We start from the raw sequence: 57,671 nt of genomic DNA, 5'->3' as shown, positions 1-57,671 counted from the left end.
AGCCTCTGCTTCGACTCCCGGTGCCCCGTCCGCCTGGTCAGTGACGTGTCAAAAGAGGGACGCTTGCGTCCGCTCGGCTTCTCCGCCCTTGCCATCATCGTCCCCCCGCGCTGCCACGGCGCTGGCAAAATTGTCGTCGATGTACGGCACACCGCCGTAGCTCCCGCTGAGGTACCGTCGCTCGCGGTTCTCCTCCTGGCGCGGCTTGAAGTCGGCGAGGGCGAACAGCTCCGTCTCGCCGTGCTCGGTCTTCTCCACGAACCAGACCTGATCCCGCCGCAGGACGTCCTCCCCGCCTGCCCGACCGAGCAGACTGGAGTCGTGCGAGGTGAAGATCAACTGGGCACCGTTCGGATTGGTCCCGGAATCCTGGAAAAGCCCGATCAAGCGTGCTGTGAGAATCGGATGGAGGCTCGAATCGATTTCGTCCACCACGAAGGTACCGCCCCGACGGAGTGCCCCCATGATGAGAGGTGCCTGCCGCAGCAGGGCCTGAGTGCCCTCGGACTCCTCGGACACGTCCATCCTGACGATCCCGTCGCGCCCGCGATGTCCTATCCACGGGCGCATGACCTCACGCGGTCCGTGCTCTTCGAGTTCCGCGAGCCGCCATTGCGGAATGCGCGTGCCGTAGCGTTTCCGCAGCTCCTCCTCATCCAGCAGTACGCGATCTGTGCCGCATTCCGCGATCCCGAGGTCTGCGGCGCGCAGCAGACCGATGAACTCGGGATGCCGGTCCGGGTTCTCCAGGATTCGCGCCACACCGATGCCGCTCGTTCCCTGTGACCGTCGGCTGAACTGGAGGCTCCGGGCGAACCAGTCGTAAACAGGGCGGAAGTCGTCCTGCCGGGAGCGTGCCGCGAGGGACATGAAGAGGACGTTGGGCTCGGTGATGTTCTCGACCAGTTCCAGCTCCCGCCGGTGCTGCGAATCGCCGATCTCCAGTCCATCCACCGAACGTTCGAAGATCTTGCGCTTCCGGCCGTGGGGAAAGCTGTGCAGCCACTCGTCGACCACTCGGTCATCGTCCACGCTGAACCCGTAGGTGTAGCGGACTCCGTCGATGAGCAGGTCCACCACGTACCAGGACGGTTCCTCTCGCGCCGCCCCTTCGAGACGGAAGGGCTGCCGGGCCACACCACCGTCCGGCTCCGCGTCCCGGTGCGAGTTGACGACCATCCTGCTCATGTACGCCAGGGCATCGATCACGTTCGACTTGCCGGCGGCATTGGCTCCGAAGATGCCCGCCACAGGGACCGCGTCCCAGTGCGTCCCCGGCGGCCTGTCCGCTTCATAGACCGGGTTGAGCTGGAGCGATTGCTCCTCTCTGATCGATCGGTGGTTCGCGACCCTGAAGTTCAGCAACATCTGTGATCCCCCCTTCGCGGGCTGTCACGCTTTTCTCTGCAAGTCAATCGCGCAAACCGGCCTTGGGCAAGCCTGAACAGGCTGCCACACGCCCGTGGCAGCCTGAAGATCGTGGACTTCCCGCACCGAGGCCGCGAGGCCGGCGCGAGAAGTCAGCCCGGCTGACTTCTCGCGCGGTCGGTGGGTGGCCCAGTCGGCGGGCCACAGAGCGGCGGCGAGCGCAGGAAGTCGGCGGGGTCGACTTCCTGCGCGGGCGGTGGGGGAAGGGGCTCAGGAGTGGGGGTTGGCCGGGGTGGGGAGGGCGAGTTCGCACCAGACGGTCTTGCCGATGTAGCCCTCGCCGCGCGGGTGGGCGCCCCAGGAGGTGGCGAGGGCGGCGACGAGTTCGAGGCCCCGGCCGGACTCGTCGTCGCAGGCGGCGTGGCGCAGGGTGGGGAGGTCGGAGTTCGCGTCGGAGACCTCGATGCGGAGCAGGGAGTCGGTGGGGAGGAGGACGCGCACGCCGATCATCCGGTCACGCGGGGAGCGGGCGTGACGGCAGGCGTTGGTGACGAGTTCGCTGAGGAGGATCAGGCCGGTCTCGGCGGCGTCGACGGGCACCTCCCACTCGAAGGCCTGCCGGATGAAGCGGATCCGGGCACGGCCGGCGCTGCGGGGGAGGCGGGGGAACATCCACTCGACGGCGTCGACGGGCTGAGTGAGCATCAGGGTTCCTTGGGGGTGTACGGACGGCTTCACTCGTGAGGGCTGAGTTCGGCCATTTCACCCTTCAAGGGTCGGCAGCCAGGCATAGCCTCAGCAGTAACGCCGCATGTACAGCGAGAGCTTGAACCGCCCTGCGACCAGGGCAGGAAGGGGCACGGGGCAGTGAGCACGCCGAAGGAAAACCCGATGTCGTGGAAGTACTGCGGCGACCAGCTCAAGCGGTGGCGCACGAAGGCGGGAGTGTCGCGGGAGGAGTTGGCCAAGGAGGCCTGCTACGACATCGAGAGCGTGCGGTCGATGGAGGCGGGGCGGCGGCGGCCGTCGCTCAAGCTGCTCCAGGCGGCGGATGAACTCTGCGACGCGAGAGGGATGATCGTCGGGGCGGCAGACTTCCTCGCGCCCGAGAAGTTCTCGTCGTACTCGCGGGGATACACCGAGGCTGAACGCGAAGCAATCGCGTTCCACGCCTACTCAGCCCTGCTGATTCCAGGTCTGCTCCAGACAGAGGAGTACGCCCGCGAGACAATCAGCAACTCATACCCGCCGCTGGATGACGAGACAGTCGCCGCCCGTGTTGCTGGTCGGATGCAGCGACAGGAGAGACTACGTAATCGCCCAACCGTCTTTCACGGCTTCGTGATCCACGAAGCCGCACTCAGAGCTGCTGTCGGCACCAAAGACCTCATGAAGCGACAGCTCGATCACCTGCTCGACGTTGGCGAACTCCGCAATGTATCCATTCAGGCGCTTCCGATCGATCGGGCCGCCTACGCGGCGCTCAACGGCCCGATGATCCTGCTGGAAACTCCGGATCATGAACAACTCGCTTATGTCGAGGGGCAGGGCACAGGGATCCTGCACGGCGATCCTGAGCGCGTGAACCTGCTAGCGCAGCGCCATGGCATGATCCGCACGCAGGCCCTCAGCATTGAGGAGTCGAAGGCCTTCATCAGACGGATGGCGGAAGAGCTATGAGCACCATGCTTCAGTGGTTCAAGTCCAGCTACAGCACCACGGACGGCGGCGAGTGCGTAGAAGTCGCCTCCTGCCCCTCCACCGTCCACGTCCGTGACTCCAAGGACAGGACCGGCCCCACCCTCACCTTCTCCCCCGAGGCCTGGTCGTCCTTCGTCTCCTTCGCGGCCGAAGCTCAAGCCGCCGAGGCCGAGTGACCCCTAAAGGAACGGGTGGGTAACCACCTTCCAACCACCCTTGTACACAGCACATATGACTTATCGTCACAGCTTCACCACGCCGCGTTCCGCCATGTAGCGTGCCCACTAACGAATCAACCCCCGCCGGTGCTACCAACACCGAACGGGGGTCTGACCATCACGATCGAAAAAGGCTCGATCCTGTGGCTGCCCACGACTCTACCGCCATGGCCTCCCCCGGGTACGGCAAGCAGTCCGCCCCGGAGCAACTCCCCCGCTCCGCGACCGACTTCGCCCACCTCCCGGCGCGCGAGGCGTACCTCGCCTCCCTCATCGACCACCTCCCCGACGGCGCCGCGATGGACGTGAAGACCCTCGCCGCCCTCCAGCCCCACTACGGGCAGATGGCCTGCCGCACGGCCCTCAACAGGCTGTCCACCGCAGGCCACCTGCGTCGTGTCCGCGAGCGGGTCGGCGACCGGCAGAGCCGCTGGGTGTTCCGCACCTACTTCTCCCGCACACCCCGCTCGGACGCCTGGTGGACGCGGTTCATCATGACCGGCGAGACGTCAACGCCCACCACGCCCGATCCCCCGCAGGGGCGAACGCTCAACCGCACCTCCCCCACCTCCGCCGCCTACGCCGCCCTCGCCGGCCTCGGCGTCGCCGACCCCCGCCTCGCGCTCTCCGCCGCCGACTGCGCGGCCCTCGAACCGCTGGCCGCCGAGTGGCTGGCCCGGGGCACCACCCCGGCCCTCTTCACGGCCGCACTCACCGCAGGCCTCCCGCCGGAGGGCGTCCACAGCCCGGCGGCCTTCACCCGCCGCCGCCTGCTCGACAAGCTGCCCCCGGAACGCACGCCCCTGGACGACCACCCACGGCGGGCCCGCGTCCTCGAATGCACCGCCTGCCGCACCCCGTGCCGTCCGCACGCCCTCCTCGGCGGCCTCTGCCGCGTCTGCCACGGCGCCCCTCCGCCCCCGCCACCCCGCTCCGGCGCCCTCTCCCCCACCGCCGTCCGCGCCCACGCCGCCCGAATCCGGCAAGCCATGGCCACATCGCCGTGATCATGAATATTCACAGGCGATGGCGTTAACCTATGCAAAATCCCAAGGTGAACTACGTAACAAACCTTGCATTCCAAGCCGCTCGGTTTGCCCACATGCTGAGATCCGTGCGATAGTCAAGGCGTCGAACTTCGGCGGGCCCGACCTGGCACTGCCGACGCCCATCGCACGGCACGCACCCCCTTGGCCGGCGCGATGACTTGCAGGGCCCCCATCCGCCGGACCACGGCGAATCCGGGGGCCCCGCGCGTATCCGGAACCGCGGGCCTCAGGGCCGCTCGCGCACCTTCAGCTCGAACCAGACTCCCTTGCCCCGCGGCAGCAGGTCCGCCCCCCAGCGGTCGGCGAGGTCGTCGACGATCCTCAGCCCCCGCCCCCGCTCGTTCACCGGACTGGCCTCGGCGAGGATCATGCAGGGCAGCGCCCGGGAGGAGTCGCGGACCTCGATCCGCAGCCAGCCGGGCTTGCGGCTGACGTGCAGGCCGATGGTGCGCCCGGCCGCGTGCCGCACCGCGTTGGCCACCAGCTCACCGGTCAGCAGTTCCCCGACCTCCAGGTGCTGGTGGAGCTCCCAGGACTCCAGGACGCACAGCACCAGCCGACGGGCCACCGGGCCCGACTCCGTCCGGGACGGCAGCCGCACCTCGTTGGGCGCGGACGGGTCGCGGAGTCTGTCGGAGTACATCTCCTCCAGTTCCTCGGAGGAGAGCCGCTCCAGCGCCGAGAGCCCGCCCTGGAGGTCGATCCAGGACGCCTCGGCCACCGCGCCGGCCCCGGAAACTGACGACTGATCTGTTTCGCCCCAACCCGCCATGCGGACCATCATTGCGGAACGCAAGCAGCCGCGTACGGACAATGAGCAAACGATCTCACCCGATCGGCATATGCCTGGAGCAAGAAGGGGCCACCCGGGCCGACTTCCGTCAAGCCCGGGTTGACCCCGGCTGCCCGCTCAGCAGCCGTCTACCACTTGCTCCACGGCAGGTTCCAGCCGCTCAGCCCGTTCGCCGGGTCGAGCGTCTCCTTCCTCGACGAGTTCTTCACGGTCATCACGTCGCCGACCAGCGAACCGTCGTAGAACTTGCCCATCGAGGTGTCCGCACCGCCGCCCTCGACGTCCTTGAGGCCCACGCAGCCGTGGCTGACGTTGTCCTCGCCGAAGGTGCTGTTCCTGCTCCACCAGTTGCCGTGCACGTAGGTGCCGGAGGTGGTCAGCCGCATCGAGTGCGGGACCTGGAGGTCGTACGGCGCACCGGTCATCCCGGGGAGGGTGCTGGACTGCATCCGCACCACGCCCTCCTTGGACATGATGACCATCGTCCCGTTCCAGGTGGGGTGTTCGGGCGCACCGGCGCTGATGTCGATGTCATCGGACACGCCGTCCCGTACGACCGTCATCTTGTGTGCGGCGACGTCAACCGTCGAAATCTGGGACCGCCCGATCGTGAAGGGCTCGTCCCGGTCCCCGCCGTACACCCCCGGGGCGATCTCGACGCTCTTGAGGCGGTAGTGCACGACCACCTTGGTGCCGGGCTTCCAGTACTGCTCCGGACGGAAGTCGAGCCGGCGGTCGTCGAACCAGTGGCCCTTGACCACGGTGCCGTTGTCGGTCTCGAAGGTGATGCCCCTGGCGACCTCGTCCCGGTTCCTGACGTCCTTGCTGAAGTTCACCGAGACGATCATGCCGACGCCGTAGGTGGCGCCGTTCTCGACGTTGTCCGAGGCCTTGGCGAGCGCCGTCGGGGTCAGCGTGGTGAAACTGCTGTCCGCCGTGGCGACCGCACCGTCGGCGTCCGCGGCCATCGCGCTGACCTGGTAGGCGGTGCCCACCTCCAGGGGCGCCGCGGGCGCCCAGGAGGCGCCGTCCGCGGCGATGGTGCCGGGGACCTCCTTGCCCGTCCGGTCGTTCACCTTGACGGTGGTGAGCCTGCCGCCGGTCGCGCCGATCTTCAGCGCGTTCGGCGCCACGTCCACCGAACCGGCCCCGGGCTCTATGCTCACGGCGGCCGTGGAGACCTTCGGCACCGTGCTGGTGGGCGTCGCCGCCACCGTGGGCTTGGCACTGGCCGCGCCGGCCGCACCGGCCCCCAGGTCGGCCTTGGCCGCGCTTCCCCCACCGCCCCCGTTCCCCCCGCCGCAGGCGGCCGTCAGCGCCATCGCCCCGCCGACCAGACCGACCGCCACCACTCTGCGTATCGACCTCAACGTCGATTCCCTCCCTCAGAAGACCCGAGAAACTCCCCGTGGACCCGACGGACCCGACCGGACACACGCGCCCGGCCACCGGAAAGGTTGCGCCATTCGCGGGGCTCGTCGCCCCGGAAACCGCCGCGGTCCGACCCCAACGAGTGAGGTCGGACCGCACGACGGAGGACTCGCCGACAGGCCCGGAGTAGCAGGGCCTACCGGCGGGTAGGGCCTACCAGTTGGCCCACTCCAGGTTCCAGCCGCCCAGCCCGTTGGAGGGCGCGACGGTCTTCTCCTTGGTGTTCACGATCTTGATGGGGTCGCCGACCATCGAGTCGTTGAAGAACTTGCCCGCGACCGAGCTGTCGCTGCCGCCCTTCACGTCCTGCATCGACACGCAGCCGTGGCTGGCGTTGGACTTGCCGAAGGGGTTGGCCCAGTAGTTGCCGTGCACGAAGGTGCCGGAGGTGGTCAGCCGCATCGCGTGCGGCACGTCCTGGATGTCGTACTCGCCGCCGAGACCGACGGTCTGCGAGTTCATCCGGGTGACCTTCTCCTTGGACATGACGACCATCGTCCCGCCCCAGGACGGCGTGGCGTCCGCGCCCAGGGTGACCGGCACGGTGGTGCTCTTGCCGCCGGTCTCGATGGTCATCTGGTGCGACTTGGCGTCCGCCGTGGAGATCATCGACCGGCCGATGGTGAACGGCTCGTCCTTGTCCACGTCGCCGTAGATGCCCGGGGCGACCTCGACGTTCTTCAGCCGGTACTTGACGGTCACCTTGGTGTCCGGCGCCCAGTACTGCTCCGGACGGAAGTCCACCCGGCGGTCGCCGAACCAGTGGCCCTTGACCACGGTGCCGTTGCTGGTCTCGAAGGTGATGCCCTTGACGACGGCGTCCTTGTTCTTGACGTCCTTGTTGAAGTTCACCGAGACGATCATGCCGACGCCGTAGGTGGCGCCGTCGCTGATGTTGTCGTTGGTGGAGATCTTCTTCTCCGGCGTCAGCGTGGTGAACGAGGTGGTGGACGCGGCCACCAGTCCCTCGCCGTCCTTGGCCTGCGCGTTCACCTTGTACGCCATGCCGACCGCGAGCGCCCCCGCGGGCTTCCAGCCGGCACCGTCCGGGGTGATCGCGCCCTCGACCGGCTTGCCGTTCTTGTCGGTCACCTCGACCGTGGTGAGCTTGCCGTTGGAGACGGACACCTGGAGCCCGTTCGGCGCGACGTCCTGGGCGCCGTCCTTCGGCTCGACGGCGAGCACCGCGGCCGAGGACTTCGGCGTGGCCGGCGCGCCCCCGCCGTCCGCCGGCGCGGGCGCCGAGGCCGCGCTGCCGCCCCCCGAGTCGCCCGAACCGCTGCCCTTGTCGTCGTTGCACGCGGCGGTGAGCAGCAGTACCCCGCCCATGACCAGCGCCATCGCCCCCCTGCGCCCGTAGCGGTTGCTGGTGCGTATCGCGCTGCCGGCCGTCTTACCCGTCTTCACGGTTTCTCCCCTCCCGGTATTCACTCTCTTGACGCGTTGAGTGCCCCCATGAGTTGCACTCTCCAGCCGATCTTTCCGGCCGGACGCCGGACGCGCCGGAGCAGGATAGCTAAGCCGTCCGAGTGAATTTCCAGTGGAGTCGGTTGACGCGAGGGTGAAGACGGGACGAACGGGACCTATGGCACGGACGGCACCCGGCGCAGCGCGCTCCCCGCCACCCACTGGTCCCACGGCACGTTCCAGCCGTTGAGCCCGTTCTGCGGCGGAACGAAGTCCCCGGACGAGGCCTTCACCTCCAGCACGTCCCCCGGGACGGTGTGCTCGAACAGCCAGCCCGCCGGGGAGTCCTTGCTCGCCCCGCCCTTGGCGTCGGCCAGCCCGATGCAGCCGTGGCTGGTGTTGGCGGTGCCGAACACCGTCGGGTCCGCCCAGTAGTTGCCGTGGACGAAGGTGCCGGAGGCGGTGAGCCGCATCGCGTGCGGGACGTCCTTGATGTCGTACTCGTCGCCCATGCCGACGGTCTGCGAGTTCATCCGGGTCACCCTGTACTTCTCCGACACCACCATCACCCCCCGGTAGGTGGAGTGGTCGCGGCTTCCGCCGGAGACCTTGAGCACCCGGACCACCCTGCCGCCCTGGCCGGCCCGGACGGTCAGGGTGTGGGCGTCCAGGTCGACGGTGGAGACCTGCGCCCGGCCGACGGTGAAGCGCAGGTCCCGGCTCTGGGTGCCGAACTCCCCCGGCGCGCCCTGCACGTCCTTGAGCCGCAGCGCCACCGTGACCCTGGTGCCGGCCGCCCAGTACTGCTGCGGGCGGAAGTCCAGCCGCTGGCCGCCGAACCAGTGCGCGGCCACCGGCACCGGCGGGTCGGCGACGACCTGGACGGCCTTCTCCACCGCCGCCCGGTCGGTGATCGGACGGCTGAAGCGCAGCGAGACCGGCATGCCGACGCCGACCGTGGAGCCGTCCTCCGGGGTGAAGAAGGCCACGAAGGTGTGCTCCCGGGCCACGGTCGTGAACGCCGAGTGCTGGGCCGCCTTCTGGCCCCGGTCGTCCTCGGCGACGGCGTCCAGGGTGAACGCGGTACCGAGCGGCAGCGGGCCGTCCGGCGCCCAGCCGGCGCCGTCCGGGGCGATCGTGCCGGGCACCTCGGTGCCCTTGGCGTCGGCCAGCCGGACGGACACCAGCCGCCCCTGGGCGACGCTCACCCGGACCGCGCCCTCCGGCCCCACGTCCTGCGCCCCGTCGGCCGGCAGCGCGCCGATCACCGCCCGGGAGGGCGCCGGCGGCGCCGTCCGCCCGTCGGCCGCGACCGCGTCCCCGTCCGGCACCGCCGGGGAACCGCCCCCGCCGCACCCCGTGAGAACGGCCAGGCAGCAGGCCACCGCCGCCGCGCCCCGCGCCCACACCCGTCCTCGGCGCCGCATCCCGGGGCCTCCCACTGTTCACGTCCGACGCCCGGAACAACGAGGCGCGGCGACGCGGGGACACGCCGATCGGCCCGGAATCCGGCCCCCGTCGACCCGCCCGCCCGAGCCCACTGCTTCCGGCCGACGCAATCCGGGAAAGAGAAGGTGAACGGACCCGGAACACCGCGCCCAGGGAGGCCATGGCGATGGCGTCGGACCAGGAGCTGACCCCCGGCAGCTGGCAACCCCTGGGCGCCCGCTACCGCACCGACCGGCTCGGCCGCCACGGCACCAACTTCGCGCTCTGGGCGGGGGGCGCCGAGGCCGTCGAGCTGTGCCTGTTCGACGAGGAGGGCCGGGAGAGCCGCCACCGCCTCACCGAGCAGGACTTCCAGGTCTGGCACGGATTCCTCCCCGGCGTCCTCCCCGGCACCCGCTACGGCTTCCGGGTGCACGGCCGCTGGGACCCGTGGACCGGCGCCCGCTGGAACCCGGCCAAGCTGCTGCTCGACCCGTACGCCCGCGCCGTGGACGGCTGTTACACCTCGCACGACGCCGCCTGCTCCGCCGTCCGCGACTGGCCCGAGGCGGACGCCGCCGACACCGTCCGGGACAACCGCGACTCCGCGCCGTACGTGCCCAGGTCCGTGGTCGTCCACGACGACGACGACTGGTACGACGACCACCGCCCGAAGACCCCGTGGCCCGAGACGGTGCTCTACGAACTGCACGTGCGCGGCTTCACCATGCGCCACCCCGACGTCCCCCCGGAGCTGCGCGGTACCTACGCCGGCCTCGCCCACCCCGCCGCCGTCGCCCACCTCACCCGGCTCGGGGTGACCGCCGTCGAACTGCTGCCGGTGCACCAGCACGCCAGCGAGGACCACCTCCAGGCCCGCGGACTGGTCAACTACTGGGGCTACAACACGGTCGGCTACTTCGCCCCGCACGCCGGCTACTCCGCCTCCGGCTCCCGCGGCGGCCAGGTCGGCGAGTTCAAGCGGATGGTCCGCGCCCTGCACGCCGCCGGGATCGAGGTGATCCTGGACGTGGTGTTCAACCACACCGCCGAGGGCGGCGCCCTGGGCCCGGCGCTCTCGCTGCGCGGCATCGACAACGCCGCCTACTACCGCCTCCCGCCGAACCGCCCGCGCGGCTACGCCGACTACACCGGCTGCGGCAACACCCTGGACACCCGCCGCCCGCAGGTGATCCGGCTGATCACCGACTCGCTGCGCTACTGGGTCGCCGAGATGGGCGTGGACGGCTTCCGCTTCGACCTGGCCGCCGCCCTGGCCCGCGGCGGCCCGAACGGCGGCGACGCCGTCGACACGGACCACCCCTTCCTCGCCGCCGTCGCCCAGGACCCGCTGCTCAGCCGGGTGAAGCTGATCGCCGAGCCCTGGGACGTCGGGCCGGGCGGCTACCAGGTCGGCGGCTTCCCCCCGCTGTGGGCCGAGTGGAACGACCGGTTCCGCGACACCGTCCGGGACTTCTGGCGCGGCGCCCGCCCGGACGTGCGCGAACTCGGCTACCGCCTCTCCGGCTCCTCCGACCTCTACCAGCGGGCCGGCCGCCGCCCGTACGCCTCGGTCAACTACGTGACGGCGCACGACGGTTTCACCCTGCGCGACCTGGTCTCCTACGACCGCAAGCACAACGGGGCCAACGGCGAGGACAACCGGGACGGCACCGACGACAACCGCTCCTGGAACCACGGCGTGGAGGGCGAGACCACCGACCCGGCGGTCAACTCGCTGCGGCTGCGCCAACTCCGCAACCTGACCGCCACCCTGCTGCTCTCCGCCGGCGTCCCGATGCTCACCGCCGGGGACGAGCTGGGCCGCACCCAGGGCGGCAACAACAACGCCTACTGCCAGGACAACGAGGTCGGCTGGCTGGACTGGTCGCTCCTGGAACAGCCCGGCTGGCAGGAGCTGTGCGAATTCACCGCCCGGCTGGTCCGGTTGCGCCGGGCCCACCCGGTGCTGCGCCGGCGGGCGTTCTTCTCCGGCCGGGCCGTCACCCCCGGCGGGCAGCCCGACCTCGCCTGGTTCACCCCGGAGGGCCGGGAGATGACCGAGGACGACTGGTTCGCGCCGACCGCCTGCCTCGGCATGCTGCTCTCCGGCGCCGCGATGTCCGAACGGGACGACGCCGGACTGCCGCTGAGCGACGACGGCTTCCTGCTGCTGCTCAACGGGGGCCCGGAGCCGGTGGTGTTCACCCTGCCCGGCCTGCCCTGGGCGGCGCCGGCGGCCGACTGGGAGACGGTGGTCGACACCGCCCCCGCGGACTGCGGCCGACCGTGCCCGCGCGGCGCCGTCGTCCTGGACGGGCGCTCGCTGCGACTGCTGCGCGCGCCCGCCCAGGACACCTAGACCGGCTCAGCTGCGGGCGTGCCCGACCTCGACGTTCTCCAGCACACCGATGGCGTCCGGCACCAGCACCGCCGCCGAGTAGTAGGTGCTGACCAGGTAGGAGGCGATCGCCTTCTCGTCGATGCCCATGAACCGGACGTTCAGGCCCGGCTCCACCTCGTCCGGGATGCCGATCTGGGTGAGGCCGACCACGCCCTGGTTGTCCTCGCCGACACGCATCGCGATGAACGCGCTGGTCTGCTGGTCGGACACCGGGATCTTGTTGCACGGGAAGATCGGCACCCCGCGCCAGGTCGGCCGCCGCTTGCCGAGGACGTCGACGGTGGGCGGGTAGAGGCCGGCCCGGTTGCACTCCCGCTCGAAGGCCGCGATCGCGCGCGGGTGGGCGAACAGGTAGTCGGTCTCGCGGCGCATGCTCAGCAGCTCGTCCAGGTCGTCCGGGGTGGGCGCCCCGGCCCGGGTCTGGATCCGCTGGTCGAAGTCGGCGTTGCTGAGCAGGCCGAACTCCGGGTTGTTGACGAGCTCGTGCTCCTGCCGCTCCCGCAGGGCCTCGATGGTCAGCCGCAGCTGCTCCTCGGTCTGGTTCATCGGCTTGTTGTAGAGGTCCGCGACCCGGGTGTGCACCTTGAGGACGGTCTGCGCGACGCTCAGCTCGTACTCGCGCGGCCTCAGCTCGTAGTCCACGAAGGCGCCGGGCAGCTCGTACTCGCCCTCGTGGCCGGCCGAGAGGTCGATCTCCGCCTCGCCGTGCTCGTTCTGCGCCTGGGCGGCGTCGGCGGCGAAGCCCAGCAGCTGCTCGCGCAGCGACTCGGAGCGGCCGATCAGCTCCTGGAGCACCGGCCAGGACAGCGCCATCGCGACACCGGAGGTGCTCGCCTTCACGGTGTACGGCCAGCTGCCGCCGCCCTCGGTGATCGCCTCGTCGCCGATGTGGTCGCCGTCCGCGAGCGAGCCGAGTACGGTCTGCTCGCCGTACTTGCCGGTGCCGATCCGGTCCACCTTGCCGTGCGCGATCAGGAACACCTCGTCGATCGGCGCCCCCTCCCGCACCAGCACCTCGCCCGGCGCGAAGTCCCGCTGGACGAAACGGCGGGCCAGCTCGGCCAGCACCTCCTCGTCCTCGAAACCGCGCAGCGCCGGCACCTCGGTCAGCGAGGGGGCGATCACGCTCACCGCGGAGCCGGTCTTCGCGAAGCTCACCCGGCCGCGCCCGGGGGCGTAGCTCAGCCGCCGGTTGACCCGGTAGGTGCCCGCGCTGACCTGCACCCACGGCAGCATCCTCAGGAGCCAGCGGGAGGTGATCTCCTGCATCTGGGGCTTCGACTTGGTCGTCGTGGCCAGGTTCCGCGCCGCGGTGGTGCTGAGGCTGAGCTGGGCCCGTACCCGCACGGTTGCGGAGCCGGGGCCGGGGCCGGGGGTCGGCTCGGTTTCGACCGTCATCTGAGCACTCCTGTCACTCGCGTATCCATGAACATCCGTCAGGAGATCTCATCGGTCGTTCGGCAGGCGCTCGCAAGAGGCGCACGGCGCACTCCTCCCTGCACGAACGGCGTCGCACGCCCCGCATTTCACGCCCGCCCCGCCCGTTCGGGTGGCCGGTTCTCGCCGAGCGTTCCCGACAGGGGCGAAAAACCGGATGAGAAGTGACCGGCTCTCTGCCTACCCTCACCGAGATGGCCGAGAACAGACAAGACCCCGAGAACCCGCCCCAGGGAAGCCACCGGACCGCTTCGACCGACGCGACCGCCCCGACCGCCGGAACCGACGCGACCGACGGAGCCGGTCCGGCCGGGCCCGGGCCGCGGCGCTCCGCGGTCCGCTCCCTGCTGCGCCTGTGGCCGTACGCCCGCGCCGTACGCGGCCGGCTGGCCGTCTCGGTGACGGCGGCCACGCTCGGCATGCTCAGCACCCTCGCCGTCCCGGTGGTCCTCGGCCTGATCGTGGACGGCCCGCTCGCCGAGCACGACCTGGCCGGCCTCTGGCCGCTGGTCGGCCTGCTGCTGCTCCTCGGCCTGGTCGAGTCCGCGCTGTTCTACACCCGCCGGGTGGTGCTGGCCCGCCCGCTGGCCGGGCTGGAGACGGCGATGCGCGGGGACCTCTTCGCCAAGCTCCAGCGGCTGCCGATCTCCTTCCACGACCGCTGGGGCTCCGGCCAGCTGCTCTCCCGGGCCACCGCCGACATGTACACCATGCGGCTGTTCCTGGCCTTCCCGCTGGTCTTCCTGATCGTCAACTCGGTGATGTTCCTGGCCGGCACCGCGGTGATGTTCACCCAGGACTGGCGGCTCGCGCTGATCGCCCTGACCCCGGTCGTCCCGCTGTTCGTGCTCACCCGGCGGTTCGAGTCCGGCTACTCCGGCGCCGCCCGGCTCGCCCAGGACCAGAACGGGGACATCGCCACCCTGGTCGAGGAGTCCGTCCTCGGCATCCGCATCCTCAAGGCCTTCGGCCGCCACCGCTCGATGGCCGAGCGCTTCCGCGCCCGGACCCAGGAGCTGCGCCGCACCGAGCTGCGCAAGGCGCACCTGCTCGCCAACCTCTGGGCGGTCATCGTCGGCCTGCCGGAGATCGCGCTCGGCTGCGCCCTCGCCGTCGGCGCCTACCTGGTGGCCCACGACGAGCTGAGCGCCGGCACCCTGGTCGCCTTCCTCTCCACCGCGCTCGCGCTGCGCTGGCCGGTCGAGTCGCTCGGCTGGCTGCTCGCCTACGCCAACGAGGCGGCCACCGCCACCGACCGCTTCTTCGAGGTGCTGGACGAGCCGGACACCGAGGCGGACACCCCCGCCCCGGCCGCCGCCGGACCCGCCACCCCGGACGGCATCCGCCTCACCGGCGTCCGCTTCCGCTACCCCGACGCCCCCGACGGCACCCCCGACCTGCTGGCCGGCATCGACCTGCACATCCGCAGCGGCGAGACGATGGCCCTGGTCGGCGCCACCGGCAGCGGCAAGACCACGCTCACCGCACTGCTCCCCCGGCTGTACGAGGCCACCGGCGGCACCATCACGCTGGACGGCCGGGACATCCGCGAGCTGCCCCGGCAGCGGCTGCGCGAACTCGTCGCGGTCGCCTTCGAGGAACCCACCCTGTTCTCCGCCACCGTCCGGGAGAACGTCCTGATGGGCGCCCCGGGTGCCGGCGAGGAGCAGCTGCGCACCGCCCTCGCCACCGCCCAGGCCGGCTTCGTCGAGAAGCTCCCGCAGGGCCCGGACACCGAGGTCGGCGAGCAGGGCCTGAGCCTGTCCGGCGGCCAGCGCCAGCGCCTCGCGCTGGCCCGCGCGGTGGTCGGCGACCCGGCCTTCCTGGTGCTGGACGACCCGCTCTCCGCGCTGGACGTGCACACCGAGGCCCTGGTCGAGCGGGCACTTCGCGAGGTCCTCGGCGCCACCACCGCCCTGGTGGTCGCCCACCGCCCCAGCACCGTGCTGCTCGCCGACCGGGTCGCCGTGCTGGCGGACGGCCGGATCGCGGCCGTCGGCACCCACCAGGAGCTGCTGCGCGACTGCGCGCACTACCGAGAACTGATGTCGGGCGAGGCCACCCCGGTGCCCGACGGCTCCCTGGCGTCGAAAGGAGGGCGCGCATGACCACCACCGCCGAACCCGTGCAGGCCGGCCCCGCCGCGCCGCCCGAGGAGGAACTGCCCCCGCCGCCCGCCGACGAGGAGGACATCCCCGTCCCCCCGGGCGCGCCCCGGGCGCTGCTGCGCTCGCTGCTCGGCCCGCACCGGGGCCGGATCGCCATCGCGATGGTGGTGATCCTGGTCCAGCAGGCCGCGCTCCAGTCCGGCCCGCTGCTGGTCGCGGTGGCGATGGACCGCGGCATCCCGGCACTGCGCGAGCACGACGCCGGCCCGCTGGTCGCGGTGGTCGCGGCCTACCTGTTCTGCGCGCTGCTCAGCCCGGTGCTCCAGTGGGTGTTCATCAAGATCAGCGCCCGGGTCAACCAGGACGTGGTGCTGGAGCTGCGCGGCCGGATCTTCCGGCACGCCCAGCGGCTCAGCCTGGACTTCCACGAGCGCTACACCTCGGGCCGGATCATCTCCCGCGCCACCAGCGACATCGACGCCCTGCGCGAGCTGCTCTCCGAGGGCCTCCAGGAGCTCCTGGCCGTCTTCCTGTCGGTCTGCTACATCTCGGTGCTGCTGGTGGTGCTGGACTGGCGGCTCGGCCTGGTCTCACTGGCGTCCTTCCTGCCGCTGGCCCTGATCGCCCGGTCCTTCCGCCACCGTTCGCGCCGGGTCTACCGGCGCTCGCGCACCTCGGCCGCCTCGCTGATCGTCCGCTTCACCGAGACCATGAACGGCATCCGCCCGGTGCAGGCCTTCCGCCGCGAGAAGGCCAACGACGCCGCGTTCGCCGTGGTCAACCGGCAGTCGGCCGTCGCGACCGCGGACGGCTTCCTGGAACTCGCCCGCTACGTCGGCCTCTCCCGCGCCACCGCCAACCTGTGGACCACCGGCGTGGTGCTGCTCGGCGCCTACCTGGTCGTCGACGACGCGCTGGAGCTGGGCGTGCTCACCGCCTTCGCGCTCTACCTGCGCCGGCTCTACGACCCGGTCGACCAGCTGGCGATGTTCCTGAACAGCTACCAGTCGGCCGCCGCCGCCCTGGAGAAGATCGCCGGCCTGCTCGCCCACGAGCCGACCGTCGCCGAGCCGGCCGAGCCGAAGCACCTCCCGGGTGGGCGGGCCACCGCCCGTGAGGTCTCCTTCGAGGCGACCCGCTTCGCCTACCGCACCGGCAAGGAGGTGCTGCCGGCCTTCGACCTGCTGATCCCGGCCGGGCAGACGGTCGCGGTGGTCGGCGCGACCGGCGCGGGCAAGTCGACGGTGGCCAAGCTGCTGGCCCGCTTCTACGACCCGACCGACGGCCGGATCCGGCTGGACGGCGTGGACCTGCGCGACCTGGCCACCCCCGAGCTGCGGCAAGGGGTGGTGATGGTGACCCAGGAGTCCTTCCTGTTCTCCGGCACCGTCGCCGAGAACATCGCGATCGGCCGCCCCGGCGCCACCCGCGAGGAGGTCGAACAGGCCGCCCGCGACATCGGCGCGTACGAGTTCATCGCCGCCCTGCCGGACGGCTTCGACACCGACGTGCGCAAGCGCGGCGGCCGGATCTCGGCCGGCCAGCGCCAGCTGGTGGCCTTCGCCCGCGCCCTGCTGGCCGACCCGGCGGTGCTGATCCTGGACGAGGCGACCAGCTCGCTGGACGTCCCCGGGGAGCAGGCCGTGCAGCGGGCGATGCGCACGGTACTGGCCGGACGGACGGCCGTTATCATCGCCCACCGGCTCTCCACCGTGGAGATCGCCGACCGGGTCCTGGTCATGGACCAGGGCCGGATCGTGGAAGATGGCTCCCCACAGGAGCTGATCGACGGCTCCGGCCGTTTCGCCGCCCTCCACCGGGCCTGGCGGGACAGCCTGGTCTAGGGCCCCCTGATTGTGCCCGTCCGGGTGCGCCGTCACGCACCCGGACGGGCCACCCCACTTCCCGACCGGAGGTACGGGCGCGGCCGCGCACCCGGTTCACGGCGGTGCCGCGCGGGCGGCCGCCGCCCCGCCGAGGCGGACGGCGGCCGTCCGCACGGTCAGCGCAGCAGTCCGGCGTCCATCCCGGCCGACTCGGCCGGCAGGGCGACCAGCCCCAGCTCGGCCGGCGAGGCCAGCCGCGGGTGCGCGGGCAGCACCCGGACGGTGTAGCCGAACGGGCCGGTCCGGCACAGCTCCAGCGAGCCCTCGTAGCGGGTGCGGCCGTCCAGGTCGGGCCCGCCGACCGGCTTGAGGGCGAGCAGGCAGGCGTCCGAGATCCGGTCCCGCTCGTCCACCCGGCCGGAGACCACCTGCACCTCGACGTCTCCCGGCTCCAGCGTCCCGAGCGCGACCTGCACCCGCAGCGCCAGCGAGCTGCCCAGCTCCTGCGCCTCGGCCGGGCAGTCCGCCTCGACGTGCTCGACCCGCACGGCCGGCCACGCCTCCCGGACCTTCGCCTTCCAGACCGCCAGCTCGCGGGCGCCGGTGAACCGCCCGGCTGCTACTCGCCCGCTCGCTTCCGGGCGCTCCCCCGCCAGCTCCCGCTGGGCCTGCGCCGCCGGGGCGTAGAGCCGTTCGACGTACTCCCGGACCATCCGCCCGGCCAGCACCTTGGGCCCGAGGGTGACCAGGGTGTGCCGGACCATGGCGATCCACTGCTGCGGCAGCCCGTCCGCGTCCCGGTCGTAGAACCGGCCGGCGACCTGGTTCTCGATCAGGTCGTAGAGCGCGGCCGCCTCGATGTCGTCGCGCCGCTCGGCCTCGCCGCTCTCCGGGTCGAGCACCCCGCCGCTCTCGTCGGCGGTGGGGATCGCCCAGCCGTTGCGGCCGTCGTACCACTCGTCCCACCAGCCGTCCAGGACGGACAGGTTGAGGCAGCCGTTGAGCGCCGCCTTCATCCCGGAGGTGCCGCAGGCCTCCAGCGGGCGCAGCGGGTTGTTCAGCCAGACGTCGCAGCCCGGGTAGAGGCGCTGGGCCATCGCCATGTCGTAGTCCGGCAGGAAGACGATCCGGTGCCGCACCGCCGGGTCGTCGGCGAAGGCGACCAGCTGCTGGATCAGCCGCTTGCCGCCGTCGTCGGCCGGGTGGGCCTTGCCGGCGACCACGATCTGCACCGGCCGGGTGGGGTGCAGCAGCAGGGCGCGCAGCCGTTCCTGGTCGCGCAGCATCAGGGTGAGCCGCTTGTACGAGGGCACCCGGCGGGCGAAGCCGATGGTGAGCACGTCGGGGTCGAGCACCGAGGAGACCCAGCCGAGCTCGGCCCCGCCGGCCCCGCGCCGGCGCCAGGAGGCGTGCAGCCGGCGGCGGGCCTCCTCCACCAGCTGGGCCCGCAGGGTGCGCCGCAGCTCCCAGACCTCGGTGTTGCCGATCCGCTCCAGGCCCGTCCAGCGCCCGGTCTCGCCGGTGGTCATGGCCTCCTCGGCGCGCTCGGCGCCGAGTTCGGCGGCACCGAGCCGGACCACCGCCGGGTCGATCCAGGTGGCGGCGTGCACGCCGTTGGTGACCGAGGTGATCGGCACCTCGGCGGCGTCGAAGCCGGGCCACAGGCCGTTGAACATCGAGCGGCTGACCTCGCCGTGCAGGGTGGAGACTCCGTTGGCGCGCTGGGCCAGCCGCAGGCCCATGGCGGCCATGTTGAACAGCTTCGGGTCCCCGTCGGGCCAGCTCTCGGCGCCGAGCGCGAGCACCTGGTCGACCGGCACGCCCGGCAGCGCGGCGTCGCCGCCGAAGTGGCGGGCGACCAGCTCGCGGTCGAAGCGGTCGATTCCGGCCGGGACGGGCGTGTGGGTGGTGAAGAGGGTGCCGGCCCGGACGGCCTCCAGGGCGGCGGCGAAGTCGAGGCCGTTCCGGTCGTCGGCGACCAGCTCCCGGATGCGTTCCACACCGAGGAAGCCGGCGTGACCCTCGTTGGTGTGGAAGACGTCGGGGGCGGGGTGCCCGGTGAGCCGGCAGTAGGCGCGCACCGCCCGGACGCCGCCGATGCCGAGCAGCATCTCCTGGAGCAGCCGGTGCTCGCTGCCGCCGCCGTACAGCCGGTCGGTGACGTCCCGCTCGGCGGACGAGTTGGCCTCGACGTCGGAGTCGAGCAGCAGCAGCGGGACGCGCCCGACCTGGGCCTTCCAGACGTGGGCGGCCAGGGTGCGGCCGCCGGGCAGGGCGAGGTCGACCCGGCTGGGGGTGCCGTCGGCCTCCCGCAGCAGGCTGACCGCGAGTTCGTCCGGATCGAGCAGCGGATAGCGCTCCTGCTGCCAGCCGTCCCGGCTCAGGGACTGGCGGAAGTAGCCGTGCCGGTAGAACAGGCCGACGCCGATGACCGGCACGCCGAGGTCGCTGGCGGCCTTGAGGTGGTCGCCGGCCAGGATGCCGAGCCCGCCGGAGTACTGGGGCAGCGCGGCGGCGATGCCGTACTCCGGCGAGAAGTAGGCGATCGCGGCGGGCAGCGGGGCGGCGTCGGACTGCTGCCGGGTCTGGTACCAGCGGGGGCCGGTGAGGTACTCGCGCAGGTCGTCGGCGAGGTCGCCGAGTCTGCGCAGGAAGCGCCGGTCGGTGGCGAGTGCGGCCAGTCGGGCGGCCGGGACCTCCCCGAGCAGCCGCACCGGGTCCTCGCCGGTCGCGGCCCAGACCTCCGGGTCCACGGACCGGAAGAGGTCCCTGGTCTCGGGGTGCCAGGACCAGCGCAGGTTGAGGGCCAGCTCGTGCAACGGCTGGAGTTGTTCGGGCAGGACGGTGCGGACGGTGAATCTGCGGATTGCCTTCACGGCGTGAAGCGTAGCCGCGGCGGTCGGCCCGACAGTGCGTCAAGTGGGCTATTGGGCATCCGTTCGGGCTATTGATGAGATCGCATTCGGCGCATTGGTCCGCACGGGGGGCGCGCGGGGCGCACATTTCGGGGGTCCGCGCTACCAATACGTGAACTCTTCGGTACGGGTCCATTTCCGATCGCGCATCCACCCGGGAGATGGCCCGAAACTACTGTCGTACCGGTGCGAAAACCTCGCCTCCGGTGCGAGGATGACCGAAGGCCGCTGATGCTGTGGGGAGTGCGACGACGGGTGGCGTCCCCCGCGAAGCAGCACGTCCGAATCCTTTTCGCGTTGGCCGTTCCCGTCCTTCTTAGCCCATTCGGCGCTCGCCGCGCACGGACGCGTGTCCTCGCCCCCGGCCCGCTCGTTCACGGGTGGACCGGGTCGGTCGGGGACGTGCCCCGCGGAGGCGTGCGCCGGGACGCACACGGGCTCCGGGGCGTCCCGCCACCGTTCCGGCGGGCGCCGGGCAGGTTGCCGGGAACAGCGGCGCGGGCAGGCTCCGGTCGCACGTCCTCCCCACCCAGCAGTCCTCCGGTACTCCCCCGGCCCGACCCCGGCCCGCGGGGAGCTGCCGCCGATCTCGGGCAGGAGCTTGGCATGCACGGCGACACGCGGGACCAGTCCACACCGGTGGCCGAAGGCCACGACGCAGCGGTCGCGGAATCCGCCGGACGGATGGATTCTGACACTCGGACAGATCCGGCGATGCCGGCGCCGAGGGCGTCCGAAGCGGTCGGTGGCGGATCCTCCGAAGCCCAGCCCTCCGCGGCCGCCCGACACCCCGGGGCCGAGGAGGACCAGGCGGCGGCACCCCGCAGGCGCACCACCACCACGCGCCGCGCCACCGCCACCGCCCCGAAGGCCGGCGCCACCAAAGCCGGCGCCACGAAGGCCACCACACCGAAGGGCGCCGCCGAGGCCGCCGCCGCGGGGGCCCCGGCCACCCGGGCACCCGCCCGGAAGTCCACCGCTCGCAAGCCCTCCGCCCGCAAGACGACAGAGAGCGACACCGTGATCGGCCGCATCCCCGTCCTGGACGTCAGTCCCCTCGTCGACGCCGGCCGCCGCCCGGCCAAGGCCGTCGTCGGCGAGACCTTCCTGGTCACCGCGACCGTCTTCCGCGAGGGCCACGACGCCGTCAACGCCAACGTGGTGCTGCGCGACCCGCGCGGCCGCAGCGGCCCGTGGACGCCGATGCGCGAACTGGCCGAGGGCACCGACCGCTGGGGCGCGTACGTCACCCCGACGGCGCCCGGCCGCTGGTCGTACCTGGTGGAGGCGTGGAGCGACCCGGTCGCCACCTGGCGCCGGACCGCCGCGGTGAAGCTGCCCGCCGGGATCGACACCGCGCTGGTCCTGGAGGAGGGCGCCCGGCTGCTGGAGCAGGCCGCGGCCGGGGTGCCCAAGAAGGAGGGCCGCGCCGACGTGCTGGCCGCCGCCGACGCGCTGCGCGACCCGACCATGCCGCCGCTGTCCCGGCTGGCCGCCGCGCTCGCCCCCGAGGTGCTCGACGTGCTGCGCCGCCACCCGCTGCGCGAACTGCTCAGCGCCTCCCGTCCGCTGCCGCTCCAGGTGGACCGCGAGCGCGCGCTGTTCGGCTCCTGGTACGAGTTCTTCCCCCGTTCGGAGGGCGCCGTGGTGGACCCGACCGGCGTCGAGCCGCCGCGCCCGGGCACCCTGCGCACCGCCGCCGAGCGGCTGCCGGCGGTCGCCGCGATGGGCTTCGACGTGGTCTACCTGCCGCCGGTCCACCCGATCGGCCGAGCCTTCCGCAAGGGCCCGGACAACACCCTGACGGCCGGTCCGCACGACGTCGGCTCACCCTGGGCGATCGGCTCCCCCGAGGGCGGCCACGACGCGGTCCACCCCGACCTCGGCACCCTGGAGGACTTCGACCACTTCGTCGCCGAGGCGCGGGAGCTGCACCTGGAGGTGGCGCTGGACTTCGCCCTCCAGTGCTCCCCCGACCACCCGTGGGTGAACAAGCATCCGGAATGGTTCAGCCACCGCGCGGACGGCACGATCGCGTACGCCGAGAATCCGCCGAAGAAGTACCAGGACATCTATCCGATCAACTTCGACCAGGACATGGATGGAATCGTCAAGGAAACCATCCGGATCCTCCGGTTCTGGATGTCCCGCGGCGTCCGGATCTTCCGGGTCGACAACCCCCACACCAAGCCGGTGGCGTTCTGGGAGAAGGTGCTCGCCGACGTCGCCCGGACCGACCCCGACGTGGTGTTCCTCGCGGAGGCCTTCACCCGCCCGGCCATGATGCACACCCTGGCGAAGATCGGTTTCCACCAGTCGTACACGTACTTCACCTGGCGCACCACCAAACCGGAACTCACCGAGTACCTCACCGAACTCAGCGGTGACGCGGCCGCGTACATGCGGCCCAACTTCTTCGTCAACACCCCGGACATCCTGCACGAGTACCTCCAGCACGGCGGCCGGGCCGCCTTCGCGGTCCGCGCGGTGCTCGCCGCCACCCTCTCCCCCAGCTACGGCGTCTACGCCGGCTACGAGCTGTACGAGAACGAGCCGGCCCACCCGGGCTCCGAGGAGTACCTGCACTCGGAGAAGTACGAACTGCGCCCGCGCGACTGGAGCCGCACCGACACCCTGGCCCCGCTGCTGACCGTGCTGAACCGGCTGCGCCGCCGCCACCCCGCCCTCCAGCAACTGCGCGACCTGCGCTTCCACCCCACCGACAACGACCAGGTGCTCGCCTACTCCAAGACCGCGACCACCCCCGAGGGGCTCACCGACCAGGTCATCACCGTGGTGAACCTCGACCCGCACCACGTCCAGGAGGCCACCGTCACGCTCGACGGCGACGGCCCCTACGCGGTGCACGACGAGCTCACCGGCGCCGTCTACACCTGGGGCCGGCACAACTACGTCCGGCTCGATCCCTCAGCCGAGCCGGCTCACCTCCTCACGGTTCGGAGGAACCCAGCGTGACAGTGAACGAGCCCGTCCCCGACACCTTCCCCGAGACCTCGAAGAAGAAGCTCGACCCCGAGTGGTTCAAGCGTGCGGTCTTCTACGAGGTGCTGGTGCGGTCCTTCCAGGACAGCAACGGCGACGGGGTCGGGGACCTCAAGGGGCTCACGGCCAGGCTCGACTACCTCCAGTGGCTCGGGATCGACTGCCTCTGGCTCCCCCCGTTCTTCGCCTCGCCGCTGCGCGACGGCGGCTACGACGTGTCCGACTACACGTCGGTGCTGCCGGAGTTCGGCGACCTCGCCGACTTCATGGAGTTCGTCGACGCCGCGCACGCCCGCGGCATGCGCATCATCATCGACTTCGTCATGAACCACACCAGCGACCAGCACCCGTGGTTCCAGGCCTCCCGGACCGACCCGGACGGGCCGTACGGCGACTTCTACATGTGGGCCGACGACGACAAGCAGTACCCGGACGCCCGGATCATCTTCGTCGACACCGAGACCTCCAACTGGACCTACGACCCGGTCCGCAAGCAGTACTTCTGGCACCGCTTCTTCTCCCACCAGCCGGACCTCAACTACGACAACCCCCGGGTCCAGGACGAGATGATCGCCGGGCTGCGGTTCTGGCTCGACCTCGGCATCGACGGCTTCCGGCTGGACGCGGTGCCGTACCTGTTCGCCCGCGAGGGCACCAACTGCGAGAACCTGCCGGAGACCCACGAGTTCCTCCAGCGGGTCCGCAAGGAGATCGACGCCAACTACCCGGACACCGTGCTGCTCGCCGAGGCCAACCAGTGGCCCGAGGACGTCGTCGACTACTTCGGCGACTTCACCTCGGGCGGCGACGAGTGCCACATGGCGTTCCACTTCCCCGTGATGCCGCGGATCTTCATGGCGGTGCGCCGGGAGTCCCGCTACCCGGTGTCGGAGATCCTCGCCAAGACCCCGCGGATCCCCGGCGGCTGCCAGTGGGGCATCTTCCTGCGCAACCACGACGAGCTGACCCTGGAGATGGTCACCGACGAGGAGCGCGACTACATGTACGCGGAGTACGCCAAGGACCCGCGGATGCGCGCCAACGTGGGCATCCGCCGCCGGCTCGCCCCGCTGCTGGAGAACGACCGCAACCAGATCGAGCTGTTCACCGCCCTGCTGCTCTCGCTGCCCGGCTCGCCGGTCCTCTACTACGGGGACGAGATCGGCATGGGTGACAACATCTGGCTCGGCGACCGGGACGGCGTGCGCACCCCGATGCAGTGGACCCCGGACCGCAACGCGGGTTTCTCCTCCGCCGACCCGGGCAGGCTCAGTCTGCCGCCCATCATGGACCCGGTGTACGGCTATCAGGTGACCAACGTCGAGGCGCAGCAGAGCAGTTCGAGTTCGCTGCTGCACTGGACGCGTCGCATGATCGAGATCCGCAAGCTCAACCCGGCGTTCGGCCTCGGAAGCTACGCCGAGCTGCCCTCCAGCAACCCCGCCGTGCTGGCCTTCGTGCGCGAGTACGAGGGGGACCTGGTCATGTGCGTGAACAACTTCTCGCGGTTCGCGCAGCCGACCGAGCTGGACCTGCGGCAGTACGGCGGCCGGTACCCGGTCGAGCTGATCGGCGGGGTGCGCTTCCCGTCGATCGGCGAGTGGCCCTACCTGCTCACCCTGGCCGGGCACGGCTTCTACTGGTTCCAGCTCCGGCAGCCCCCGCGCCTGAGCGGGACCAGGCGATCGAAGTAACGATCCGCCGCACGCCGCACACCAGCGTGAACAGCACCGCCAGACCCTCCGGGGGCGCGAGTCGAACCCCCGCGCCCCCGGAGTTCTCTGCACCACGCGTACGGAGAACAGCCCAACGGCCACCCACACGAAGGCGTGACACCCGAGCCGTGCTCGCGTGCCGCGACCGCCGCGCCGCCGCAATCCGGAAGACTGACGGACCCGGCCACGACCCGGACAGTCCGCGTGCTTCCGGGGAAAGGGAGTCATGTCCGAAACCTCCCGTTCTCAAGCCCACCTCCAGGACGACTCCGCCGCCGGTTCCGCCGCCGCGGGCACCCGGGGCGTCGGGGCCCGGAGAACCGCCGTGGGCGTCAGCGAGCTCGTCCAGGCTGCCCTGCCGCTGATCTCCGCCTGGCTACCCACCCAGCGCTGGTACGCCGGCAAGGGGCGGCCGATCACCGGGCTCATCCCGGTGGTCGGCACCCCCTTGCAGGTCGGCGACCCGGCACTGCTGCACCTGCTGCTGCGGGTCGAGCACGCCACCACGGCCGGCGCCCCGCACGGCGACATCTACCAACTGCTGCTCGGCATCCGCTCGGGCGGGCTCGGGGACATCGGGCCCGGCGCCGTACTGGGCCGGCTCAGCCAGGGCCCCTACGACGGCGCGACCCTCTACGACGCGGTGCACGACCCAGAGCTCACCGGGCGGCTACTGGAACACCTGGCCACCGGGGACCGGTTCGGCGCGCTCTCCTTCCGCCGCACCCCCGGCTCCGGACTGCCCGCCAACCTCCCCGGCCGCGCCTCCACCGCCGAGCAGTCCAACAGCTCGGTCATCTACGGCACCTCGTACATCCTCAAGCTGTTCCGCCGCATCCACCCCGGCACCAACCCGGACCTGGAACTCTCGCTCGCGCTCTCCCGGGCCGGCTCCACCCGCATCCCCCGGGTCGCCGCCTGGTTCGAGAGCCGGATGGAACGCGCCGAGCCCGCCACCCTCGGACTGCTCCAGCGCTACCTGCCGGACGCCGAGGACGGCTGGGAACTGGCCCTCGACCAGGTCGGCCGGCTCAAGGGCGACCGCTCCCCCGGCAACTTCGCCATCGAGGCCCACCGGCTCGGCCGGGCCACCGCCGAAGTGCACCGGGTGCTGGCCCGCTCGATGCCGGTCGCCCGGCTCGACCGCACCCAGACCGGACGGCTGGCCGGGGCGATGGCCGACCGGCTGGACAGCGCCGTCGCCGCCGTCCCCGGGCTGCTGCGCTTCCGGTCCGCGCTGCGCACCGCCTTCCAGCAGCTCGCCGACGCCCACCCGGACGGCCTGCCGGTCCAGCGCATCCACGGCGACCTCCACCTCGGCCAGGCGATGCGCACCCCGCACGGCTGGGTGCTGCTGGACTTCGAGGGCGAGCCGGCCAAGTCGGTCAACGAGCGCCGAGAACCGCAGCCGGCCCTGCGCGACGTCGCCGCGATGCTGCGCTCCTTCGACTACGCGGCCGCCCACCTGCTGGCCGGCGGCCCGGTCGACCCGGAACTGGCCCACCTGGCCGCCGCCTGGGCCCAGCGCAACCGCACCGCCTACTGCGCCGGCTACACCGCCGGCGGCGGCGCCGACCCGGCCGCCTCACCGGAGCTGATGCGGGCGCTGGAGATCGACAAGGCGGTGTACGAGGTGGTCTACGAAGCCCGGCACCGGCCGAGCTGGCTGCCGATCCCACTGGCCGCGATCAACCGGCTGGCCCTGTCCGTCTGACCCCCGCTTCCCGCCCCGCCCGCAGGACTCCGCCCACCCCGTCCCAGGAGGACCCCGCCGTGACGCCGATCGACCCGACCGGCCGCCCCACCCGCCCCGTGCCGGCCACCTTCCTGGCCGGACCGCTCCCCGCCGGAGGGCGGACGGCCGAAGGACGCGCCGGCCGCGAGCGCGCGGCGCGCCGGGCGGCCGCGGAGGAGGGGGGCACCGGCACCGGCACCGGCCCGGAGCCCCCGACCGCCCGCCCGCCCGCAGCCGGGGAGCCCGCGAGGAACGGGCGACCGGCCCCCACCGGGGCGCTCCGGCTGCCCGAGGCGCCGCTGCCGCCGGCCGAGGTCGACCGGCTGGTGGGCGGGCAGCACCACGACCCGCACGCCCTGCTCGGCGCGCACCCGGTGCACGGCGGCACCGCGATCCGGGTGCTGCGCCCGTTCGCCGAGCGGGTGGTCGTCGAGACCGCCCACGGCCCGGCCGAACTCACCCACCAGCAGGGCGGGTTGTTCACCGGTCTGGTGGCCGGCGGCGAGCCGCCGGAGTACACCCTGCTGGTGACGTACCCCGGCGGCGAGCCGCTGCGCCAGCACGACGGCTACCGCGCCGCGCCCACCCTCGGCGAGCTCGACCTGCACCTGATCTCCGAGGGCCGGCACGAGCAGCTGTGGCGGGCACTCGGCTCGCACGTGCGCACCGTCGACGGGGTGCCCGGCACCGCCTTCGCGGTCTGGGCGCCGAACGCCGTCGGGGTGCGGCTGATCGGCGACTTCAACCACTGGGACGGCACCGGGCACCCGATGCGCTCGCTCGGCTCGTCCGGGATCTGGGAGCTGTTCGTCCCCGGCCTCGCCGAGGGCGCCTGCTACAAGTACGAGGTGCACACCCGGCAGGGCTGGGTGCTGGACAAGGCCGACCCGCTGGCCCGGGCCGCCCAGTGCCCGCCCGGCACCGCCTCGGTGGTCACCTCCTCCGACTACCTGTGGCAGGACGGCGAGTGGATGGCCCGCCGGGCCCGCGCCGCGCACCACCGGGCACCGATGTCGGTGTACGAGCTGCACCTGCCGTCCTGGCGCCCGGAGCTCACCACCTACCGCGCCATCGCCGAGGAACTGCCCGGCTACCTCAAGGAGTTGAACTTCACCCACGTGGAGTTCATGCCGGTGATGGAGCACCCCTTCGGCGGCTCCTGGGGCTACCAGGTGTCCGGCTACTACGCCCCCACCGCCCGGCTCGGCGGCCCCGACGACTTCCGGTACCTGGTGGACACCCTGCACCGGCACGGCATCGGCGTGATCGTCGACTGGGTGCCCGCGCACTTCCCCAAGGACGACTTCGCGCTCGCCCGCTTCGACGGCGAGCCGCTGTACGAGCCGGCCGACCCGCTGCGCGCCGAGCACCCGGACTGGGGGACGCTGGAGTTCGACTACGGCCGCAAGGAGGTGCGCAACTTCCTGGTCGCCAACGCGGTGTACTGGTGCGAGGAGTTCCACGTCGACGGCCTGCGGGTGGACGCCGTCGCCTCGATGCTCTACCTCGACTACTCCCGCGAGGGCGGCGCCTGGACGCCCAACCGGTTCGGCGGCCGGGAGAACCTGGACGCGGCCGCCTTCCTCCAGGAGATGAACGCCACCGTCTACCGGCGCTGCCCGGGCGTGGTGACCGTCGCCGAGGAGTCCACCGCCTGGGACGGGGTCACCCGCCCCACCGACGCCGGCGGCCTCGGCTTCGGGCTGAAGTGGAACATGGGCTGGATGCACGACTCGCTGGTCTACATGTCCAAGGAGCCGGTGCACCGCAAGTACCACCACAACGAGATCACCTTCTCGATGGTGTACGCCTACTCGGAGAACTACGTCCTGCCGATCTCGCACGACGAGGTGGTGCACGGCAAGCAGGCGCTGGTCTCCAAGATGCCCGGCGACTGGTGGCAGCAGCGCGCCAACCACCGCGCGTACCTGGGCTTCATGTGGTCCCACCCGGGCAAGCAACTGCTGTTCATGGGGCAGGAGTTCGCCCAGGGCGCGGAGTGGGACCACGAGCAGGGCCCGCAGTGGTGGGTGCTCGACGAGCAGTGGCCGGCCCACCAGGAGCACCTCGGGGTGCGCCGGCTGGTCCGCGACCTCAACCGGCGCTACCTCGACACCCCGGCGCTGTGGGAGCTGGACACCGTCCCGGACGGCTTCCGCTGGCTCGACGGCGGCGCCGCCGAGGACAACCTGCTCTCCTTCGTCCGGTACGCGGCCGACGGCTCGCCGCTGGTCGTGGTCTGCAACTTCTCGCCGGTCGTCCGGCACGGCCGCCGGGTCGGCCTGCCCCGGCTGGCGGGCCGCGAGCAGCTCTGGGAGGAGGTGCTGAACACCGACGCCGAGGAGTACGGCGGCAGCGGCACCGGCAACTCCCACCCAGTCAAGGCCGAATCGGTGGAGTGGGACGGCCAGCCCCGCTCCACCGAACTGGTCATCCCCCCGCTCGCCACCCTCTGGCTCCGCCCGGCGCGCTGAGGCCCCGCCCGTCCGCCCGGGCGCCGTCCGTCCGCTACGGCGGGCGGACGGTCATCCGGGGGCCGTGACGGGGAACCCGAGCTCCTCGGCAGCCCTGCCGAGCTCGCGGTCGTAGGTGACGAAGTCGGTGAGCTCGGCGCGGAAGGGCTCCGCGCCGGCCAGGTGGAGCGCATCCAGCGATCCCAGCCGCGGAGTGCGGTGGGCGAGAGCCCTGGCCAGCACCGCGTTGCTGAGATCGACCCGGTAGGCGCCCCGGAGCGCCTGGTCGACGTGGTACGGGACTAGCCGGTGGGAGAGGCCCGCGCGGAGCGAGGTGCGGGTGATCTCCCGCCGGGCCAGCTCGCTGGCGACGGCTGTCGACGCCAACCCGGGACCAGGCCCTTCGCCCCTTGCCCGCCTTGCCCGATTCTGCTCGCGGACGGCCGTTCGGGGTGCGAAGGTATGGTCGATATGACCACTTTCCGAGACGACGGGACGGAGACACCCACGTGGCGCGCAGCGTGTACGTGACCGGTATCGACCGGGGGGACGGCCGACAGGCGGTCGAACTCGGGGTCATGGAACTGCTCACCCGCCAGGTGGACCGGGTCGGGGTGTTCCGTCCGCTGGTGCACGCGGCCTCGCCCGGCGCGTCGGGGTCGGACCACGTCGTCGAGCTGCTGCGCGCGCGGTACCGGCTCGACCTCCCGAGCACCGAGCTGTACGGCCTCACCTACGAGGAAGCCGCCGCGCTCCAGGCCGCCCAGGGGCAGGACGAGCTGGTCTCCGTCCTGGTCGACCGCTTCCACGCGCTGGAGCGGCGCTGCCAGGCGGTGCTGGTGCTCGGCACCGACTTCGCCGACACCGGGATCCCGGACGAGCTGGCCTTCAACGCCCGGCTGGCCAACGAGTTCGGCGCCGCCGTGCTGCCTGTGGTCGGCGGGCACGGAGCGGACGCCGAGACGGTGACCGCCGAGGTCCGCAACGCCCACCGGGCGTACACCGACCTCGGCTGCGAGACCCTGGCGATGATCGCCAACCGGGTCGCCCCGGGCGCCAAGCAGCGGATCCAGCGCACCCTCACCGAGAAGCTGCCGATCCCCGCCTACGTCATCCCGGAGGAGCCGGCGCTGGCCGCGCCCACCGTCGCGCAGCTGGTCGAGGCGACCGGCGCCGAGGTGCTGATCGGGGACGCCGCCGGCCTCGCCCGGGACGTGCGCGGCTACGTCTTCGGCGGCGCCATGCTGCCCACCTTCCTGGACGCGCTGACCGAGGGCGCCCTGGTGGTCACCCCCGGGGACCGCGCCGACCTGGTGATCGGCTCGCTGGCCGCGCACGCCGCCGGCGCCCCGCCGATCGCCGGCGTGCTGCTGACGCTCGGCCAGCACCCCGGCCCCAACGTGATGGCGCTGGCCGCCCGGCTCGCCCCCGGCACCCCGGTCGCGGTCGTCCCCGAGGGCAGCTGGCCGACGGCCGCCCATCTGACCCACCTGGAGGGCAAGCTCACCTCGGCCAGCCCCCGGAAGGCCGAGATCGCCCTCGGCCTGTTCGAACTGCACGTCGACACCGCCGAGTTGACCAACCGCATCGAGGTCGGCCGGTCCGAGCGGGTCACCCCGATGATGTTCGAGCACGAGCTGCTGGAGCGCGCCCGGGCCGCCCGCCGGCACGTCGTGCTGCCGGAGGGCACCGAGGAGCGGGTGCTGCGCGCCGCCGAGATCCTGCTGCGCCGCAACATCTGCGACCTCACCCTGCTCGGCGAGGTGGACGCCGTCCGCCGCAAGGCCGCGAGCCTGAGCATCGACCTCCCGACCGAGGCCCCGGCCGCCGACCGCGCCCGGGTGCGGATCGTCGACCCGGCCACCAGCCCGCTGCGCCGCCAGTTCGCCGAGCTGTACGCGAGGCTGCGCGCCCACAAGGGGATGACCGTCGAGCTGGCCCTGGACGTCGTCACCGACGTCTCGTACTTCGGCACCCTGATGGTCCAGGAGGGCATCGCGGACGGCATGGTCTCCGGCGCGGTGCACTCCACCGCCGCCACCATCCGGCCCGCCTTCGAGGTGATCAAGACCTCGCCGGGCGCCTCGATCGTCTCCTCGGTCTTCTTCATGTGCCTGGCCGACAAGGTGCTGGTGTACGGCGACTGCGCGGTCAACCCCGACCCGGACGCCCAGCAGCTGGCCGACATCGCCATCCAGGCCGCCGCCACCGCCGCCCAGTTCGGGGTGGAGCCGAGGGTCGCGATGCTGTCGTACTCGACCGGCACCTCCGGCTCCGGCGCGGACGTCGACAAGGTCCGCAAGGCCACCGAGCTGGTCCGCGAGCTGCGGCCGGACATCCTGGTCGAGGGCCCGATCCAGTACGACGCGGCGGTGGACGCCCACGTCGCGGCCACCAAGCTGCCGGGCTCCGCGGTGGCCGGACGGGCCACCGTCCTGATCTTCCCGGACCTCAACACCGGCAACAACACCTACAAGGCGGTCCAGCGCTCGGCCGGCGCGGTCGCGGTCGGCCCGGTGCTCCAGGGGCTGCGCAAGCCCGTCAACGACCTCTCCCGCGGCGCGCTGGTGCAGGACATCGTCAACACCGTCGCGATCACCGCCATCCAGTCCCAGGACCACAAGGGGGCCGAGAAGTGAGCGAAGGTACCCGCGTTCTCGTGCTGAACGCCGGCTCCTCGTCGGTGAAGTACCGGCTGATCGACATGCTGGACGGGGCCCGGCTCGCCTCCGGGCTGGTCGAGCGGATCGGCGAGGCCGGCGGGCGGCTGGTGCACACCCCGCGCACCGGCGAGCCGCGCGAGGCCGTCCAGGTCTTCCCGGACCACGCCGCCGCCCTCAAGGCCGTCGCCGAGGAGCTGTCCGCCGACGGCCTCGGGCTGGACTCCCCCGAGCTGGCCGCGATCGGCCACCGGGTGGTGCACGGCGGCCTGCGGTTCACCGAGCCGACGGTGATCACCGACGAGGTGCTCGGGGAGATCCGCCGGCTGATCCCGGTCGCGCCCCTGCACAACCCGGCCAACATCACCGGCATCGAGGTGGCCCGCGCGCTGCGCCCCGACCTCCCCCAGGTGGCCGTCTTCGACACCGCCTTCCACGCCTCGATGCCCGAGTACGCGGCCCGGTACGCGATCGACAGGGCCGTCGCCGACCAGCACCGGGTGCGCCGCTACGGCTTCCACGGCACCTCGCACCAGTACGTCTCGCGGGCCACCGCCCGGCTGCTCGGCAAGGACCCGGCCGAGGTCAACGTGATCGTGCTGCACCTGGGCAACGGCGCCTCCGCCTCGGCGGTCGCCGGCGGCCGCTGCGTGGACACCTCGATGGGCCTGACCCCGCTGGAGGGCCTGGTCATGGGCACCCGCTCGGGCGACATCGACGCCGGCGTGGTGTTCCACCTGCACCGGGTCGGCGGGCTGTCCGTGGACGAGATCGACGACCTGCTCAACCGCCGCAGCGGCCTGCGCGGGCTGTGCGGCGAGAACGACATGCGCGAGATCATGCGCCGGGCCGACGAGGGGGACGCCGACGCGAGGCTGGCGTTCGACTCGTACGTCCACCGGCTGCGCAAGTACATCGGCGGCTACTACGCGGTGCTGGGCCGGGTGGACGCGATCGCGTTCACCGCGGGCGTCGGGGAGAACGCGGCCCCGGTGCGCGCGGCGGCCACCGCGGGACTGGAGGGACTGGGCATCGCCGTCGACCCGGAGCTGAACTCGGCGCGGTCCGGCGAGGCCCGGATCATCTCCCCCGAGTACGCCCGGGTGGCGGTCGCCGTGGTGCCCACCGACGAGGAGCTGGAGATCGCCCGACAGGCCTTCGCGCTGGTGCACCGGGAACGCCGGGAGTCCGAGGACTGACACGAAACCGTCTCACTCCTCGGAACTATTCGTCGGCGATTCCTCCCGGTGCGTGCCGAATGCGCCCATAACACGAACGGATAGACTGATCCATATGCGCCGAGCGAAAATTGTCTGCACCCTGGGTCCGGCGACGGACTCCTACGAACAGCTGAAGGCCATCGTCGAGGCGGGCATGAACGTCGCCCGACTGAACATGAGCCACGGCAACCACGCGGACCACGAGGAGCGGTACCGCAAGGTCCGCCAGGTCTCGGAGGACACCGGCAAGGCCATCGGCGTCCTGGCCGACCTCCAGGGTCCGAAGATCCGTCTGGCGACCTTCGCCAACGGCCCGGTGACCGTCGACAACGGCGACGAGTTCACCATCACCACCGAGGACGTCCCCGGTGACCAGCACATCTGTGGCACCACCTACAAGGGCCTGCCCGGCGACGTGAAGCCCGGCGACCCGATCCTGATCAACGACGGCGTCATCGCCCTGGAGGTCGTCAGCGTCGACGGCCCGCGGGTGAGGACCGTGGTGGTCGAGGGCGGCGTGCTCTCGAACAACAAGGGCATCAACCTGCCCGGCGCGGCCGTGAACGTGCCCGCCCTGTCCGAGAAGGACAAGGACGACCTGCGCTTCGCGCTGCGCCTGGGCGTCGACATGATCGCCCTGTCCTTCGTCCGCAACGCGGACGACATCAAGGACGTCCACGAGGTCATGGACGAGGTCGGCATCCGGGTGCCGGTCATCGCCAAGATCGAGAAGCCGCAGGCCGTCGAGGCCATGGAGGAGATCGTCCTCGCCTTCGACGCCATCATGGTCGCCCGCGGCGACCTGGCCGTCGAGTACCCGCTGGAGCGGGTGCCGCTGGTCCAGAAGCAGCTGATCACCCTGGCCCGCCGCAACGCCAAGCCGGTCATCGTCGCCACCCAGATGATGGAGTCGATGATCCACGCCTCGCGCCCGACCCGCGCCGAGGTCTCCGACGTCGCCAACGCCATCCTGGACGGCGCCGACGCGGTGATGCTCTCCGCCGAGTCGAGCGTCGGCAAGTACCCGGTCGAGACCGTCCGCACCATGAGCCGGATCTGCGAGAAGGCCGAGGAGGAGCTGGTCTCCCAGGGCCTCCAGCCGCTCAACCCGGGCCGCAAGCCGCGCACCCAGGGCGGCTCGGTCGCCCGCGCCGCGTGCGAGCTGGGCGACTTCCTGGACGGCAAGGCGCTGGTCGCCTTCACCAAGTCCGGTGACACCGCCCGCCGGCTGTCCCGCTACCGTTCGCCGATCCCGGTGATCGCCTTCACCCCGGACTCCGCCACCCGCAACCAGCTCTCGCTGAGCTGGGGCGTCGAGGCGTACGTGACCGAGCAGGTGGCCACCACCGACGCGATGGTCGCGCAGGTCGACCGGGAGCTGCTGCGGATGCGCCGGCTCGACGAGGGCGACACCGTCATCGTCACCGCCGGTGTCCCGGTCGGCATCCCCGGCACCACCAACATGGTGCAGGTGCACCACCTGGGCACCCGGGGCGAGTGAGCACCCGTCAGGCCTGAACGCCCGTGGGGCGGTCCTCCTCCGGGAGGGCCGCCCCACGGGCGTTGCGGCGTCGGCCCCGCCTACTTGTCGCTGTAGGGGGCGTCGTCGTTGAACAGGTGCATCCCGGGGATGTGCAGGGTGCCGCCGAACTGGCCGGCCTGCTTGGCGGTGACGCCGGTCAGCTCCAGGTCCAGCGGGATCGGGATGGCGCCGATCAGGTCGTACAGCCAGCGCGGCAGGGTGTCCGGGGTGAGGGTGATCTCGCCCAGGTCGATCGGGATCGGCAGGCCGAGCACCTTGGAGAGGTGACCGGACAGCCGCTCCACGTACATCGTGACCGGGCCCTGGCGCATGGTCGAGGTGGAGCCCGGGGCGCCCTGGACGTGGAAGGTGACGCCGTTGCCCTCCAGGGTCGACATGTCGAGGTTGTCGATGTCCACGCTGTCGACCACGAACTTCAGCACGCGCTTGGTCCTGGTCGGGGTCTTCACGTCGTAGACGCCGTGGAAGGCCGCGCCGTGCAGGGCGAGCCGGCTGGTCTTCAGGGTCCAGTTCTGCTCCGGGACGACGTGCCCGGCGGCGGCCGCCCCTGCGGTCAGACTCCGGGCGTCCACCTCGCAGTTGGGGTTCTCGGTGGGCGTGGCGGAGGGGGCGCCGGAGGCGCCCGTGGAGGTCGTCGCCGAGGGCGTCGGCCTGGCGTCCGCCGAGGGCGCCGGCTTGCTGCTCGCCTTGCCGCTCGGAGTCGCGGTGGGCGAGGGCCGGCCGGCGGCCGGCTGGGTCGCGGGCGGCGCGGCCTGCTGGGCGGCGGCGGCCGGGGCCTGCGGCTGGGCGGGCTGTTCCGCGGTGCCCGTACGCGGGGCGGGGGCGGCCGGGGCCGCCGGGGTGGTGGGCGCCGCCGGGGTGGTGGCCGGGGCGCCGCCCGGGGTGGGGCTGCTCGGCGAACCGTCCGGGTTGAACAGCCTGGTGATGCCGCCGACCAGGTCGTCGATCAGCCCGGCCTGGGACACCGTAGCGGTCCCGGTGGCGGTGCCCTGGCGGACCGCGCTCGACACGGCCGCGTCGCCGGTGGCGGCGGAACGGGCGGCGGACTGCTCGACGGACGGGGTGGCCGTCCCGGTGGCCGGGGGCTTGACCGGCGAGGTGGGCTGCTGCGCGGGCGCGCTGGGCGGCGCCTGGGTCGGCACCGAGCCCGGGTCGGTCGACGGGCTGGCCGGAGGCGCGGTGGTCGGGGCCGGACCCGGCACGGTGGACGGGCCCGGCGGCGGCTCGGGCAGCTCGCTCTTGGGCACCGGCGTCTCGATCGGCGCGACGTCCGGCACGACGGCCGGCGCGGTGCCGCAGGGCCTGCCCGCCGAGGACTCGGCGACCGCCGGGTTGGGCGTGTAGGCGGCGGCCATCAGCAGCGCGGTCGGCACCGCCGCCATCGCCAGTGCCCGGCCTCTCAGCCGGACCCGGACGGGCGTGCGCGGGGCCGCGTGCCGGCCGGGGGGCGGGGCGGGAGCGGTCGTGCCGTCGGCTTGCTCGGCCGGCCCGGTCACCGTGCCTCCTCCTGCTCCACGGCTCCGCCCTGCTTCGGGACGGCGGTCCGGTCGGCGGGGCCGGTGGCCCGCGGCGCGCCCTGGGCGGGCAGTTCGGCGGTCGGCGCCTCCACGGTCGGCTCGACGGCCGACTCGGCGGCGACGCTCTGCGCCACGGCGTTCCCGGCCGCGGCGGCGTCGGCGCCCTTGGCCCGGCGGCGCCGGCCCTTGGCCGCCGTCCCGGCGGCGGGCTCCGGCAGCGGCGCCCAGGAGACCATCAGCCCGCCGCCGATCAGGCCCGGCAGCAGCGCCAGGCCGAAGCCGGCCAGGTTGGAGACCGGGATCGACACCAGCGTCAGCAGGATGGTCGCGATGCCGGCGAAGACCCGTACCGCGGGCTGGAACCAGGCGGTCAGCCCGAGGATGATCATCAGGATCCCGATGATCAGCGACCCGGCGCCGGCCGTGGTGGACATCGCGATGGTCAGGCCGCCGAACGACAGGTGCGCGTAAGGGAAGTAGAGGATCGGGACGCCGGCGATCATGGCCAGCAGTCCGCCCCAGAAGGGCCTGGTGCGGCGGAATTCACGGAAGTGCCGCCAGAGCCACCCGACGGGGTTCTGCTGGCGGGGCCGCGTCTCGACCGTTGCGCTGGACATGGTGCAACTCCTCGACGTCGCTACGAGGGAAGGACAATGGGGGTGGGCCGGGGGCGGTGTGTCACCGCCCCCGGCCCCGGGCCGTCACTCGGGCACGCCGTCCGGCGCGCCGTCAGGCGAGGCTCAGAAGCACTCGTTGCCCTTGCCGTCGCCGCTCTTGAGGGAGAGGTTCAGGCCGTTCAGCTTGAACGTTCCGGCGGAGGTGGCCCGGGCGGTCTGCTGGACGCCGGTCAGGTCGGCCTCCTTGGCGGCCTGGGCGAAGCCGGTGGCACCGGTCGGCAGGCCCTTGTTCCCGGTCGCCTTCTGGACGGCCGCGTGGGGCGACCAGCCCTGGGTCGCCGAGCCGGCGAGGGTGGAGGCGTCCTGGCCGATGTTGATGTTGGTGAAGGTCGCGTCCGCCTTCAGCTGCTCCAGGTCGATCAGCAGGTTGTCGGCCTGGACCGGCTTGCCCGCCTCGGTACCGGCGTTCAGCTGGAGGGTGATCTTCCCGAGGCCGAAGCCGGACAGGTCGGTCACCACCGACTGGCACAGGTTCTCGATGTCGGCGTGGTCGAAGGCCGAGACGGCGACCGGGTGCGGCGTGCCGTTGGCCTCCATGTCGACGGTGCCGAACTGGGCGAAGTTGGTGCCGTGCAGGTGCGAGGTGCTCACCTTGAACTGCTGGCCGGAGATGCTGAACGAGGCGGCGAGCGCGCTGTTGGCGATCGAGACGCCGACCATCGCGGTGGCCGCGACGCTCGGCACCATCACCAGGGCGAAACGCTTCCAGCGGGTCTTGCCGTAGGTCTGGGACATGCGAGTCCTCCTTCTAGGACGTACATCTCCGGCTCCCCGGCGGTGCGTCCCGCACCGGTGGGGGCCTGGGATGGGAGAGAGCTACGTCCTCGGTAGCGGAGAGCGCCTTGGGCGTCGTCGGACGCGGGAACGGCCTGCGGACAGCGGGCCTCCCGTCCAAGCACCGGCCGTCCTTGCGGGGCGGCGGGCAGGACCGACGACATCGGCGATCACCCCCGAGCGACAACCAGCGACCGCGCAGGGCCGCGCGGCCGGTCGAAGGACAGGAACCGCCGTGGGACCGCGGATACCCCCCTGCCCTCCCTCCCGCCGACCGGGGCCGGCGGGTCACCCGGTGGGGATCCCGCACTCCGCGTGACCGACCGGGGTCGGTGGCCGTGGAGCCCGGGACCGGGCGTGGCCGATCGTGCTTGAATCCCGGGCCAAGCACAAGGGGTTCCTTACTGACGGGTAATCCAACACTGGGTGGCGTTGATCATGGAATCGGCCCGAGGTGCACCCTGCGTGACGTCTTGAAGGAAAGGTGACGGCGAAATACGCCGGAAACAGAAGCGAAACACCCGTGGGCGGTCACATGGCGTGACCATCCACGGGTGAAATCAAGATTTGGTAAACCTCTGGCCGGTTGACCGGATTGTCGCCAAATCACCCTACGACACCGCAGGTCATCCGCCGTGCCAGGCGCCGGGCCCGGGCCGGGCGAGAAACCGGCCCGGGGCCGAGCCGGAGCCCGGCCCGAACCAGGCCCGAACCGGGCTCAGAACAGCACGCGCGCCAGCGCCGTACGGGCCGCGACGACCCGCGGGTCCTCCGGGCCGATCACCTCGAACAGCTCCAGCAGGCGCAGCCGGGCGGTGTCCCGGTCCTCGCCGGCCGTCCGCCCGACGGTGGTCACCAGGCGCCCGAAGGCGTCCTCGACGTGACCGCCGACCAGGTCCAGGTCGGCCGCCTTGAGCTGGGCCTCGACGTCCTTCGGGTCGGCCGCGGCCGCCGCCCGGACGGTCTGGAGGTCCAGGCCCTCGATCCGCTTCAGCAGCTCGGCCTGGGCCAGGCCCAGCTTGGCCTCAGTGTTGCCCGGCTCGTCGGCCAGCACGTTCCGGTACGCCTGGATGGCGCCGCCCAGGTCACCGGCGTCCAGCGCGTCGTGCGCGGCGGACAGCGCCGGGTCCTCGGGGCGCTGCGGGGCGGCGGGCGCGGCCTCGCCCGGGGCGCCCGCGCCGCCGGACACGCCGAAGCGCTGCTCGGCGACCAGGATCAGCTGGTCCAGGATCTTGCGGACGTTGGCGGCGCTCTCCGCGCCCTGGAACAGCGGCACCAGCTGGCCGGCCACCACGGCCATCACGGCCGGGATGCCCTGGATGCCGAACTGCTGGGAGAGCAGCGGGTTGGCGTCCACGTCGATCTTGGCGAGCACGAAGCGGCCGGCGTACTCCTCGGCCAGAGCCTCCAGGACCGGGCTCAGCTGCTTGCAGGGCCCGCACCACTCGGCCCAGAAGTCGATGACGACCGGCACCTCGGTGGAGCGCTGGACGACGTCGGCCTCGAAGGTGTCCTCGGTGACGTCGATGACGAGCTGGTAGGCGGACTGGGCCGGGGCGGCTCCGGCCGACTCGGCGGCCGCCGCCTGACGGGCCCGCTCGGCCCGGGCCTGCTCGGCCTTCTGGGCGGCTTCGCCGGCCGCCTTCACTGCGGCGAGGTCGACCGCGCCGCGCAGGGCGGAGCTGTTGAGACGCGAATTCCGTGGCTGCATGGCACCATCCTCCCCCGTCCGCGCTGCTCGCGGGCACCAACCTCCGGAAAGTCGCCCCGCGCGGGCCGCGCGGTGCGGATTCCCGGGCGCGGTGCCCCTCCCCCGGTAGCCTGGACCGTTCGGCGCGGATCCCCACCCGCGCCCGCGCCGCTCCCGTCCCACGGGATGCGGCGCCTGGTTGTCACTGCTTTCGCTACGAGTCGTAGCGTAACTGGAGCCGGTGCCCCGCCCGCAAGCCCCACCGGCGGTTCGGGGACGTGACCTGCCCCACTTTCCCGGGGTGCCCCGCTCCCCGAACGGGGGAACAGTCGCTACCGTTACCAGCCCCACCCAAGTTACTTACCAGTAAAGCGCAAGGAGGCCCGGTGCCGGCCGCCCAGCCCCCAGCGAGCCCGGAAAGCCCGGAGAGCCCGGACCAGGCCTGTTCCGACAAGGTCGGCACGGCCGCGGAGCCCGCGGGCGCCACCCGGGCCAAGGGCCGCCCGCGCAGCGCCGCCGCCGACCTCGCGATCCTCGACGCCACCCGCGAGGCGCTGGCCGAACTCGGCTGGGGCGGACTGACCATGGGCCACGTGGCGAGCCGCGCCGGGGTCGCCAAGACCACCCTCTACCGCCGCTGGCCGTCCAAGAACGAGCTCGTGGTGGACGCCGTCGCCAGCCTCTTCGACGAGCTGGAGATGCCCGACCTCGGCAGTCTGCGGGCCGACATCGAGGCCGTGGTGACCCAGTTCGCCGACCTGCTGGCCCGCCCGGAGACCCAGGCCGCGCTGCTCGCGCTGTTCGCCGAGGGCACCCGCGACCGGCAGCTGCGGCGCCGGATCCGCGAGGCCATCGTGGACCCGCAGAAGCGGCTGGTCCGCCAGGGCCGGGCGGCCGCCCAGGCGCGCGGCGAGCTCGAGGCGGACACCGACGCCGCGGCGGCCCGCGAGGAGGTCGACATCATCTTCGACACCATCGCGGGCACCGTCGAGCACCGCGTGCTGGTCAGCGGCGAGCCGATCACCGCCGAGTGGACCCGCCGCTTCACCGACCTGCTGCTCGGACCGCTCATCGCCGGCTGAGCACACCCGGGCACGGCGAGGCCGCCCGTACGGAATCCCGTACGGACGGCCTGCGCGGATCAGCGGATCAGCGGATCAGAAGACCGGGGGACCAACGGATCAGAACGCCGCGTTCTCCCGGTACGTCCCCCACTCCTCCCGCAGCGCGTTGCAGATCTCGCCCAGCGTCGCCTCGGCGCGCACCGCGTCCAGCATCGGCGGGATCATCGACTCGCCCGAGCGCGCCGCCGCCAGCATGGCGTCCAGCCCGGCCCGGACGGCCGCCTCGTCGCGGCCCGCCTTGCGCTCCTTCAGCGCCCGGACCTGCTCGCGCCCGACCTCGTGGCTGACCCGCAGGATCTCCAGCTCCGGGGTGACGCTGCGCGGGTGGCAGTTGACGCCGACCACGCGCTTCTCGCCCTTCTCCACGCCCTGCTGGTACTGGAAGGCCGCCTCGGCGATCTCCCCGGTGAACCAGCCCTCCTCGATCCCGCGCAGGATGCCGGAGGTGATCGGGCCGATCTCGTGGTCCTCGCGGCCCTTGTCCAGGATCCGCTGGAAGATCGCCTCGGCCTGCTGCTCGATCCGGTCGGTCAGCGCCTCGACGTACCAGGAACCGCCCAGCGGGTCGGCCACGTTGGCGACGCCGGTCTCCTCCATCAGCACCTGCTGGGTGCGCAGGGCGATCTCGGCGGCCTGCTCGGAGGGCAGCGCCAGGGTCTCGTCCAGGGCGTTGGTGTGCAGCGAGTTGGTGCCGCCGAGCACCGCGGCCAGCGCCTCGACGGCGGTGCGGACCACGTTGTTGTACGGCTGCTGCGCGGTCAGCGAGACGCCGGCGGTCTGGGTGTGGAAGCGCAGCCACTGCGCCTTGTCGGTCTTGGCGCCGAAGCGCTCGCGCATCCAGCGGGCCCAGATCCGGCGCGCGGCGCGGAACTTGGCGATCTCCTCGAAGAAGTCCAGGTGCGCGTCGAAGAAGAAGGACAGGCCGGGTGCGAAGACGTCCACGTCCAGGCCGCGGGACAGGCCCAGCTCGACGTAGCCGAAGCCGTCCGCGAGGGTGTACGCCAGCTCCTGCGCGGCCGTCGCACCGGCCTCGCGGATGTGGTAGCCGGAGACCGACAGCGGCTTGTACGCGGGGATGCCCTCGGCGCAGTAGGCCATCAGGTCGCCGATCAGGCGCAGGTGCGGCTCGGGGGCGAAGAGCCACTCCTTCTGGGCGATGTACTCCTTGAAGATGTCCGTCTGGAGGGTGCCGTTGAGCACCGCCGGGTCCACCCCCTGGCGCTCGGCGGCGACCAGGTACATGCAGAAGATCGGCACGGCCGGGCCGCTGATCGTCATCGAGGTGGTGACCTCGCCGAGCGGGATGCCGTCGAACAGCACCTCCATGTCGGCGGCCGAGTCGATGGCCACGCCGCAGTGGCCGACCTCGCCGAGCGACTTGGCGTCGTCCGAGTCGTAGCCCATCAGGGTGGGCATGTCGAAGGCGACCGAGAGGCCGCCGCCGCCCGCGTCCAGGATCATCCGGTAGCGCTCGTTGGTCTGCTGGGCGTTGCCGAAGCCGGCGAACTGCCGGATGGTCCAGGTGCGGCCCCGGTAGCCGGTCGGGTGCAGACCGCGGGTGTACGGGTACTCGCCCGGCCAGCCGATCCGCTCGAAACCCTCGTAGGCCTGCCCGGCGGGCGGGCCGTACACCGGCTCGACCTCGTCGCCGGAGAGGGTGGTGAAGTCCGCGTCGCGCTTGCGGGCCTTGTCGTATCGCTGCTGCCAGCGCTGCCGGCCGCGCTCGATCTCCTCGGCGTCCATGACCCCGAACTCCGCTCCGTACGGCCGCCACGGCGACGGGGCGGCACAGCTAGTAGGACGTCCTAACAATTTACTCGGACGTCCTAGTACTTGTCGATGGCAACCGGGCCGGAGCCGCCCGTGGCGGGCGGGAAGCGCAGGTGCTGCCCCCGGAACGCCGGAGCGCCCCTCCCCCGACAAGGGGAAGGGGCGCTCCGGAAGGCGCGGGCGGCGGGACTCAGACCCCGGCCGGCTGGCGGGCGCCGGCACCCGCCGGGAGCTTCTCGGCGGCCTCGCGGGCCACCTTGCGCTCGAAGACGAAGGAGAGGAACGGGATGCAGCCCGCCGCCAGGGTGAGCACCAGCCGGCCCATCGGCCACTTCAGCTTCTGCCCGAGCAGGAAGGTCACCACGAAGTACCCGATGTAGAGGTAGCCGTGCAGCATCGCGACGTACGTGGTCACGCCCTCGGCGGTGTCGAAGCCGTACTTCGCGACCATGAAGCCGCAGAACACCAGCAGTGCCAGACCGGTCGCAATGGCCAGGCCCCGGTACCAGCCCAGCAGGGGGGTCGCCTTCATGATCTTCCTCGCGTCGCTCGGCAGTATCGGCCGGTACGCCCGGATCCGCGCACCGCTCACACGAGGGTAGCCGCCTTCACCTCCCCCGCTTCGCAGCCCCCTCGGCCTGCTCGGCGAAGTCACCCGCGGCGATCCGCAGCGGCCTGAGCAGATCGAACACCTGGCGGCACTGCTCGGCGTCGTACTCCTCCAGCCCGAACTCCATCGCCATCAGCTCCCGGGTCGCCTCCTCGACCACCTCGCGGCCGCGGTCGGTGATCGTGGCCAGCACGCCGCGGCCGTCCAGCGGATTGGGGCGGCGGGCGACCAGGCCGGCCCGTTGCAGGCGGTCGACGGTGTTGGTGACGCTGGTCGGGTGGACCATGAGCCGCTCGCCGATCTTGGAGAGCGAGAGCTCGCCGGTCCGGCTGAAGGTCAGCAGCACCAGCGCCTCGTAGCGGGCGAAGGTCAGCCCGTACGGCTTGAGCACCGCGTCCACCCGGGACAGCAGGATCTGGTGGGCGCGCATGATCGAGGTGATCGCCGCCATCGAGGGGACCCCGCCCCAGCGGCGGGTCCACAGCTCGTCGGCGCGGGCGATCGGGTCGAAGTCGAGAGCGAGGGGCTTGGCCACCTCCTTACCGTACCGGCGGAGGGGGTTCGTGGTACCAGGCGTCCCTGATGGTGGACAAGCGCAGGACGTGGCGGGAACCCGCCAACCGGACGGCCAGGTCCATACCAGGACATTGCGACGGTGTGAACGCGCGGCAACGGTCTCCCGACACAGCGGGGTTGACCCCCGATCGGCCCGGTGCCGCGCCACCAGGCCTCGGTTCGGACGGTAACCCGCTGCAAGGCCGGGTGGTTCACCCCTTTTGTCTGCTCGTTCACATTCCTTCACATTGGCGGGACTTGGCCAATCCATGAGCAAGACCTGTCATTTGATGTGCTCGATTGTCATGCTTTCGGCCAGCCCCGTACGGCAGCCACCACCCCCACCCACCGGTGGCGAAGCCGCTTCGACCGCACGGGGCCTGCACGTCAGCGCCCGTTCCGCCCCTCAGGTGCCGCCCCGGCCCCCGGAACGCCGCGCGACCGCGCCTGCTCGCGGTTTCCCGGAAGGACTCGTTCGTGAAGCGAAAGCTCGCCGCAGTCGCCGTACTCTCCGCCACCGCCCTGCTCACCGGTGTCGTCCAGGTGAGCACCGCGGCCGTCGCGGACCCGGCCCCGCAGTCCCAGGCCGCCAAGCAGCGCGCCGACCTGATCGCCCTGGCCAACGGCCAGGCGGGCAAGGTGGCGCACGCCCTGGCCCTGAGCGGCCAGGAGCAGCTGGTCGCCAAGGACGCCGTGGTGGACGCCGACGGCACCCGCCACCTCCGCTACGAGCGCACCTTCGCCGGCCTTCCGGTCCTGGGCGGGGACCTGGTGGTGCACCAGAAGGCCGACGGCTCGACCACCTCCGTGGACAAGGCCACCGGCGCCACCATCGCCCTTCCGAGCCTCACCCCGCAGATCCCCGCCGACAAGGCCGCCGCCCAGGCGACCGGCGCCGTGCAGTCCACCGTCGGCATCGCCGTCGACGAGGACGAGTCGCCGCTGACCGAGGTCCACCAGACCGGCGCCGCCAAGCTGGTGGTCTGGGCCGCCGACGGCTCGCCGCGCCTGGCGTACCAGACCACGGTCGAGGGCCTGCGCGCCGACGGCACCCCGAGCAGCCAGCTGCTGGTGACCGACGCCGCGACCGGCCAGGTGCTCTCCACCCACGAGCAGGTCCGGACCGCGGCCGGCTCCGGCAACGGCGTCTTCGTCGGCAGCGTCCCCCTGACCACCACGCAGGTGTCCGGCGGCTACTCGCTGAAGGACGCCTCCCGCGGCGGCCAGTCCACCAGCGACCTGAAGGGCCGCACCTCCGGCTCGGGCACGCTCTACACCGACGCGGACAACGCCTGGGGCGACGGCACCGTCGCCAACGGCCAGTCGGCGGCCGTGGACGCCCAGTACGGCGCGTCGGCCACCTGGGACTTCTACAAGAACGCCTTCGGCCGCAACGGCATCCGCAACGACGGCGTCGGCGCCGCCAGCCGGGTCCACTACGGCAAGAACTACGTCAACGCCTTCTGGTCCGACCAGTGCTTCTGCATGTCGTACGGCGACGGCGCCAGCAACACCCACCCGCTGACCGAGCTGGACGTGGCCGGCCACGAGATGACCCACGGCGTCACCGCGGCCACCGCCAACCTGAACTACTCGGGCGAGTCCGGCGGCCTCAACGAGGGCACCTCGGACATCTTCGGCACCATGGTCGAGTTCTCCGCCAACCTGGCCACGGACAAGCCGGACTACCTCATCGGCGAGGAGATCGACCTCAACGGCAACGGCACCCCGCTGCGCTACATGGACAAGCCGTCCAAGGACGGCCGTTCGGCCGACTACTGGTCGTCCTCGGTCGGCAGCCTGGACGTCCACTACTCCTCGGGCGTCGCCAACCACTTCTTCTACCTGCTCGCCGAGGGCAGCGGCGCCAAGACCATCAACGGCGTCAGCTACAACAGCCCGACCTACAACAACTCGACGCTCGCGGGCATCGGCCGGGACAAGGCCGCGCAGGTCTGGTACAAGGCCCTGACCGTCTACATGACCTCGACCACCAACTACGCGGGCGCCCGCACCGCCACCCTCAAGGCGGCGACGGACCTGTACGGCGCGAACAGCGCCGAGTACAACGCGGTCGCCGCGACCTGGGCCGCCGTCAACGTCAACTGACGTACCGCACCGGCGCATCGGACGCCCGGGGCCTCCTGCGGGAGGGCCCGGGCGTCCGCGCGTTCCCCGCCGGGGGCCGTCCGCCGCCACGGGGGCCGTCCGCCGCCACGGGGCTGTCAAGGCCGTCCGGCTGGCGGAGTCCCGCCAGGGGGGACGAACCGTCGAAAACCGGGCAACCGGCGGCAGCCGAACCATCCGTACCGGCACTGGCGGTTCCTGGCCAATCCCGGACGCACCCTGTCCATCCCCGCCGACAATTGTCATGCTTCTGACCAAGTCCCGTCCGATCCTCCGCCGCCCCACCCACATCCGGCGGAGTGTCAGAAGCCGCACGGGACCGGCACGTCCGCGCCCTACCGCCCCCAAGGTGCCAACCCCGGCGCCCCGGTACGCGGCGCACCCGCATCGCACCCGCGGGTCTCGTGGAAGGAACCCCCGCACGTGAAGCGAAAGCTGACTGTCGGAGCCGTACTCTCCGCCACCGCCCTGCTGGCCGGCGTCATCCAGATCGCCGCCGTCCCCGCCCAGGCCGCCGCCCCCTCGCCGGCGCAGCAGCAGTCCGCGCTGCTCGCCCTGGCCACCGGGCAGAGCGCCCCGGTCGCCCAGGCCCTCGCCCTCGGCGGCCAGGAGAAGCTGGTGCCCAAGGACGTGGTGGTGGACCGGGACGGCACCCGTCACCTGCGGTACGACCGGACCTACGCGGGCCTGCCGGTGATCGGCGGCGACCTGGTCGTCCACCAGAAGGCCGACGGTTCGGTGAAGTCGGTCGACCGGGCCTTCGCCGGACAGCTGGCGGTGACCAGCCTGACCCCGGGCCTCGCCGCGTCCCAGGCCGCCGAGGCGGCCACCGCCGCGGTGCGCGCGACCGTCGGCGTCGCCGCCGACCACGACGAGGCGGCGCTCAGCCGGGTCGACGGCGCCGGCGCGCCCGAGCTGGTCGTCTGGGCCGCCGACGGCACCCCGCGGCTCGCCCACCGCACCGTGGTCGAGGGCCAGCGCGCGGACGGCACCCCGAGCCGCCAGGAGGTGGTCACCGACGCCGCCACCGGCGAACTGCTCGCCAGCGACGAGAAGGTGCAGACCGCCACCGGCACCGGCAAGGGCGTCAACGTCGGCACCGTCACGCTGACCACCACCCAGAGCGGCAGCTCCTACCAGCTGAAGGACGCCTCCCGGGGCAACCAGTCCACCACCGACCTCAAGGGCGGCACCTCGGGCAGCGGCACGCTGTTCAGCAACACCACCAACTCCTGGGGCAACGGCCTGCCCTCCAACCGGGAGTCCGCCGCCGTGGACGCCCAGTACGGCGCGGCGGCCACCTGGGACTACTACAAGAACACCTTCGGCCGCAACGGCATCAAGAACAACGGGGTCGGCGCGTCGAGCCGGGTGCACTACAGCACCAACTACGTCAACGCGTTCTGGGACGACTCCTGCTTCTGCATGACGTACGGCGACGGCGCCAGCAACACCCACCCGCTGACCGCCATCGACGTCTCCGGCCACGAGATGAGCCACGGCGTCACCTCGGCCACCGCCGGCCTGATCTACTCCGGCGAGTCCGGCGGCCTCAACGAGGCCACCTCGGACATCTTCGGCACCATGGTCGAGTGGTCCGCCAACCTGTCCGCCGACCCGGGTGACTACCTGATCGGCGAGAAGCTCAACATCAACGGCAACGGCACCCCGCTGCGCTACATGGACAAGCCCTCCAAGGACGGCGCGTCGGCCGACTACTGGTCCTCCACCGTCGGCAACAAGGACGTCCACTACTCCTCGGGCGTCGCCAACCACTTCTTCTACCTGCTCGCCGAGGGCAGCGGCGCGAAGGTCATCAACGGGGTCAGCTACAACAGCCCGACCTCCAACGGCTCGACGGTGACCGGGATCGGCCGCACCAAGGCGGCCGCGATCTGGTACCGCGCGCTGACCGTCTACATGACCTCCACCACCAACTACAAGGCCGCCCGCGCGGCGACCCTGAAGGCGGCCACCGACCTGTACGGCGCGACCAGCACCGAGTACAAGGCGGTCGCGGCGGCCTGGAGCGCGGTGAACGTCAACTAGCCGCCCACCGCACGGCACCCCGGCAGGGGACGAGCCACCCCCGGTAAGAAACGGCGACAGGCTGCCGCGGCCCTTTGGGAGAGGAGGCCGCGGCAGCCTGTCGACCGTCCACGAGGGGGCCGGGGCTCAGGCGGTGGCTGGCTTCGGCTCGCCCCGCTCCTCGCGGCCGAGCATCCGCTCGGCGAAGAAGCCGCCGGTGGGCAGCACCGCCAGCACGAACATCAGGACGCCGCGCTTGGCGTCCCACTTCTGCGCCTGCCAGGCCTGGATCCAGAAGACCACGTACAGGATGAACAGGACGCCGTGGACCATGCCCATCACCGGGACGGCGTCGAACGAGGTGGTCCGCTTCAGCACCGAGCAGATCAGCAGCAGGATGAAGGAGACCCCTTCGGGGCCGGAGACCAGGCGCAGGCGGTGGACGGCGCTGCTGTTCACGATGGATTCCTCGATACGGGGTCGACGGCGCGGACGCGCTTGTGAAGCGACTCACAAGCCTTCCGGCCCATTATCACCGAGCACATGTGCGCTCCCCCGGCCGGGGGTGGCCCCCGTGGGCGATCTCACAGTGCCCGGCCCGCCCTGTCACAGCTGTGTGCCGGAACGCCGCCGAGCGCGACCGCAGGTCGCCGGGAACCCCTATCCTGCTGCCCGCGCGCCCACCGATCCGGGCGCCGACGCACCGCACACGGGGGTAACCGAGATGTTCGAGCTCGACTGGGACCGCAGGACCTGCGCCAGGCGCGGTCACATCACCTACGCGCCGACGGAGCCCGAACTGGCCTCCCGGCTGCACGCCTCCACCGCGCTCGGCGACGCCTGGCGCTGCCTGCGCTGCGGCGACTTCGCGCTGGGCGACCCGCACGGCTCCGGCCCGGCCGAGGACGCGCCGCTGGTGCCGCGCGGCAAGGCGCTGCGGGACCTGTTCATCCTGCGCTTCCTGGCCGTCGAGCGGGTGCTGCGCGGACTGCTGATCATCGTGGTCGCCTGGGCCGTCTGGAAGTTCTCCAACAGCCAGGACGCGGTGCACCGGGTGTTCGACGAGAACCTCACGGTCTTCAAGCCGGTCACCGACCACTTCCACTGGGACCTCGAACACGCCCCGATCGTCGAGACGATCCGCAAGACCTTCGACTTCAGGAAGAGCACCCTGCTGATCGTCGCGGGCGCGCTGCTCGCCTACGCGGTGATCGAGATCGTCGAGGCGGTCGGCCTCTGGCTGAACAAGCGCTGGGCCGAGTACCTGACGGTGGTCGCCACCGCGGCCTTCCTGCCGCTGGAGGGCTACGAGCTGAGCCACCACGTCAGCGCGCTGAAGGTCTGCACCCTGGTGCTGAACATCGCGGCGGTGCTCTGGATCATGCTCTCCAAGCGCCTGTTCGGGCTGCGCGGCGGGCTGGCGGCCTTCGAGGCGGAGCGCCACTCGGCCTCGCTGCTGGAGGTCGAGCAGGCGGCCGGCACCGTTCCGGCCGGACGGGGGGCGCGCGCCCGGGTGTGACCGGCGCGTTTGTCGCAGCCTGGTACCAGTTGTCCCGCGCACTCTCCCCGGGCCACGGCCGCAGCGGCTAGATTGCGGCCGTGGCTCAGTTCAGACTCCAGGGATCCCGCGTGCTCGCCGTCGATTTGGGCGGGGACGCCGTCAAGGCGCGAAACGGTTCGATGGTCGCCTACACCGGGCAGATGGCCTTCAAGAAGCTGACCGGCGGCGGGGACGGCCTGCGCGGCATGGTGACCCGCAGGCTGACCGGCGAGAAGATGACGGTCATGGAGGTGAAGGGACAGGGCACCTGCTACTTCGCCGACAAGGCCACCGAGATCAATCTGGTCCGGCTGAACGGCGAGACGCTGTACGTCGAGGCGGACAACCTGCTCTGCACCGAGGCCACCCTGCACACCGGCACCAGCTTCACCGGGCTCAACGGCATGTCCTCCGGCAACGGCCTGTTCACCACCAAGGTGGAGGGCCACGGCTGGGCGGCCGTCACCTCCAACGGCCCGGCCGTCATCCTGCGGGTCGACAAGAGCATGCCGCTGCGGGTCGACCCGGGCGCGTACGTGGCGCACACCGGCACCCTTCAGCGCAGCCTGAAGTCGGGCGCCGGCTGGACCACCGTCATCGGCGAGGGCGGCGGCGAGGCCGTCCAGATCGAGTTCACCGGCGAGGGCCTGGTGTACGTCCAGCCCTCCGAGAAGGTCACCGTCGGGGGCGACGTCTGATGGGCTTCACGAAGATCAACGGCAAGATGGTCGAGGCCCAGGTGGTGCCCGGGCAGCGGCTCTTCAGCCAGCGCGGCGCGATGCTCGCGTACAGCGGCGACGTGCGCTTCACGCCGAACATCACCGGCGGGCAGGGCGGCGTGATGTCGATGATCGGCCGCCGGGTGGCCAACGAGGACACCCCGCTGATGACCGTCGAGGGCCAGGGCCGGGTGATGTTCGGCCACGGCGGCCACCACGTCCACGTGATCGACCTGTTCGGCGACACCCTGTACGTCGAGGCGGACCGGCTGCTCGCCTTCGAGGGCACGCTGCGGCAGTCCACCATGTTCATGGGCTCGCAGGGCGGGGTGATGGGCATGGTCCGGGGCCAGGTCACCGGGCAGGGCCTGTTCACCACCAAGCTGGAGGGCCAGGGCGCGGTCGCGGTGATGGCCCACGGCGGCGTCTTCGAGCTGCCGATCGTCCCCGGCCAGTCGGTGCACGTCGACCCGCAGGCGTACGTGGCGCACCGCGGCGACGTCCGCAACAAGCTGTCCACGGCGCTGGGTTGGCGCGACATGATCGGCCGCGGCTCGGGCGAGGCGTTCCAGCTGGAACTGTCCGGGCAGGGTGCGGTGTACGTCCAGGCGAGCGAGGAGAAGCTCTGATGTCCTACCCGCCGCAGCCCCCGTACGGCTCGCCGCACAACCAGCCGACCCAGCCCGGCTTCGCGGTCCCGCCGACCCCGCCGACCTACGGTTCGCCGCAGGGCTACCCGCCGCCGCCCGGCGGCCACCCCCAGCAGGGCTACCCGCCGCCCCCGCCGGTCCAGCAGCCCCAGCAGCAGCCGTACGGCCAGCAACAGCCCTACGCCCAGGAGCAGTTCGGCGGCCCGGTGGCCCCGCTGCCGACCGGCCAGGGCGGCTCCGGCCCGGTGGTGTGGGACGTCCACAGCCTGCCGGCCGGCGACAACGTCAACCCGTACGCCTTCTCGGTCGACCTGAACGGCTCGTACTTCCTCCAGAAGGGCAAGATGGTCGCCTACTACGGCGACATCACCTTCCGGGGCGTCGGCGCCGGGGCGATCGACCGGATGCTCGGGCAGCACTTCAACTCGCCGATGCACGCGGCGGACTGGGTGATCGCCGAGGGCCGCGGCAAGCTGCTGCTGGCCGACCGGGCGTTCGACCTCAACTCGTACGACCTGGACGAGGGCAACCTGACCGTCCGCTCCGGCAACCTGCTGGCCTTCGACCCGACGCTTCGGCTCAAGCAGTCGATCATCCCGGGCTTCCTGACCCTGATCGGCACCGGCCGCTTCGTCGCCGCCTCCAACGGCCCGGTGCACTTCGTCGAGCCGCCGGTCCGGGTGGACCCGCAGGCACTGGTCGGCTGGGCGGACTGCCCGGCCCCGTGCCACCACTACGACCACGACTACATGCACGGGCTGATCGGCGGCCTGCGCCGGCTGACCGGCTTCGGCGGCGCCTCCGGCGAGGAGCACCAGTTCGAGTTCATCGGCGCCGGCCAGGTGCTGCTGCAATCGAGTGAAAAACTCATGGCGGAACTGCCGGTCGGCGCGGTCGGCGCCGAGGCGGGCGTCCCGATGGGCGGCGTGCCGTCCCAGCCGGGCACGGCCGGGCACGGCGGGGGGAACCCGAACATCCCCGGCCTCGGTAACCTGGGTGACCTCGGCCGACGTTTCGGTCTGTAAATTTGTACAAGATTGAACTAAATCGGCTATGCTGGGCCCCATGGATACGCACACGATCGACGCTGCGGACGACCCGCAGTCGCAGCCCGAGGAGGAAACTCCCTGGCTGACCGCCAGGGAGCAGCGGATGTGGCGCGCCCATCTGGAGGTCGCCAAGCTGCTGGAGTACCAGCTCAGCCGCGAACTCCAGCCGCACAACCTGGCGATCAACGACTACGAGATCCTGGTCGTGCTCTCCGAGGCCGCGGACCGCCGGATGCGCATGACCGACCTCGCGGCCGCCACCCTCCAGTCGAAGAGCCGCCTCTCCCACCAGATCACCCGGATGGAGCACGCCGGCCTCGTGCTGCGCCAGGAGTGCCCCGGCGACCGCCGCGGCCTCTACGCCCACCTCACCGAGCACGGCTGGGAGACCATGCAGCAGGTCGCCCCGGACCACGTGCGCAGCGTCCGGGCCCACTTCATCGACCGCTTCACCCCGGAACAGCTCGACGAGATGTACGAGGCCCTCGCCCCCATCGCCGAGCACCTCCGCGGCCTCCGCGGCAAGCCGTAGGGCCCTGCCGCACCGAAGGAGCCGAAGGGCCGGTCCCCGGGGACCGGCCCTTCGTCGTTCCTCCCGCGCGGGAAGTCGGCCCGGCCGACTTCCCGCGCGCGGGCTCAGCTCGCGGTCAGGCCGGCGACCAGTTCGTCGGCCGCGCCGTACGGGTCGAGGGTGCCGTCGGCCACGCGTTCGGCCAGGGCGGCCAGCCGCCGGTCCCCGCGCAGGTCGCCGATCCGGGCGCGCAGCTCGGCCAGCGCGATCGCCTGGATCTCCTCGGCGGCCCGGCGACGGCGGCGCGCGGCGAGCTCGCCGTGCTCCTCCAGCCAGGCGCGGTGCTTCTCCAGCGCCTCGACCACCTCGTCCACGCCCTCGCCGCGGGCCGCGACGGTCTTGACGATCGGCGGGCGCCAGTCCCCCGGCTCCCGGGCCTCGCCGAGGCCCAGCATGTGGTTGAGCTCCCGCGCGGTGGCGTCGGCACCGTCCCGGTCGGCCTTGTTGACCACGAAGACGTCGCCGATCTCCAGGATCCCGGCCTTGGCGGCCTGGATGCCGTCACCCATCCCGGGGGCCAGCAGCACCACGGTGGTGTCGGCCTGGGCGGCGACCTCGACCTCGGACTGGCCCACCCCGACGGTCTCGACCAGGATCACCTCGCAGCCGGCCGCGTCCAGCACCCGCAGCGCCTGCGGCGCCGCCCAGGAGAGCCCGCCGAGGTGGCCGCGGGTGGCCATCGAGCGGATGAACACCTCGGGGTCGGTGGCGTGGTCCTGCATCCGGACCCGGTCGCCCAGCAGCGCCCCACCGGAGAACGGCGAGGACGGGTCGACGGCGAGCACCCCGACCCGCTTGCCGAGCCGCCGGTAGGCGGAGACCAGCGCCGAGGTGGAGGTGGACTTGCCGACCCCGGGCGAGCCGGTCAGGCCCACCGTGTACGCCCGCCCGGTGTACGGCGCGAGCGCGGCCATCGCCTCCCGCAGCTGCGGCGCGGCGTTCTCGACCAGCGTGATCAGCCGGGCGACCGCCCGCGGCCGGCCCTCCCGGGCCTGCTCGACCAGCGTGGCGACATCGATCATCAGGAGCTCCTAGCGCAGACGCAGATGCCGAAAGGGGCTACGGACCGCGACACGCGGTCCGTAGCCCTGGAGGTCGGATCGGCCGGTCAGGCCTTCGGGACGCGCACGATCAGCGCGTCGCCCTGGCCGCCGCCGCCGCACAGCGCGGCCGCGCCGACCCCGCCGCCGCGGCGCTGCAGCTCCAGCGCCAGGGTCAGCACCACGCGGGCGCCGGACATCCCGATCGGGTGGCCGAGCGCGATGGCGCCACCGTTGACGTTGACGATGTCGGAGGAGACGCCCAGGTCCTTCATGGACTGGTGGGCGACCGCCGCGAAGGCCTCGTTGATCTCGATCAGGTCGAGGTCGGCGACCTCCAGGCCCTCCTTGGCCAGCGCGTGCCTGATCGCGTTGGACGGCTGCGACTGGAGCGAGTTGTCCGGGCCGGCCACGTTGCCGTGCGCGCCGATCTCGGCGATCCAGCTCAGGCCCAGCTCCTCGGCCTTGGCCTTGCTCATCACGACCACGGCGGCGGCGCCGTCGGAGATCTGCGAGGAGGTGCCGGCGGTGATCGTGCCGTCCTTGGTGAAGGCCGGGCGCAGCTTGGCCAGGCTCTCGACGGTGGTGTCCGCGCGGATGCCCTCGTCCTGGCTGAACAGCACCGGCTCGCCCTTGCGCTGCGGGATGGCGACCGGGACGATCTCGGCGTCGAAGACCCCGTCGGCCTGCGCCTTCGCGGCCCGCTGGTGGGAGGCGGCGGCGATCTCGTCCTGCACCTCGCGCGGAATGCCCAGGCGGGTGTTGTGCTTCTCGGTGGACTCGCCCATCGGGATGTTCTCGTAGGCGTCGGTGAGGCCGTCGTGGGCCATCGCGTCGAGCATCGCGATCGCGCCGTACTTGAAGCCCTCGCGGGACTTCGGCAGCAGGTGCGGGGCGTTGGTCATCGACTCCTGGCCGCCGGCCACCACGATGTCGAACTCGCCGGCCCGGATCAGCTGGTCGGCCAGCGCGATGGCGTCGAGGCCGGAGAGGCAGACCTTGTTGACGGTCAGCGCCGGGACGTTCATCGGGATGCCGGCCTTGACGGCGGCCTGGCGGGCCGGGATCTGGCCGGCGCCGGCCTGGAGCACCTGGCCCATGATCACGTACTGGACCTGCTCGCCGGTGATCCCGGCCCGCTCCAGGGCCGCCTTGATCGCGACGCCGCCGAGCTCGGCGCCGGAGAAGCCCTTGAGGGAACCCAGCAGGCGACCCATCGGGGTCCGCGCACCGGCAACGATCACAGAGGTGGTGTTGGTCATGGGACGGGCCCCTTCGCACGTCGTGGCCAGGTGAGGATGCGCTCAATGTACTGACCTGTTATCCGCCCGTCACCGGAGCGACGGTGTGATCGAGCGCACTGGCACCGTCCAGTCAACACCGTGCCGACCCGTTCCGGGTGAACCGCCCGCCGTGTGAGCAGGCTCGCACGCCCGGCACTGGCGTCCGTCGCGGGGCATGCGCTGCACTGGGTGCACCCTTCTCCCCACCACCCGGAGGCCGTCGTGCTGACCCGAATCGACCACATCGGCATCGCCTGCCGAGACCTCGACAAGACGGTCGAGTTCTACCGCGCCACCTACGGCTTCGAGGTCTTCCACTCCGAGGTCAACGAGGAGCAGGGCGTCCGCGAGGCCATGCTCCGGATCAACGGCACCGACGACGGCGGCGCCTCCTACCTCCAGCTGCTGGAGCCCACCCGGCCGGACTCCACGGTGGCCAAGTGGCTGGAGAAGAACGGCGAGGGCGTGCACCACATCGCCTTCGGCACCGCGGACGTGGACGGCGACGCCGCGGCCATCCGGGACAAGGGCGTCCGGGTCCTCTACGACGAGCCGCGGATCGGCTCGATGGGTTCGCGGATCACCTTCCTGCACCCCAAGGACTGCGGCGGCGTGCTGACCGAGCTGGTCACCTCCGCGCAGCAGGGCCACGACGAGCACTGATCCCCCTCCGGACCGCCCCGGGGCGTGCGGCGCCCCGGCGGCGGCCGACGCCCCGTCGGTCATGACCCGTCAGTAACCTGGTGGGAAGAGCCGGAAAACACCCCTGCGGCCATTCCCCCGCACCGCGCTCCCACTACAATGCCCAGGTGCGCGAAGGCTCCGGGGGACGGAGGCGACGGGCACGGCCGATGACAGGCCCGTCCGCCCTCCGGTGGTCGGCCCGTCGCAAGGGGAGTCCACAACGCGGGCACGGCTGAACAGTCGCAAGACGGATCTGTCACCATTCTCCACAAGGCAAGAGTTCGCCCAGGAGTCCACTCGGACGGGGGAACGCGGTACCCCCGCGCTCCCGCGCCCCGGATTCCGACGACCGCGGCGGGCGGCCCCGACACAACGGGGAGCCGTCCACCAGCCGTGGATGCAAGGACCAGTCGGACCGGCACCCGGGTATCGGGAGCCCGGCACCGGTCGGGTCGAGGACGCGACCAGGAGATGGATGGGACCGCGGAGTGCGGGGCAACGACCGCTACGAGGCTGACGATCACCTCTCCCAGTTCGAGGCCGAGATGGGTCGGACTCGGAAGGAGCGGGACAAGGCAGTCGAGCATGCCGAGGACCTCGCCTACCAGGTGGAGGTGCTGCGGGCGAAGCTGCACGAGTCCCGTCGCATGCTCGCCCAGCCGCGCGCCTTCGACGCCGTCTCCGGCCAGGCCGAGCAGATGCTCCGCACCGCCGAGATGCAGGCCCAGCAGCTGCGCGCCGACGCCGAGCGCCAGCTGCGCGACTCCCAGGCCGCCACCCAGCGGATCATGGCCGAGGCCGCCGAGCGCACCGCCCGGCTGGAGGCCGACCTCGCCGCCCGCCGCCGCCAGCTGGAGGACGAGCTCGCCGAACTGCGCCGCTCCGCCGAGCAGCACGTCAACGGCTGGGCCGAGCAGACCCGGGTCGGCTCCGAGCAGGAGGCCCAGCGGCTGCTCCAGGAGGCCCGCGCCGAGGCCGAGCGGATGGTCGCCGCCGCCCGCGCGGAGGCCGTCGCCCTCTCCGACCAGGCCCGCGCCCAGACCGCCGCCGACGTGGACGCCGCCCGCGGCGAGGCCCACGCCGCCGCCGAGGCCGCCCTGCTGCGGGCCCAGACCGACGCCGAGCGGCTGCTGCGCGCCGCCTCCGAGCAGGCCCAGCAGGCCGGCGCCCAGGCCGCCGCCGACGTGGACGCCGCCCGCGGCGAGGCCCAGCAGCAGCTGGCCGCCGCGCACGCCGCCGCCGAGGGACAGCTGGCCGCCGCCCAGGCCGAGATCGGCCGACTCAAGACGCAGGCCGCCGCCGAGCAGGCCCGGGCCGAGCAGCAGCTCGCCGCGGCCAAGGCCGAGATAGACCGGCTGCGCGCCGAGGCGATCGCCGAGGCGGAGCGCACCCGCCGCGAGGCCGCCGAGCTGCGCGCCCAGGCCGAGCGGGCCGCCGAGCAGCTCCAGGCCGACGCCGAGGCCGCCGCCGAGCGCAAGGTCGCCGACGGCGAGGCCGCCAACGAGCAGCGCTCGCAGACCGCCCGGGCCGAGGTCGCCCGGATGGTCGCCCAGGCCACCAAGGAGGCCTCGGCGATCCGCGCCGAGGCCGAGGCCGTCCGCGCGGCGGCCTCCACCAAGCAGGCCGAGGCCGACGCCGCCAAGGCCGCCGCGGCCGAGGAGAGCGAGCGGCTGCGGGCCACCGCCGAGTCGGTGGCCGCCGAACTGAGGGCCGAGGCCGAGGCGGCGATCGCCGAACTGCGCGCCCTGGCCGAGCGGGACGTCGCCGAGCTGCGCGCGCAGGCCCTGGCCGACGCCCAGCGGCTGCGCGGCGAGGCCGAGGAGGAGGGCCGGGCGGCCGGCGCCAAGGACGCCACCGTCCACCTCGCCAAGGCCGCCAAGACCGCCGAGGAGGTGCTCGGCCGGGCCAACCAGGACGCCGAGACGGCGCGCAGCGAGGCCGCCGCCGAGGCCGAGCGGATCCGTGCCGAGGCCGCCGCCGAGGCGCAGCGGCTGCGCGAGCAGGCCCAGGCCGCCGTGGAGCAGGCCCAGAACGCCGCCCTGGACGACGCCGCCGCGATCCGCGAGCGGATCGAGCGGATGCAGGACGAGGCGGCCCGGCTGCGCGCCGAGGCCGAGGAGCTGCGCGCCCAGGCCGCCGCCGAGGCCGACCGGGTGCGCGGCGAGGCCCGCCGCCAGGCCGTGGTCCAGATCGAGGAGTCGGCGAAGAACGCCGAGGAGCTGCTCACCAAGGCCAAGGCCGACGCGGACGAGCTGCGCGCGGGTGCCGCCGGGGAGATCGAGCGGCTGCGCGCGCAGGCCCAGGAGCAGGCCGCCGAGACCCAGGGCCGGGCGGAGCAGACCCTGACCCGGGCCCGCGCCGAGGCCGGGAAGATCACCCAGGCCGCCGAGCAGCAGGGCCAGGACGCGCTCGCCGCCGCCAAGGCCGCGGCCGCCGAGAACCGGGCCGCCGCCGAGCGGGAGACCGCCGAACTCCGGCGCGAAGCAACCGAGTTCGACCAGCGGGTGCGCGCCGAGGCGACCGCCGCGGCGGAGGCCCTGACCACCGAGGCGCAGGCCGAGGCGAACGCCGTCCGGGACGCCGCGGTGGCCGACGCCGAGCGGGTGCGCACCGAGGCCGACACCGACGCCGCCCGCACCCGGGCCGAGGCCGAGGCGGCCGCCGACGCGCTGCGCGAGGAGAGCCTGCGCGAGCGCGAGGAGGCCGCCGACGGGCTGCGCCGCGAGCGCGAGGAGACCGCCGAGCACCTGGACGCCGCCGAGGCCGCCCGCGAGCAGGCCGAGCGGGCCGCCGCGGCCACCCTCGCGGAGGCCGAGCAGGCCGCCGGGGAGCTGCGGGCCGTCGCCCAC

42 protein-coding genes and 1 pseudogene (1 of these 43 running past the window's edge) are annotated in these 57,671 nt (G+C 72.3%); 23 read left to right on the top strand and 20 right to left on the bottom strand.

The genetic code is table 11. The annotated features are described in order from the left end of the window. The 3 genes from ACZ7RU_RS05695 to ACZ7RU_RS05685 all read right to left on the bottom strand — a co-directional run. A protein-coding gene (locus ACZ7RU_RS05695) for an RloB family protein (RefSeq protein ID WP_470339645.1) crosses the window boundary here: on the bottom strand, positions 1 to 95 show its start. The gene continues 532 nt to the left of window position 1, outside the view; the window shows 95 of its 627 coding nt (coding positions 1–95); its start codon is at positions 93 to 95; its stop codon lies off the left edge, out of view. Beyond that, positions 49 to 1,368 (bottom strand): AAA family ATPase, encoded by a 1,320-nt coding sequence (locus ACZ7RU_RS05690; RefSeq protein ID WP_470339644.1) that lies wholly within the window; start codon positions 1,366 to 1,368, stop codon positions 49 to 51. The genes ACZ7RU_RS05695 and ACZ7RU_RS05690 overlap by 47 nt, the downstream gene beginning before the upstream one ends. Before the next feature lie 270 nt (positions 1,369 to 1,638). Next, a complete protein-coding gene (locus ACZ7RU_RS05685) occupies positions 1,639 to 2,073 on the bottom strand; it encodes an ATP-binding protein (protein ID WP_470339643.1) in 435 nt (144 codons plus the stop codon). A gap of 162 nt (positions 2,074 to 2,235) precedes the next feature. Between ACZ7RU_RS05685 and ACZ7RU_RS05680 the strand changes: the two genes are divergently transcribed. The 3 genes from ACZ7RU_RS05680 (at position 2,236) to ACZ7RU_RS05670 (ending at position 4,294) form a co-directional block, all read left to right on the top strand. Continuing rightward, a complete protein-coding gene (locus tag ACZ7RU_RS05680) occupies positions 2,236 to 3,048 on the top strand; it encodes a helix-turn-helix domain-containing protein (protein ID WP_470339642.1) in 813 nt (270 codons plus the stop codon). Continuing rightward, positions 3,045 to 3,245, top strand: coding sequence for a DUF397 domain-containing protein (locus ACZ7RU_RS05675; protein WP_470339641.1), 201 nt, complete (start codon positions 3,045 to 3,047; stop codon positions 3,243 to 3,245). Before ACZ7RU_RS05680 ends, ACZ7RU_RS05675 begins: the two co-directional genes overlap by 4 nt. 209 nt (positions 3,246 to 3,454) lie before the next feature. Then, positions 3,455 to 4,294, top strand: a complete 840-nt coding sequence (locus tag ACZ7RU_RS05670; protein ID WP_470339640.1) for a hypothetical protein — start codon at positions 3,455 to 3,457, stop codon at positions 4,292 to 4,294. 268 nt (positions 4,295 to 4,562) lie between these two features. On the opposite strand, the gene ACZ7RU_RS05665 is transcribed toward ACZ7RU_RS05670, so the two are convergent. From ACZ7RU_RS05665 to ACZ7RU_RS05650, 4 genes are all read right to left on the bottom strand, one after another. Then, a complete protein-coding gene (locus ACZ7RU_RS05665) occupies positions 4,563 to 5,057 on the bottom strand; it encodes an ATP-binding protein (protein WP_470339639.1) in 495 nt (164 codons plus the stop codon). 200 nt (positions 5,058 to 5,257) lie between these two features. Further along, positions 5,258 to 6,499: a L,D-transpeptidase gene (locus tag ACZ7RU_RS05660; protein WP_470339638.1), complete on the bottom strand. Its 1,242-nt coding sequence runs from the start codon at positions 6,497 to 6,499 to the stop codon at positions 5,258 to 5,260. 214 nt (positions 6,500 to 6,713) lie between these two features. Further along, on the bottom strand, positions 6,714 to 7,967 hold the full coding sequence (locus tag ACZ7RU_RS05655; RefSeq protein WP_470339637.1) for a L,D-transpeptidase: 1,254 nt from the start codon (positions 7,965 to 7,967) through the stop codon (positions 6,714 to 6,716). Positions 7,968 to 8,143: 176 nt separating this feature from the next. After that, positions 8,144 to 9,394 carry a L,D-transpeptidase gene (locus ACZ7RU_RS05650; RefSeq protein ID WP_470339636.1) on the bottom strand — a complete coding sequence of 417 codons (1,251 nt, stop codon included), beginning with the start codon at positions 9,392 to 9,394 and terminating at the stop codon, positions 8,144 to 8,146. A 182-nt stretch (positions 9,395 to 9,576) separates the two neighbouring features. Here ACZ7RU_RS05650 and glgX point away from each other — a divergent pair, with 182 nt between their 5' ends. Beyond that, entirely contained in the window at positions 9,577 to 11,757 is a 2,181-nt protein-coding gene (gene glgX / locus ACZ7RU_RS05645; RefSeq protein ID WP_470339635.1) for a glycogen debranching protein GlgX, read from the top strand. Positions 11,758 to 11,763: 6 nt separating this feature from the next. Here the strand turns inward: glgX and ACZ7RU_RS05640 are convergent, their stop codons facing one another. Continuing rightward, a complete protein-coding gene (locus ACZ7RU_RS05640) occupies positions 11,764 to 13,197 on the bottom strand; it encodes a family 2B encapsulin nanocompartment shell protein (protein WP_470339634.1) in 1,434 nt (477 codons plus the stop codon). 233 nt (positions 13,198 to 13,430) lie between these two features. On the opposite strand from ACZ7RU_RS05640, the gene ACZ7RU_RS05635 reads away from it, so the two are divergent. Next, positions 13,431 to 15,344 (top strand): ABC transporter ATP-binding protein, encoded by a 1,914-nt coding sequence (locus ACZ7RU_RS05635; RefSeq protein WP_470339633.1) that lies wholly within the window; start codon positions 13,431 to 13,433, stop codon positions 15,342 to 15,344. Next, the gene (locus ACZ7RU_RS05630; RefSeq protein WP_470339632.1) at positions 15,341 to 17,188 is read left to right on the top strand and encodes an ABC transporter ATP-binding protein; all 1,848 of its coding nucleotides are present in this window, start codon (positions 15,341 to 15,343) and stop codon (positions 17,186 to 17,188) included. The genes ACZ7RU_RS05635 and ACZ7RU_RS05630 overlap by 4 nt, the downstream gene beginning before the upstream one ends. Positions 17,189 to 17,346: 158 nt before the next feature. On the opposite strand, the gene glgP is transcribed toward ACZ7RU_RS05630, so the two are convergent. Beyond that, positions 17,347 to 20,046 carry an alpha-glucan family phosphorylase gene (glgP, locus tag ACZ7RU_RS05625; protein WP_470339631.1) on the bottom strand — a complete coding sequence of 900 codons (2,700 nt, stop codon included), beginning with the start codon at positions 20,044 to 20,046 and terminating at the stop codon, positions 17,347 to 17,349. 1,059 nt (positions 20,047 to 21,105) lie between these two features. On the opposite strand from glgP, the gene ACZ7RU_RS05620 reads away from it, so the two are divergent. The 4 genes from ACZ7RU_RS05620 (at position 21,106) to glgB (ending at position 29,012) form a co-directional block, all read left to right on the top strand. Continuing rightward, positions 21,106 to 23,061, top strand: coding sequence for an alpha-1,4-glucan--maltose-1-phosphate maltosyltransferase (locus tag ACZ7RU_RS05620; RefSeq protein ID WP_470339770.1), 1,956 nt, complete (start codon positions 21,106 to 21,108; stop codon positions 23,059 to 23,061). Next, on the top strand, positions 23,058 to 24,782 hold the full coding sequence (gene treS, locus ACZ7RU_RS05615) for a maltose alpha-D-glucosyltransferase (protein ID WP_387750418.1): 1,725 nt from the start codon (positions 23,058 to 23,060) through the stop codon (positions 24,780 to 24,782). Before ACZ7RU_RS05620 ends, treS begins: the two co-directional genes overlap by 4 nt. Before the next feature lie 247 nt (positions 24,783 to 25,029). Beyond that, positions 25,030 to 26,517: a maltokinase N-terminal cap-like domain-containing protein gene (locus ACZ7RU_RS05610; protein ID WP_470339630.1), complete on the top strand. Its 1,488-nt coding sequence runs from the start codon at positions 25,030 to 25,032 to the stop codon at positions 26,515 to 26,517. Between the two features lie 59 nt (positions 26,518 to 26,576). Then, positions 26,577 to 29,012, top strand: coding sequence for a 1,4-alpha-glucan branching enzyme (glgB, locus tag ACZ7RU_RS05605; RefSeq protein ID WP_470339629.1), 2,436 nt, complete (start codon positions 26,577 to 26,579; stop codon positions 29,010 to 29,012). 51 nt (positions 29,013 to 29,063) lie between these two features. On the opposite strand, the gene ACZ7RU_RS05600 is transcribed toward glgB, so the two are convergent. Further along, positions 29,064 to 29,378, bottom strand: coding sequence for a PIN domain-containing protein (locus ACZ7RU_RS05600; RefSeq protein WP_470339628.1), 315 nt, complete (start codon positions 29,376 to 29,378; stop codon positions 29,064 to 29,066). Between the two features lie 122 nt (positions 29,379 to 29,500). On the opposite strand from ACZ7RU_RS05600, the gene pta reads away from it, so the two are divergent. The 3 genes from pta (at position 29,501) to pyk (ending at position 34,372) form a co-directional block, all read left to right on the top strand. Next, positions 29,501 to 31,630 carry a phosphate acetyltransferase gene (pta, locus tag ACZ7RU_RS05595; RefSeq protein WP_470339627.1) on the top strand — a complete coding sequence of 710 codons (2,130 nt, stop codon included), beginning with the start codon at positions 29,501 to 29,503 and terminating at the stop codon, positions 31,628 to 31,630. Next, positions 31,627 to 32,850 carry an acetate kinase gene (locus ACZ7RU_RS05590; protein ID WP_470339626.1) on the top strand — a complete coding sequence of 408 codons (1,224 nt, stop codon included), beginning with the start codon at positions 31,627 to 31,629 and terminating at the stop codon, positions 32,848 to 32,850. The genes pta and ACZ7RU_RS05590 overlap by 4 nt, the downstream gene beginning before the upstream one ends. Before the next feature lie 94 nt (positions 32,851 to 32,944). Next, positions 32,945 to 34,372, top strand: a complete 1,428-nt coding sequence (gene pyk / locus ACZ7RU_RS05585; protein ID WP_387750405.1) for a pyruvate kinase — start codon at positions 32,945 to 32,947, stop codon at positions 34,370 to 34,372. Between the two features lie 80 nt (positions 34,373 to 34,452). On the opposite strand, the gene ACZ7RU_RS05580 is transcribed toward pyk, so the two are convergent. The 4 genes from ACZ7RU_RS05580 to ACZ7RU_RS05565 all read right to left on the bottom strand — a co-directional run bounded on the left by ACZ7RU_RS05580 (position 34,453) and on the right by ACZ7RU_RS05565 (position 39,093). Further along, entirely contained in the window at positions 34,453 to 35,910 is a 1,458-nt protein-coding gene (locus ACZ7RU_RS05580) for a hypothetical protein (RefSeq protein WP_470339625.1), read from the bottom strand. Continuing rightward, positions 35,907 to 36,548: a DUF6114 domain-containing protein gene (locus ACZ7RU_RS05575; protein ID WP_470339624.1), complete on the bottom strand. Its 642-nt coding sequence runs from the start codon at positions 36,546 to 36,548 to the stop codon at positions 35,907 to 35,909. The genes ACZ7RU_RS05580 and ACZ7RU_RS05575 overlap by 4 nt, the downstream gene beginning before the upstream one ends. A 123-nt stretch (positions 36,549 to 36,671) precedes the next feature. After that, on the bottom strand, positions 36,672 to 37,343 hold the full coding sequence (locus ACZ7RU_RS05570; RefSeq protein WP_401110906.1) for a DUF6230 family protein: 672 nt from the start codon (positions 37,341 to 37,343) through the stop codon (positions 36,672 to 36,674). Positions 37,344 to 38,100: 757 nt separating this feature from the next. Continuing rightward, complete coding sequence (locus tag ACZ7RU_RS05565) at positions 38,101 to 39,093, bottom strand: tetratricopeptide repeat protein (protein ID WP_470339623.1); 993 nt, start codon at positions 39,091 to 39,093, stop codon at positions 38,101 to 38,103. Between the two features lie 509 nt (positions 39,094 to 39,602). On the opposite strand from ACZ7RU_RS05565, the gene ACZ7RU_RS05560 reads away from it, so the two are divergent. Beyond that, entirely contained in the window at positions 39,603 to 40,154 is a 552-nt protein-coding gene (locus ACZ7RU_RS05560) for a TetR/AcrR family transcriptional regulator (RefSeq protein ID WP_470339769.1), read from the top strand. 99 nt (positions 40,155 to 40,253) lie between these two features. On the opposite strand, the gene ACZ7RU_RS05555 is transcribed toward ACZ7RU_RS05560, so the two are convergent. The 3 genes from ACZ7RU_RS05555 to ACZ7RU_RS05545 form a co-directional block, all read right to left on the bottom strand. Continuing rightward, the gene (locus ACZ7RU_RS05555; protein ID WP_470339622.1) at positions 40,254 to 41,939 is read right to left on the bottom strand and encodes an acyl-CoA mutase large subunit family protein; all 1,686 of its coding nucleotides are present in this window, start codon (positions 41,937 to 41,939) and stop codon (positions 40,254 to 40,256) included. A gap of 217 nt (positions 41,940 to 42,156) precedes the next feature. Beyond that, entirely contained in the window at positions 42,157 to 42,498 is a 342-nt protein-coding gene (locus tag ACZ7RU_RS05550) for a DUF3817 domain-containing protein (protein ID WP_470339621.1), read from the bottom strand. 76 nt (positions 42,499 to 42,574) lie between these two features. Next, positions 42,575 to 43,111, bottom strand: a complete 537-nt coding sequence (locus ACZ7RU_RS05545; RefSeq protein WP_470339620.1) for a MarR family winged helix-turn-helix transcriptional regulator — start codon at positions 43,109 to 43,111, stop codon at positions 42,575 to 42,577. 497 nt (positions 43,112 to 43,608) lie between these two features. Here ACZ7RU_RS05545 and ACZ7RU_RS05540 point away from each other — a divergent pair, with 497 nt between their 5' ends. Both ACZ7RU_RS05540 and ACZ7RU_RS05535 read left to right on the top strand, forming a co-directional pair. Further along, the gene (locus ACZ7RU_RS05540; protein ID WP_470339619.1) at positions 43,609 to 45,240 is read left to right on the top strand and encodes a M4 family metallopeptidase; all 1,632 of its coding nucleotides are present in this window, start codon (positions 43,609 to 43,611) and stop codon (positions 45,238 to 45,240) included. Between the two features lie 441 nt (positions 45,241 to 45,681). After that, entirely contained in the window at positions 45,682 to 47,307 is a 1,626-nt protein-coding gene (locus tag ACZ7RU_RS05535; RefSeq protein ID WP_470339618.1) for a M4 family metallopeptidase, read from the top strand. 126 nt (positions 47,308 to 47,433) lie between these two features. Here the strand turns inward: ACZ7RU_RS05535 and ACZ7RU_RS05530 are convergent, their stop codons facing one another. Next, positions 47,434 to 47,748, bottom strand: coding sequence for a DUF3817 domain-containing protein (locus ACZ7RU_RS05530; protein ID WP_470339768.1), 315 nt, complete (start codon positions 47,746 to 47,748; stop codon positions 47,434 to 47,436). Between the two features lie 262 nt (positions 47,749 to 48,010). Between ACZ7RU_RS05530 and ACZ7RU_RS05525 the strand changes: the two genes are divergently transcribed. The 5 genes from ACZ7RU_RS05525 (at position 48,011) to ACZ7RU_RS05505 (ending at position 51,776) form a co-directional block, all read left to right on the top strand. Beyond that, positions 48,011 to 48,805, top strand: coding sequence for a DUF2127 domain-containing protein (locus ACZ7RU_RS05525; protein WP_470339617.1), 795 nt, complete (start codon positions 48,011 to 48,013; stop codon positions 48,803 to 48,805). 80 nt (positions 48,806 to 48,885) lie between these two features. Then, entirely contained in the window at positions 48,886 to 49,524 is a 639-nt protein-coding gene (locus tag ACZ7RU_RS05520) for an AIM24 family protein (RefSeq protein ID WP_470339616.1), read from the top strand. Beyond that, on the top strand, positions 49,524 to 50,174 hold the full coding sequence (locus tag ACZ7RU_RS05515) for an AIM24 family protein (RefSeq protein ID WP_387750369.1): 651 nt from the start codon (positions 49,524 to 49,526) through the stop codon (positions 50,172 to 50,174). Before ACZ7RU_RS05520 ends, ACZ7RU_RS05515 begins: the two co-directional genes overlap by 1 nt. A 236-nt stretch (positions 50,175 to 50,410) precedes the next feature. Continuing rightward, a complete protein-coding gene (locus ACZ7RU_RS05510; RefSeq protein ID WP_470339767.1) occupies positions 50,411 to 51,220 on the top strand; it encodes an AIM24 family protein in 810 nt (269 codons plus the stop codon). 40 nt (positions 51,221 to 51,260) lie between these two features. Next, positions 51,261 to 51,776: a MarR family winged helix-turn-helix transcriptional regulator gene (locus ACZ7RU_RS05505; RefSeq protein WP_470339615.1), complete on the top strand. Its 516-nt coding sequence runs from the start codon at positions 51,261 to 51,263 to the stop codon at positions 51,774 to 51,776. A 104-nt stretch (positions 51,777 to 51,880) separates the two neighbouring features. Here the strand turns inward: ACZ7RU_RS05505 and meaB are convergent, their stop codons facing one another. Further along, the gene (gene meaB, locus ACZ7RU_RS05500; protein WP_470339614.1) at positions 51,881 to 52,837 is read right to left on the bottom strand and encodes a methylmalonyl Co-A mutase-associated GTPase MeaB; all 957 of its coding nucleotides are present in this window, start codon (positions 52,835 to 52,837) and stop codon (positions 51,881 to 51,883) included. An 86-nt stretch (positions 52,838 to 52,923) separates the two neighbouring features. Beyond that, positions 52,924 to 54,117, bottom strand: coding sequence for an acetyl-CoA C-acetyltransferase (locus ACZ7RU_RS05495; protein WP_470339613.1), 1,194 nt, complete (start codon positions 54,115 to 54,117; stop codon positions 52,924 to 52,926). Positions 54,118 to 54,360: 243 nt separating this feature from the next. Here ACZ7RU_RS05495 and mce point away from each other — a divergent pair, with 243 nt between their 5' ends. Continuing rightward, on the top strand, positions 54,361 to 54,801 hold the full coding sequence (gene mce, locus ACZ7RU_RS05490) for a methylmalonyl-CoA epimerase (protein ID WP_387750358.1): 441 nt from the start codon (positions 54,361 to 54,363) through the stop codon (positions 54,799 to 54,801). Between the two features lie 566 nt (positions 54,802 to 55,367). Further along, positions 55,368 to 57,671: pseudogene (locus ACZ7RU_RS05485) on the top strand (hypothetical protein); the annotation flags it as partial.

This window comes from Kitasatospora sp. NPDC114501 (genome assembly GCF_055633695.1).
This window is presented reverse-complemented; position numbering and strand designations above follow the sequence as displayed.

Bases quoted from the DNA above. Each gene is read 5' to 3' on its own strand.
- ACZ7RU_RS05690 (WP_470339644.1), bottom strand. From the start codon at position 1,368: ATGTTGCTGAACTTCAGGGTCGCGAACCACCGATCGATCAGAGAGGAG.
- ACZ7RU_RS05685 (WP_470339643.1), bottom strand. From the start codon at position 2,073: ATGCTCACTCAGCCCGTCGACGCCGTCGAGTGGATGTTCCCCCGCCTC.
- ACZ7RU_RS05675 (WP_470339641.1), top strand. From the start codon at position 3,045: ATGAGCACCATGCTTCAGTGGTTCAAGTCCAGCTACAGCACCACGGAC.
- ACZ7RU_RS05670 (WP_470339640.1), top strand. From the start codon at position 3,455: ATGGCCTCCCCCGGGTACGGCAAGCAGTCCGCCCCGGAGCAACTCCCC.
- ACZ7RU_RS05650 (WP_470339636.1), bottom strand. From the start codon at position 9,394: ATGCGGCGCCGAGGACGGGTGTGGGCGCGGGGCGCGGCGGCGGTGGCC.
- glgX (WP_470339635.1), top strand. From the start codon at position 9,577: ATGGCGATGGCGTCGGACCAGGAGCTGACCCCCGGCAGCTGGCAACCC.
- ACZ7RU_RS05640 (WP_470339634.1), bottom strand. From the start codon at position 13,197: ATGACGGTCGAAACCGAGCCGACCCCCGGCCCCGGCCCCGGCTCCGCA.
- ACZ7RU_RS05635 (WP_470339633.1), top strand. From the start codon at position 13,431: ATGGCCGAGAACAGACAAGACCCCGAGAACCCGCCCCAGGGAAGCCAC.
- ACZ7RU_RS05630 (WP_470339632.1), top strand. From the start codon at position 15,341: ATGACCACCACCGCCGAACCCGTGCAGGCCGGCCCCGCCGCGCCGCCC.
- ACZ7RU_RS05610 (WP_470339630.1), top strand. From the start codon at position 25,030: ATGTCCGAAACCTCCCGTTCTCAAGCCCACCTCCAGGACGACTCCGCC.
- pyk (WP_387750405.1), top strand. From the start codon at position 32,945: ATGCGCCGAGCGAAAATTGTCTGCACCCTGGGTCCGGCGACGGACTCC.
- ACZ7RU_RS05575 (WP_470339624.1), bottom strand. From the start codon at position 36,548: ATGTCCAGCGCAACGGTCGAGACGCGGCCCCGCCAGCAGAACCCCGTC.
- ACZ7RU_RS05570 (WP_401110906.1), bottom strand. From the start codon at position 37,343: ATGTCCCAGACCTACGGCAAGACCCGCTGGAAGCGTTTCGCCCTGGTG.
- ACZ7RU_RS05565 (WP_470339623.1), bottom strand. From the start codon at position 39,093: ATGCAGCCACGGAATTCGCGTCTCAACAGCTCCGCCCTGCGCGGCGCG.
- ACZ7RU_RS05555 (WP_470339622.1), bottom strand. From the start codon at position 41,939: ATGGACGCCGAGGAGATCGAGCGCGGCCGGCAGCGCTGGCAGCAGCGA.
- ACZ7RU_RS05550 (WP_470339621.1), bottom strand. From the start codon at position 42,498: ATGAAGGCGACCCCCCTGCTGGGCTGGTACCGGGGCCTGGCCATTGCG.
- ACZ7RU_RS05525 (WP_470339617.1), top strand. From the start codon at position 48,011: ATGTTCGAGCTCGACTGGGACCGCAGGACCTGCGCCAGGCGCGGTCAC.
- ACZ7RU_RS05515 (WP_387750369.1), top strand. From the start codon at position 49,524: ATGGGCTTCACGAAGATCAACGGCAAGATGGTCGAGGCCCAGGTGGTG.
- ACZ7RU_RS05505 (WP_470339615.1), top strand. From the start codon at position 51,261: ATGGATACGCACACGATCGACGCTGCGGACGACCCGCAGTCGCAGCCC.
- meaB (WP_470339614.1), bottom strand. From the start codon at position 52,837: ATGATCGATGTCGCCACGCTGGTCGAGCAGGCCCGGGAGGGCCGGCCG.
- ACZ7RU_RS05495 (WP_470339613.1), bottom strand. From the start codon at position 54,117: ATGACCAACACCACCTCTGTGATCGTTGCCGGTGCGCGGACCCCGATG.